Origin of the sequence: Pseudoalteromonas sp. T1lg122, assembly GCF_002964825.1 — a bacterium.
Lineage (GTDB): Bacteria > Pseudomonadota > Gammaproteobacteria > Enterobacterales > Alteromonadaceae > Pseudoalteromonas > Pseudoalteromonas gelatinilytica.
In genome coordinates, this window is the sequence record NZ_PQCG01000007.1 from 417,657 (window position 1) to 475,327 (window position 57,671).

Below are 57,671 nucleotides of genomic sequence, written 5' to 3' on the forward strand. Positions count from 1 at the left end.
CATATGACCAGGCTGATAGGGTTTTGCTGCGCAAACTCGATTGCAGATAAAGGATCGCTAAAACAAATAACATGGTTATTGGTACCTAACAGTCGTTTTAGCGATCGTAAAATAGCTTCATCATCATCTATGATTACGATGGTTTTTTTCATGAATGTACTCCAAATAAGTGCTTTAAATCATAGAGCATATGTTTAAAGTTTCGTTTATGAGGAAAGAGCCAAAATGCTTTGTTTGAATACATTAAGGCTTTTGAATAATGCCCAAGCTCACGATAAAACTCGCCATAGCATTCACTTAATCGCGCCTTAATTTTTTTAAGCTCATTGTTTGATACAACAGATTGGTTACGATTTATAATTTCGACCATCGCCGCTAAACGGTTCTCTCTGTTTGCTGTAATAGAATTGGCGCGCATTAAATAGTGCATTGCACACAGAGTTGAGTAGGCGACATCACCGCGTTTAGCTATTTTTAACCAGCAATCTAAATCGGTAGCGCTACTTAATTTATTGTCAAAACCACCCACACCAACAATGGCTGAACGTTTAACCATTACTGATGATGTACCAACAATATTGGTGGTGATCATTTGGCTGATTGGGTTTTCAAGTAATTGGAAATCTTTACTTTGTTTATTGCATTTAAACTCAGGCCAATAGTCGAAGCATCCAATTATGTCCTCATTCTGTTCATTAAAATGCATATAGTCTGTGAAGCTTAAAACACAATCTGGATGTTTAAGATGGAATGCAAGTTGGCTAGCGAGCTTATCTGCAGACCAATAATCATCGGCATCTAAAAAAGCAAGGTAGTCTGAGTTTGCTTGTGTAATTGCAAGGTTTCTTGCAGCAACAACACCTTTTCGTTGTTGACAAAAAATCCGTACTTCATTTTTTTCAGCGGCAAGTTGTTGTAGGTAGTCGATACTGCCATCAGTAGAGCCATCATCGACAATAATGATCTCGAACTGCACATTTTTTTGCTGATAAATGCTGTTAATACAAGTATCTAAATACTGTAAACAGTTGTAGTTTGGAATGATAATACTGACTTGGCTGTTCATAATATGCTCCAAAAGCATTTCTTCACGTAGTAAAGGATACGCAATTTAGACGCCAGCTTTAAATCTGTATTTTCTGTTAAATAACTCAGCCTTTTCTCTTTGTGCGTTGCATTTTGCAAATGCAACGCATGTTTTTATCTCATTTCGAGAATTTAGTGGCTTTTTTGTCGGGTATGGAACTTGCCATAGCTCTTATAACCGTTTTTATAGGAGCGTTTTTTATGAAACACATTGCTATATTAGTCCCAAGCTTTCCGATTGCATCAGAAACCTTTGTGGTAACAGAAATAAAAGCGCTGTTAAACGCAGGGCACAAGGTGACGGTTCTCACCTTCGAAAAAACCAGTGTGTTGATTAACTTAACCAGCGCTATTGAAGTGAAAAAAATCACTAAACCGGCGTTTAAATTAATACTGCCTTCAATGCTAAATATTTATAAGTTAGTAAAAGCAGCTCACACTGCAGCTCAATTTAAATCAATTTCAACCCAATCATTACTTGCGTACGGTTATCAAATTGCACGATATATAAAAGCGGCGAAGATTGATCATCTACATTGTCATTTTATGCATGGGCCACTTGCTTATGGCATAGTCGCTGCAAAGCTGGCTGATATAACTGTGTCGTCGATAGGTCATGGCCATGACGTTTATGTAAACAACGCCGATTTAAAACCAAAACTAGCGCTTTGCGATTTTTCGATTGCGGTATGTGAAGAAATGGCAATGCAATTTAAACGCTTCTCAAAGAGCAATGTTAAATTACTTCATTGTGGTATTGATACCAGCCAATTTAAATATGTGCCTTCATCACTCAATGAGTCAGTACGATTAATTTTTATAGGTCGTCTTGTTGAAAAGAAAGGGCTGCAATTTCTTTTACCCGCACTCAAACACATTCCTAAAGAGTTCGGTATTACGCTCGACATTGTGGGCGACGGCCCAATGCTCAACGATTTAATGTACATGGCAGAAGAACTGGGGATCCGCAAATCTATTCGATTTTTAGGCGAAAAACCCCATGATTGGGTTAGCTCAAACCTGATTTATTACTCAGCACTTATTGCCCCATTTTGTATTGCAGAAAATGGCGACCGTGATACGGGCCCGTTGGTCTTAAAAGAAGCCATGGCCTGTGGCCTGCCTGTATTAACAACTACTTTGATGGGGGCAAACGAAATTGTAACCCCAAACGTGGGTATGAAGTGTATGCCCGGCAGTATCTCTGGGCTAAGTAAAATGCTGTATAAATTCCATCAGCTTTCTCCCCATAAACGCTATTTACTTGGTCAAAATGCGAAGCAACACGTTAACGAGCATTACAACGCCGTTAAACAAGCAGAGCAACTTTCCAAATGGGTTGAATCTTTATAGGGAGGTTTTATGAGTAACTTAAAACAAATTGGCTATTTTGCTTTAGCTATCCTTGCAGTTAAAGGGTTCGGCTTTATTTTGTTACCCATAACCACGCGCTTTTTAGAAAAAAGTGAGTTTGGCGAACTTAATTTCTTAGTCACTATGTCGGCGTTATGTTCTCTGATTGTTTCACTTGGCTTGCCAGAGCTATTGCTCAAACAACAATACTCCTCTTTTCGTGAGAAAATGGCGTTATTTAGAGATTCGTTAGTATTAACAATCGGATTTAGTGCGGTATTTTTAATTGGGTGTTTTTTATTTGCCGAACAAATAATTTCTCTATTACCTGCGCAAATTAGTGTGCTTGATTTTAGGTTGCTCGCTGTTAATTTGTGTTTTGCATCAGTACTTTCGATCCCTTATACCTATTATCGTTTGTTTGGCTATGCGCAAAAATATTGTTTCTATAGTATTGCTCACGCAGTCATGCAAACCTGCTTAACTATCACTTTACTCGTTCTGGGCTTTAACGTGACAGGTGTGATGGCTTCAGGCGTTGCCTGTACGTGCATTATTATGTGTTTAACTCTGAATGATATGAGTTCGGCGCTAAAAGTTAGTTACTCACGCTTTAGCTGGCGAATCAAAAAATCGCAAACGATTTTTTTAACCTCTATCATCGCTTCAGGCCTTTTCGTTTATGCCGGAAATGGCGCAGAGAACTGGTTTATTGTTGCCCAGTTTAATGAAAGTGTCTTGGCAAGCTATTACGTTGCTGCGCAATTTGCCATTATTACATCCTTCACCTTTGAGCCAATTCGTCTTTGGTGGTTTGCAAAACGATTTAGTTTAATTAAAGAAGATAAAAGCCAATATCAACGTTATGCAATTACGTCTTTAAATGCCGGGTTAGCGATGTGTATTTTAATGAGCTTGCTTGCCCCAATCGCGTTTAATTCGGTTCTACCATCAGACTATCATGGAAAAGATAGTTGGCTGATTTTATTAATCATTGTTGTCGCTATTCGCCATCACAGCGATATTGTTAATATTGGCTGCTACATGCACAAAAACGGTGTGTTTGTATCAATAATAAACTTTTTAACAGCACTTCTTGGGCTGAGCTTATTGTATTATTTAGTCCCAAACCAAGGTGTAGAAGGGGCAATCCTCGCACTAATCATAATGCAAAGCTTCAAATTGGTTTGTTTATATTCAGTTAGTCAGTACTTCGAACCTCTACAGTTAAATTTTGCGGCATTAATTCCGAGCTGGTTAGCACTGGGGTCTATGGTTCTTATCACACTAGAGTTTAACGAACTCATTTTTGCTAAATGGGTTGTTTGCTTTTGCTATTTTGTCGGCCTTTCATTTCAATATAAAACCTTGCTTGTGCAGGTTATGAAAAGTCTAGTTAAGGGGCATCAATATGCTCAATTACTATAAACAAAATCAACTATTCATTAATGGCATTTTGGTCACTTTACTTGTCGTTGCGACTTACGCATTGCTAGGTCCCATTGCCGTATTTGCCTTATTATTATTACCTTTTGCGGCTTTTACGGCAGTGAAGGTAAGCGTTGCGTTTATCATTTTGTTTATATTGTTTAGCTACTTTAGATTGCACGAAGCATTTCCGTTTTTGATGCCGTTCAAAATTCCAAAGTTACTCGCGTTGGCCTCTTTATTAGGGATTGTTTGGCATTTATTTATCTCTCAAAAATTAAAACCGCATTGGCATACAAATCATCTAATCTTTTTCATTTGGTTTGTTTGGCTCACTGTTTGTGTTTTTAGTGCCTCAAATCGTGGCTTAGCGATGGAATATTGGTCTGGTGTACTCACAAAAGTACTGATTATGGTGTTTGCAATATCCTGGTGGATGACCACGTTAAAGCATTTTAATGTGGTACGAATTGGCATCATGATCTCAGGAGCCGCTATTGCCTTGGTTGCCCTGAGTAACAAAATGAATGGTATTGGTCTAGTTGAAGGAACCCGCGTCACAATTTCTCGTGAGCTGCGTTCACAGCTAGGTGACCCAAACGATTTATCGCTGGTAATGATGTTCCCTGTGTCTTTTTTAGCAGCCGAAGTGTTTGATTCAAATGCGCATAAACTAAGACGTATCATCGCCTTTATCTGTTTGATCACGGCAATTAGTGGCGTAGTTGCGACGCAAAGTCGAGGTGGTTTACTCGGCATTGCTGCTGTTCTTAGTTTTTTCATTTATCAAAGAGTTAAAAACCCAATTGTTGTTGGCTGTATTGGTGCGGTAGGCATGTTAGCCATGGTTGCATTTGCGGGTATCGCAGACAGGCAAAGTGGTGGCTCACACGAAGGGGGAGTAGATGAATCAGCCATGGGCCGTATTTATGCGTGGCAAGCTGCCATCAATATGGCGATATACAATCCATTGACCGGTGTCGGGGTTAATAATTTTGTTGTTAATTACTATTTTTATAGCCCGCATTGGGATGGCAAGAATCATGCAGTACACAGTACATGGTTTCAAGTATTAGGTGAAACTGGTCTTGTTGGCATATGTATTTTTGTCTTAGTGATTGCCTGTATTTACCGTAGCTTAAACCGTGTGTTTTTAATGAATAAGCAAATTAAAGACGAACAAATTGATGTAAATGCTAAAGCGCTAAAAGGCGGTTTAATTGGCTTTATGGTATCAGGAACCTTTTTAACTCAAGCATTTACATGGCCTATTTATATCATTCTTGCTTTAACCATTGCGTTAGAAAAGCTTGTAATTGATAAACAAAGGGAGACCTCACATGAGTGAACAAATTAAACACTGGCTTAAATCAAGCGACAGTGCAATTGCAAAATCGCTTTTTCAAATTGCCAAATCGATTCGCAATCCGCAAATGTGGGTGATCCCAGGCCTTCATTCACTGTTATATAAATTACATTTAGTGATAAAAACATTGCTGAGTGAAGTTGGACGAATTTTTTACTATACGCCCTTGTTCAAAAGCCAAATTAGCGGTTCAAAAGCTAATTTATACCTGTATTCAGGAATGCCTCAAATTTTAGGAAAACTTGAGATAAGTTGTAATGACAATACCCGAATTAGCGGTATCAGCACATTTTGTGGGCGTAGTCATGGCCATTACACACCTAAACTGATAATTGGCAGTAATGTGGATATAGGTTGGCAAAATGCCTTTTCAGTTGGCCGTAAAATTGTACTTGAAGATGATGTGCGTTTAGCGGGCAGGGTGTTTTTAGCAGGGTTTCCAGGGCATCCATTAAACTCTGCAAGACGAGCAATAGGTGAGCCTGATGACGAGTCACAAATAGGCGATATCATCATTAAACAGGGCGCCTGGATTGGTACAGGTGCGACTGTACTTGCCGGTGTCACAATTGGTGAAGGGGCAATCGTTGCTGCAAGTGCGGTCGTAACCAAAGATGTACCAGCAAATACCATCGTGGCCGGTAATCCAGCAAAAGTAGTTAAACAGCTGGAGGACTGATTATGAAATTCATTGTTTTTGGTGAAGATTGGCAAAGCCACCCAAGCAGTACTCAGCATTTGTTCAAACAACTGGCACAACAGCACTCCGTTATTTGGATTAACTCGATAGGTATGCGTAAACCAACATTGCGTTTAGTTGATGTAAAGCGGGTCTTCAATAAATTAAAAAGCCTTTTATTATCAACAAAGAAAACGGCAAACAATCGAACAGTAAACAAAATAAACGATGACAATTTCACTGCACACACATTAGCGGTTTTACCTTGGCACGATAACGTTTTAGTAAGGTTATTTAATAAATGGGTTTTTCAACGAAAAAACTTTATAAACGATGAGCCAATTGTTTATTGGCTAAGTGTGCCAACAGCAATCAGTTTAATTGCACCGCGTGAGCAGGATAAAGTGGTGTATTATTGTGGCGATGATTTCGCAGCTCTTGCAGGCGTTGATCATAAAATGGTTGCGCCGTTTGAACATGAGCTTATTGAAAAAGCAGACACTATATATGTTGTCAGTGAGCGTCTTGCCAACAAAATGCCAAAGCACAAAGTAAAAATGCTCTCACATGGCGTTGATTTAGCGCTTTTTACTACGCAAACCGCGAAAGCCTCTGAACTTGAGCATATAAGTGAACCTATCATTGGCTTTTATGGTTCTCTCAATGCCTGGTTAGATAAAGCCTTATTGTTAAAACTCGCTAAAGAGAGGCCAGACTATCAATTAGTGCTAATTGGCCATCTAGTAGAGGATTTCCAAGAGCTTCTAAAACTTCAGAATGTAACGCACATAGAGGCTGTTGATCATCAGCGTCTAGCCTCATTTTCGCAGCATTGGCAGGTATCCATCTTACCGTTTGTTGATAACGATCAGATCAGAGCATGTGATCCTCTTAAATTAAAAGAATACATAGCGACGGGCACACCCATCGTAACCACACGTTTTGCTGCGGTTGACCCATACCAAGAAACGATCTTAATCGCTGACAACCATCAGGGCTTTATTGAGCGCGTTGATTATGCTGTGAGCTTAAGTAAATCTGATTTCTTAAATTGGCGCGCAAACCAGTCATTGCTTGCACATAACCATAGTTGGCAAGCAAAAGCCTCATTAGTCTGCAAGCAACTTAGATTTTGCTGATTAAACTATTAAACCCAAAAGCTGCATCTTGTATCGCTTCATCATGCAGCTTTTTTCATTTTGGCTCACTAACTGCAATTTACTAATTAGCTAAGAAAATCTCGGTCAATTTTTATCAATTTGCGAATTAACACAGAGTAATTTCGCAAAATGCAAAGCAAAAGGTCAAACATGTTAGTAAAAGAGCAGATCAAACGGTTAATTTATTTAGGGCTTTATGCGCTATACACGCGTATTAAACTCTTTATCATTCCGTTTTGCATTATTCCAATTGTCGTTATCGCACTTGGATTATCAGCTCAAAAGCAATATACCAATCACGCAACGATTTTGATTGAAGAGTCAGCGTTACTGAATCCTTATTTAGATGATCTTTCTTTCTCGTTTCAGCTTTCTGATCGTATGGCTGCACTGCGTACCTTAGTTATTAGTCGCAAAGTACTTATCGCGGTTGCTAAAGAAACTCAATTAATCGCAGAAGATGCGCCACCCAAACAAGTAGAAGAAATTCATCAACAACTCTCAAAAGCCTTATCGCTTTCTTTAATTGGCGATGAGCTGGTACGGATTAACTTTATTTGGCATGACCAAACGCAAATGAAGCCTGTGCTAGAAAAGGTGGTCGAAAAATTTATCGAACGCTTACTTGCCCCAACGAAGGCATCACTGGATACCTCTGAGCAGTTTTTCTTTAAACAACTTGATAGCTTGCGAGAAGAACTTGAGCTTTCAGAAGAAGCATTAGCTGTCTTTAAAACACAAAATAGCAATACCTTACCTGATGTATTACACAGTAATCGTCAAACCTTTGATAATTTATTAAGCGAGAAACAACAAAAGCTGATTGCTCTTTCAGGTGCCAAAGCAAAGCTAAATGCACTGGTGAGCAAGGTTGGTCAAGCAAACCCAATTTTAGGCAATTTAGAAGAAAAAATAGTCCGTACTGAATCTGAGTTAAGTCTTTTACGCACACGCTACACCGAAAAACACAGCAAAATCATAGAGAAGAAGCGCACTCTCGCAAATTTAAAAAACCGTCAACAAGCGTTATTAGAATCAAGCGAAAAGCTCGATACCACAAACCTCGATCAGTTATGGCAAATGGTAAACACCTTACCATCTGGTGATGGCAAAGAGAGTAGTGTTTTGGTCTCTCAATTCTTGCCCTAGAAGAAGCTCGCAATAATTTACTTCAGCAAGAGCAAGAGTTTGCGATGTTAGAAGAGCAGGTAAAACTTGTAAGTGAACGTTTGTTAGTAACCAGCGATGTTGAAAAACAATTACGCAAATTAGAGCGCGATTACGAAGTTAAGCAATCGCTCTATAAAGACATGCTTAGCCGTTATGAAATGGCAAAAGTAACAGGCAAGTTAGTTAAATACGAAGGCCCAGATAAAGTAAAAACCATAGAACGAGCTTACAGCCCAACTCAACCTATCAATACCTCTATGGTAATGACTGTCATTGTGGGTCTAATTCTTGGCATTTTCACAGGTGGTGCAAGTGTATTTGTAGCAGCGCTTTGTGATAGCCACCTCAAAGATATTAAAACCATTGAAAAACTTACCAGCGCCCAAGTGGTAACAGTACTTCCTATCGTCAATGCCGAGACTAACTTCGGTAACATTGAAGGAGATAAATCATGAATGTCATGCACTTAGTTCAACACCTTCAAGTAGGTGGCCTTGAAAAAATGGCAATTACACTTCTCAAAAATAGTCAATTTAGCCGCTCTAGCATCATTGTTTCGCTCGAAGGAGACAGACAGTCTGCTTTTGAACAGTGGCCCGAATTAGAAGAATTTAGCCATCGTGTTATTTGCTTAAATAAAAAGCCCGGTATCAGCCTTTCTGTTATCGCAAAGATTAAGTCTTTAGTTAAAGAGCACGATATCGATATCATCCATAGCCATCATGTTGGCCCAGTTATTTATGCGGGCTTAGCGTGCGCATTGTCGGGTGATTCAGTTCGCCACATATCAACCATTCATGACGCTTGGTATTTGAACAATGTTAAGCAATGTACATTTACAAAGTTACTTGATTCGTTGACGAACATTTATTGGGTCGCAGATGCGCGAATAGTTGCCGATGAATTTAGAGCAAAAACAGCCATTATCCCAGAACGAACCATTTTAAATGGCATTGATTGCGATAGCTTTATAGCAATCTCGCAAGACACGGCAAGAGATCAGCTTAACTTACCAAAAAAGATAAAACTGGTTGGCTGTGCAGCACGCTTAATAGATGGCAAAGGGCACAAAGATCTTATTCACGCTTTGCATTACTTACCTCAAGACTATCATATGGTATTTGCAGGAGATGGCGACCAGAAAGTGGGGTTAATGAATTTAGTGCGTAATTTAGGGCTAAACGAACGTGTTCATTTTCTTGGTAATGTTCACGATATGCGCGCATTTTATTCAAGTATCGATGTTATGTGTTTGTACTCACAACGTGAAGGCTTACCACTGTCAATTATTGAAGCCATGGCCTGTGGCATCCCTGTGGTTGCATCCGATGTTGGCGGAATTCATGAAGTGCTCACTGCTAACGAAGGAGAGCTTGTCTCTCCTAAAGAATTTAGCCAGCTTGCCCCAGCAATTTTAAGAGCAAGCAAACTACCGCATGGTTTATGTATTCGTCATCACGCTATTGCTGTTGCTGATGCAAGAACCATGAGCAGTAAATACGATAGTTTATATTCTGCTTTAGCAGTGTAGGAGCCAATCATGACTATTTTAACGACCTTATTTGTCATTTTACTGTGTGTTGCGCTGTATCATCACATTGGTTATCCGTTATTACTTAAGTGCGTTAGCACAAAAAAAGTAAAACCGGTTAAACCTGCACAATACGATGAAAATACACTCCCTAACATTGCTATCTTGATGTGCGCTTATAATGAACAAGCCCACATAGCAGAAAAGCTACATAACTTAGCGTCACTGGTTTATGACACGAACCATTACACTATTCATGTATATTTTGATGGCTGCACCGATAAAAGTTATCAACAAGCCCTTAAAGCTCAACAGGTTTTACATAAACAAGGTGTAAAGTGTTTCTTTCATTTTCGTGATGAAAACCAAGGCAAAGTTCAAGGATTAAACACCTTAATGGGCGTAGCCAAATACCATAACGACATTTTGCTTTTCACCGATGTCAGTGCATTACTCAGCATAGATGCATTAGACAAAGTAGCCCAGCAGTTTAGTGATCCTAAGGTCGCTATTTCGACCGGTGTTTACACCTTAGATGAAAATGCCCCTGATGCGCAAAAAGCTTATTGGCAGTATCAGAATAAGGTTAAAAAATCAGAGTCAAACCTTGGTGCCGTGATTGGCGTACCCGGAGCGATGTTCGCCATGCGCGCTGAATACGCGTGTGAATTAGAGAAAAACACCATCAACGACGACTTCGTGTTATCAATGAAAGCGTTAAGCAAAGGGGGTAAAGCCATTGTTGATGAAGAGGTGGTCATTTACGAATGTGAATGCGACGAACAAAGCGAAGATTATAAACGCAGAGTACGTGTTGGCGCTGGTAACTGGCAGCAGATTAAAGCACTGCTTTTATTACTTAATCCACGCTTAGGCTGGACGTGTCTAAATTTCTTTTCGCATAAAGTCCTACGTGGAGTGATGCCAGTTATTTTAGCGGGTATTTATGTCTGTGTCTTTTTAGAAGCCCTCGTGTCGCAGTCGTTGTGGTCTGAACTTATCGCAGCAGCAATTTTATCACTTCATACCGTGCAAGCGATTAAAACGCTATTCGAGATTAAAAAACGTATTCCTATCGTCGATAAAGTGAATTACATCTTAAATAGCTACTTTTTAGCACTTTGGGGGATCATCCGTTACGAGCAAGGTTATTTTAATAACCCATGGCAACGGGTGAAAACGGCAAGTAAAAAACCAACAAAATCGGTTATTAAAATCATTAAGCGAAGCTTAGATATTACAGGTGCCTTATTTGCGCTAAGTCTTGTTTGGCCTGTGTGTTTAATCGCCGCATTGGCAATAAAGCTAACCTCAAAAGGGCCAATCATCTTTAAGCAACTTAGGGTAGGTGAAAGCTCTGATGATTTTGTTGAGCTATTTTATGTTTATAAGTTTCGCTCTATGGTGGTTGATGCGGAGTCACGTTCAGGCGCTGTGTGGGCCAGTAAAGATGACCCAAGAATAACAGCGGTCGGGCGTTTCATGCGTAAAACCCGGATTGATGAGCTCCCACAGTTAATTAACGTACTTAAAGGTGAGATGTCATTAATTGGGCCACGCCCTGAGCGCCCCGTATTCTACGGTAAACTAGAAAAAGATATCCCTTACTTTTGCCAGCGTACTTATGGCGTTAAACCGGGTATCTCTGGCCTTGCTCAGGTGATGAATGGTTATGACGAAACCATTGATGATGCACGCAGTAAAATTGGCTGGGATTACGCTTATTCACTCAGTATGTCGTCACCACGCGCTTGGGCAAAACTAGAGTTTTCAATTGTGCTTAAAACATTACAGGTCGTTTTTACCGGAAAAGGCCAATAACTAACTAGCTTTTTGCAATATCAATTAAGCAAATCACGTTGCATAATGCAAATTAACAGTAAAAAGTTAATTGCATTATGCATCGCCTCGATATTTAACCATTAAATATCAACATCTTATAAACTGGCATTCTAGTTGTACTAGTTACTATGACTAACCCATTATACAAAGGTGCAGATCATGGCTAACAACACTACATTCTCAAACGAAACCAAACTAATTTCACTACCAACTGATTTCTCTGGTCTTGCCGTTGATGGCTTTAAAGACCAGTTTGAAGAAGTTGCACACGGCAAACAACAAAGTGTGGTTCTTGATTTTACCTCGACGAAGTTCATTGATTCATCTGGTATCGGTGCCATGGTGTTTTTATATAAACGTATCGAGAAAAAAGGGCAAAAACTATCACTGCTTAATGTTTCAGGGCAACCGCATAAGTTAATGAGCCTATTAAGGGTTGATAAAACGATTCCATTTATCGAACAAGCTGATATCGCGTGAGGTGATTTATGAAGCACATACTATTTACAGTCATTTTGCTCACGCTTGGTGGATGTGCTTCTTGGCCTGATGAAGGGCAAGGAGGCTGGGCTGAAAAATATCAAAATTACCCGCTAACTGATGAGCAACACGAGATGATTTACGACACGCAAGAAACGGTCGTATTGAGTGAATTTCAACATCATGTTTTAAAGTTAGATCTATTAAAAGCACAAGGTATTAAGCAGTGTATGCCTGCCCAATTACTTAAAGCGCAAATTTACGAAAACCGTATTAGACGCCTTATAGCTGCGCAAATGTGGTCTGATGCTGAGCATGACTTATTGATTCATTATCATGGCTTAAATCAGCTTGCTAAGCACTTTGAGACCGTCAACGCAATGAGCCAATGTGCAGGAGGAACACGATCTGAGGCTACCATGACGGCGTCGTTAAAAGATCAAATCAGCGAGCTTTTAAACAGTGATAATCAGTTTTCGCTAAACGATTTTCAGGTTACTCCGAAATACTTAACACGTTTAGCGCAAGCGGCTGACTTAATTAAGCAAGTTGATGAAGTGGACTTACTGCTTGTTGGTCATGCAGATATAAGTGGTCAGCAACAAAATAACTACGAGTTAGCACTTAAACGGGCAGAAACAGTGAAACACTGGCTTGGCATTTATGGGGTGAATCCAGCAACCATCACCACCTTAACGCAAGGTAGTTTAACGCCATACAGTGATGAACCTGACTCACGATCAAAACGCCATTCTGATAGACGTGTTGAAGCGATTATTATCGACATGAATGAAGAAAAAAGCACGAAACAAAGCCATGCATTATCCAGCTGGACCAAAATCCTAAATGGTCCTAAGGAGCAATAACATGAAACAGTTAATCTTACTTTGCTTACTGATTTTCGCCTTACCGACTTTCGCCGAAGAAATAGAAGTAGGTAATAAACTTTACTTATATTTACCAGGTGAAGCTGAATTTAGCGAACCGTTTGAAGTTGATAAAGAAGGCACAATTACATTACCTGAGCTAGGTCGTTTTAAAGTAGCAGGCTTACAGCTTGATGATGTGCAAAGCCAACTACGCACAGCATTAAGTGAAATGTATGTGGCGATGGATGACTTTTACGTTGAAATTCACTCTCGTGATATTTTCATTAATGTAATGGGCTATGTGAACGATCCATCGCAAGTGAGCATCCCTAAAGATGGCAATATTCAAATGGTAATTGCGCGAGCAGGTGGATTAAAACCAGGCGCTCAACTTGACCGTTTACAAATTCGCCGTGCCGGCGAGATGATTGAGTTTAACTATAAAGCCTACCTAGACTCAGGCAACATTGATTTGCTTCCTACACTTCAAAGTGCAGACACGGTATTTGTCCCTGTGTCGCCATTATTAGGAAACGTGCAAATCGACTTTGATGCACAAACGTTAAGTGCATCCGGTGACGCAAGTGATAACAGTGCTATCACATTGCTTGGCGAAGTACACAATCCGGGCAGCTTTTCATTTAAAGAAAACATGAGTGTACTTGATGCTCTGATGCGTGCCGAAGGGGTAACACGCTATGCCGATGTGACGAAAATTCGCGTTATTGTCGATAAGACACCGGTTGTATTTGATTTAAAAGCCTATTTAGATAAACCCAATAACGATACCATGCCACAGCTTAAAGCAGGCTCAACCATCTATGTGCCAATTATGGTTGATGATGTAAATACCACATCAAGAACTGTCTATATCATGGGTGAAGTACAAAAGCCTGGCGCTTATGAAGCAGCAGATAACACCAGCTTTTTAGACATACTTGCCAATGCAGGTGGGCCAACTCGCTTTGCCGAAACGCGTCAAATAAAAATCTTAACGCCAGCCGGCGAAAGCATCCTGTTTGACCTGCAAGGCTACAGTGAAGGGCTCATTGCTGTAAAAGTACCAAATCTAAACCCAGGCGATGTGATTTTTGTACCAGAAAAAACCGATCAAAATGAAAAAAGCTGGTTAAAAGTTCCTCCTAAGCGTGCCATTAAAATTATCGGCGCCATTTTATCGCCGGGTCGTTATGAGTGGAGCCCTGAAATGGACTTTACAGATTTACTGGCTCATGCTGGCGGTCCAACCAAAGGGGCAAACATCAATGACATTAAAATTGTTAGAAACGGCGAAATCACGAAACGTTTTGATTTAGAGCAATACACGATTAATGATTCAGGTAAATATGCTTTACCTAATTTATTGGCTGGCGACACCATTATTGTTGAAGAGTTACCGGTTGACCCTGCCGACAATAAATCACAATGGATCCGTCAAGAATCAAGTAAATCAATTTATATTATGGGGCAGGTGGGCTCACCAGGTCGCTATGCATTTAACACGAATATGCACTTTATCGACATTTTAGCCGCCGCTGATGGCCCTACAGATAACGCTGATTTACGTAATATTCGTATTACACATCGCAATGATAACACCGCAAGAGTTAGCAAGTTAAACCTTGCACTGTATTTTGAAACCGGTGATGAAACCTTATTCCCGCATGTGTTACCGGGCGATACCATCTACATTCCAGAAAAAGATAAAGACTGGCTACGTACACCGAAAGAGCAAGTAGTTCGTATTATGGGGGCGGTTGAAAAACCAGGTCGTTACAGCTTTGATGACACCATGACGGTACTTGATGTACTTGCAGAAGCGGGCGGTCCATCGAGCTCAGCACTTATCGACAAAATTGTGGTGGTCAATCACTCATGCTGTAAAGAGCAGTCTCGTGTGTTTGATTTAGAAGAGTTCGTAAAGAACCCTAACTCTGCGTATATCCCGGTGTTACGCGCTGGCGATACCCTTTATGTGCCAGATAAAGGCCAAGATTTAATGAGTCAGTTTAAATCAAACTTCTTAGATTTTATTACTGTCGTTGCTTTAGTGGTGGGCTTATGAAACTAATACCAGCGCAATACCAAGAACTTGAAGCCGTGTGTAACGAGATAGATAACACTAAAGCGCGTTGTATCTGCTTTATCTCGTTAACGGGGAATGAAGGCTCTACATCGCTATGTGCCAGTGTTGCAAAACGTTTAAGTTTGCAGGCGGCCAAAGTTTTAATCATCGATTTAAACCCGCTCAATCCGTTTAAATTTGAACAACCAGACACAGTTGAATCATGGTGCTTTAGTGATATCTCATGTCAGCTTAATATCATTAATACTGAGCAAGTTGATTTACTGACTATGCAACACTTAAGAGAGCTTGAATCAGTTAAAAGTAAAAATGTGCTGAATGACGCCATTGAACGGATAAAACAAGAGTACGACTATATTTTTTTAGATATGAGCCCGGCGTTAAAATGTAATCGCGGTAATGTGCCACTGCATGCTTTAAGCCTATGTACGGATCTCACATTTTTAACGGTATCGCTTGGCTATAACGATGAAGAAGCCTTGTGTCATGGAATGGCGAATTTAGAACATGCTGGTGTAACTAAGATAAAAATAGTTGTTGCCCAGCATCAATTTGCACCTTTAGGTAGCCGTATCGTCAGAACTCTTAAAGCATTTCAGCCAAAATGGCCTAAACTAACAGAGTATCTATTAAACAAAGTTATTAAACAGCGTTGGTTATTTTTACCCCACTGAGACTCTGAATGGACTGCTTATATCAAAAGACTTTTAATTTAGATTGGCCTACGGTCAGCGAAATTCGCCATATTTTAAAGCATGTTTTAACGGCGATCAGTGTTAAAAATCAAGATATTGATGCAGCAGGGTTAGTCGCTACCGAATACCTCACTAATCTGTTACGACATAGTGATGAAACGGCTAGGTTTGTGCAGTTTTCTATGCATAAACTTGCAGACCAACAACTATTAATTGAATTTAAAGACAGCATGTCAAGCTATGACTTATTTAATCAACAACCTAATCAGTGGCAAATAGACAGTGGCGAGTTAGTTGAAGGGGGCATGGGGGTGGCGCTTATAAAGCACTACTTTCCTAATGCCAGCTATAATACTGTCGATCAGCAAAACATATTTTCATTTTGTTTAACCAATATAGATAAACGACCCACACTCATCTACATTGACGATGATAAAGCCCAGCTTGCCTTGCTTAATGCCTATTTGTCTGAACATTTTCAGGTGATTTGCTGTGAAGACAGTGAGTCAGGCTGGCAAGAAATTCTTACCTCTGGCGCTACAATTTTGCTACTTGATCATAAACTCAAAAATGGTACCAGTGAGCCAATACTAAAAAAGCTAAATCAATCTAATCTTAAAACAAATTTATCTGTGGTGATGCTAACAGGTGATGACAGTGAAGAGCTAATAAAGCGCATAAACCTATTGGGGGTTGATGATTATTTAGTAAAACCAGTTAGCAAAACACGCTTACTGCAAAGCATTGAGCGCATTGTGCATCGTTTTTCAGCACTAAAGTATTTAATTAATGAAGAACGTATGCAAACCAAACAAAAAATAGGCGAGTTTAATGCGTATAATTTTGGCTCAATCATCAGTCAAAATGGCGGGGATTTTTGTATGTACCCCCACCAGCAGCAAACCCCCGTTATTATCGGCGATATGATGGGACACGGTATAACAGCCCTCAAAGAAAGTTTTGCTATAAAAGGATTTTTAAGTGGCTGTTTAGCGACACAAATTCCATTAACCGATGTTTTAAAGACACTGAATCTGGCACTTTATGAACAGCGGCTCTGTAAAAACAGCCTAGTAACATTATTAATTGGCTTTATCGAAAATAACACGCTTCATTGGTTTAACGCAGGTCACCCAGCCCCTTGCGTGATAACAACACAAGGCAAGCTGCTGCAACTTAGCGGAACAGATCCTTTGTTAGGTCTTTCTGACGACCATCAATACCAGCATTACCGCTATGACTTAAGTGATGTTGCGCAGGTTTTATTATTTACCGATGGCTGGCTTGATAATCAGAAGATGAGCGATGTTGACCAAATCATTGCTAAATTAACGCATGATAACTTACACAGTGAGGAGTTTGCCTATGCTCTTTGGCAAGCAAGCCAAGTAAAACTATCGGCTGAAATAGACGATGCCTCATTAATTGTGATCAATAAACACTAAAGTTTGAGTTTACAAACCCACTGAATACACACTAAGCTACTAGTAAGGATCTGTTAAATAATCACTTTATCTCAGCATAAAACGATAATAAAGGAAGTCAGTAATGCCACCTAAAATACTCATTGTTGAAGATACAGAATCGCTTGCGCTGATGTACCAATCATATTTGATCCCAACAGGGGTTGAAACTCGCATTGCCTACAATGGTGAGCAAGCTATGTGCGCACTAAACGAGTTTGAACCTGACTTAGTGATTTTAGATGTTATGCTGCCTGATATGAATGGGCTTGATATTTTATCGTCTTTAGACCCAGATACGGCACCACAAGTGATTGTTCTAACAGGGCATGCAACCAAAGAAATGGCCATTAAAGCGATTAAACTAGGTGCCAGTGACTTTTTAGAAAAACCGATCGAAGCAGATCGTTTTCGCATCACAGTAAACAACGCATTAAAGCTCAAAGATTTAAAACAAACAGTTAAAAGCTATCAAACAACCTACGAGAACGGTAAATATTACGACCTGATCGGCAGTTCATCCGAAATGCAATCGGTTTACCAAATCATAAAGTCAGCATCGGCGAGTAAAGCCACTGTGTTTATTACTGGTGAAAGTGGAACAGGTAAAGAACTGTGCGCCCGTGCGGTACATTTAGCGTCACCGCGCGCTAACAAACCGTTTGTAGCCCTTAACTGTGCAGCCATCCCAAAAGATTTAATCGAAAGTGAAATATTCGGCCACTTAAAAGGGGCGTTTACTGGTGCTATTGCTAATCGTGAAGGGGCTGCTGGCCAAGCTGATGGCGGGACTTTGTTTTTAGATGAACTATGTGAAATGGACATCAACTTACAAAGTAAGCTACTGCGCTTTATTCAAACTGGTTGTTACCAACAAGTGGGAAGCGAAAAAGAAGTCAAAGTAGATGTACGCTTTGTGTGTGCGACTAATCGAGACCCTTTACTTGAAGTGCAAGAAGGGCGTTTCCGTGAAGACTTGTATTACCGTTTACATGTTATTCCAATTGCTTTACCGCCATTAAAACAACGTGGTAAAGATGTTATTGAAATAGCGGACGCATTATTCAAAAAAATAAGTAAAGAAGAAGGACGTTCATATAAAGGCATGTCTGAAGGAGTAAGAAACTTATTTTTGAGTTATGGCTGGCCTGGTAATGTTCGCCAATTAGAAAACACGATTCGTAATATCCTTGTGTTACACGATGAAGCGTTTATTGAAGCAAATATGATCCCCGCATTGCCAAATGCACAAAGCCAAAGCCATGCGGCTACACCTGTTACTGCGTCTAATCAGTCAGAAGCTGTTACGCAAAGTGTCACATCTTCGACCAATGAACTCGCTACGAGTGTTAACAATACATCCTATGTGTCTTCACAAGTTGGTTTTTCTCAAGCAGACATAGAACCACTTTGGATAGTCGAAAAGCGCTACATCGAACAAGCAATTGACGCCTGTGATAACAATATACCTAAAGCAGCTGCTTTATTAGATGTGAGCCCTTCCACGATTTATCGTAAAATCAAAAGTTGGGAAGAGATGCAAGTAAGCTAGTGTTATAAACGCGATCTAGCTGTTTAAATTGTTGTTCACCTGAAAAGCGTTGCTGAATTAATTTTTGTGCATTGTTAAGCATGTATTGTTTTTGCTCAGTGCTCAGCATTTCAACGTTTTTAAGCTGTTTTTGGAGTGCCTGAGCCGAGCTTTCGCCCATCATTAATCCGTTAGATAAATGATTGATAATATGCGGCAATTGCCCAACCGCTGCAGCAATCACTAACACCCCATGCGACATTGCTTCTAATGCCACCATTGGAAGTCCTTCTGCGCGAGAGCAGATCACCAATACATCGAGTTGTTGCCATATTTGTTGTTGCTCACATTGACCATGATAATTGACCGCTGATAAATCCAGTTCATTCACCATTGGCCCATCGCCAAACATATGAAAATTCAAGTTTGTTGATGCAAAATGTTTAGCCGCTTCAATGAAAATATCAGGCCCTTTTTCATGAGATAAACGACCCACAAAGCCAATATTAATCTCCTGTTTGCTACGAAGTGTTCTTAGTTTTGTAGGTTTTTTCACTGCGATGAAGTTTTCAAGTAACTCCGCATTGTAAAGCTCTTTGGTCAACGAGTTCGATACGGCAAAGTTTAAAGAGAAGTAGCTCAGAAGCTTATCAAGCTTATTGTAAAAATACACTTTGCCGACACCTGCTTCACCTGCGTGATAGGTAGAAATACAAGGGCGGTTTTGCCAGCGACACACCAACTTCCCCATGATACTTGCCTTGTACCCATGGGTGTGTAGTAACGCTGAACGAGGAAACATTTTTAGTATTTCGTTCAAGCTTTTTAAATTTCCGCCAGCAAAACCGTAAGTGATATTCGCTTTTTCTAAGCGATGATAAAACTCACGATTATTATGATCTTGATAAAATAGTACCGAGCTCATAATATTATATCGTTCTAATAGCTTACTCATGGCAATCAAATGGCTTTCGATGCCACCAATTAAGCTTGAATCTACAAATAAAATAACACTATATTTCATATTCACTCCAAGGTGAGACCATGATAGATACAGCGACCTATGCTCAATTACAACAGGATGTTGGTGACGACCTAGCAAAACAGCTTTTACAGGTTTATATCACTGAGTCCCGCCAAATCGTTGCTGATCTTGCTGATGCAACGAAACAATCAGAAATCGAAATAAATGCCCATAGCCTAAAAAGCAGTAGTCGCAGCTACGGTGCATTAGCCGTAGGCGGCCTTGCTGAGCAAATCGAGCAAAAAGCGAAAACATCACAATACGATGATGAATTACAAAGCCTTATTGCATTACTGCAAGACCAATTTGCGCAAACCTTAACCCATGCGCAAAGCTTGATCGGAACTCACTAGTCGCTCAGTTTCTAAAATTAATGGCATTTTTAAAATTTCAGCAAACACATTACTTAATTGCTCAATGTCGTGCTGTTGATTGGGTGATTTAACAACATCATTAAAATGAGAGACAATTTCACTCAATGCATCCAGTGAAATACTTAAATCACAAAAGCTGTATCCGAGCATGCCTTCTAGCCAATCAACCGGTTTCATATCGAGCGATTTAATCACGCTGGCTTCTTTAGCAATATTTTCAATAAACACGCGACACGCCGATGTTTCTTGCACCGCTTTTGCAATGTCTTCAACTAACATGGCTGGCATCACACTGGTTATTAAGCTACCTGGACCAATTATCAGCATGTCTGCATTATGAATTGCTTGAACCACCCCAGGGGCCGCATTGACATCTTGCGAGAGGGTGACATAGTCAGGCAGTACATCTAGTGAATCAATTTCACATTCACCAAAAACTTTTACACCCGATGGCATTACCGCTAATAAATCAGCTGGTTCATCAGACATAGGGAGTATTGTTTCTGAGTTACCTAGCATGGCATTAAACCAAGCAACTGCTTGAGTTGCAGAGTTGGTTTGTTGGGTCAGACTTAATAAGGCAAGGTTGCCAAGGCTGTGGCCATCGAGCTCACCACCTTCAAAACGATGGTGAAATACTTGATGAACCAAAGAATCATCGTCGGCTAGTTGCAAACAACAACGCCTAATATCACCTAGTGCAACCACATCTTGGCTTTCGCGCAATTTACCCGTACTGCCCCCGTTGTCTGTCGTGGCTACAATCGCTGTTAATTCTGCGCAGTGAGGTCTGATTGCGCTTAACATATGGGATAAACCATGCCCGCCGCCTATGCATACTATTTTCATGACTGATACCTCATTGAACTCTATTACTGACTAAAAAGCATAGCGCGTACCAAGTCTTTGAATTTATATAACACAATGAAATTTAATAATTTAATTTCAAGAATTAATGGCTAAATTGAAATCTGTTTTCTATATTTGCATTATGCGATGCAATATTAATTAGGAATGGCAATGGCACAGTTCAACTTAGAACAATTACAACTTGAGCTAAGGCAGTTTCACGGCATCAATGATAGCCGGGCACTGAAAGCGCAACTTGAAAAAGTGCTGTTACCGTATTTTTCATTTAAAGAATTTTGTTTGATTAATATTGAAGAGTTAAAAATGACACTTGAGATGCGCACGCTTAAGTATCTTGAGTTTGACGAAGCGTTATTAAAAACCAAGTTACAGCAAGCATCTTCACCTTGGCTGTTTTCTGAAGATAACATGCTTTTTTGTAATAATACTGAACTGCATAATGCCTTGATTTTTAGAATTGAAATTTCTGATCACACAACCCAGTGCATGGTGTTTTTTGATATCACAGAGCAAGCGAAATTTAGTGATAAATCAGAAACAGGCATCATGATCTTGTTGCAACAAGTTGCTTTACAACTCTCAAATCAAACGCGGCTTAATCGCCAAAAGTTTCATTCTACCTCATTGTTAACCCGCCTTGGGGAGCTGTCTGAGTTGTTCCGAGATTTTGCCAGTGAATGGTTTTGGCGCACCAACAAAGAAGAGCAGTTTATTAATGTATTAACCACAGCCAGCCACAGTAATTTGTATAAACGCCATTTTTTACATAAAAACTTCGATGCTATCATCACTGAACAAGAGCAAAACCAATTAAAAAAGTGGTCTCACTTTAAACATTTACTTGCTGAGCAAGCTGAGTTTTTAGATTTCGAATTTGAAGTAAATTGTTCACCGCCTGCTTGGGTGTCGTTCAGTGGCAAGCCACAATTTGATGCAAGTGGCAATTTTCGTGGCTATTTAGGTATCGCAAAAGATATCACCGTTAATAAAGACCGTGAGCAAGCACTGCAATTAGCCAAAGAAAAAGCTGAAGAAGCAAACCTTGCAAAGTCACAGTTTTTAACGGTGATGTCTCATGAAATTAGAACGCCGATGAATGCGATAGTCGGCATGCTCGAACTATTAGCAGACTCGGAACTTAACGATAAACAAACGCGCTGGCTAGATTATGCAAACTCCAGCTCTGACTTATTACTGGATTTGATCAGTGATGTGTTGGATTTTTCGAAAATTGAAAGTGGCTCGATGGAGCTTGATGTTAAAGCAACAGATATAAATGCGCTCGTTAAAAACATCACCGCTCAATTTCAAGAAACAACACAGGGCTCTAAAGTGATGTTTTCAACTGAAATAAAAGATGGACTACCAAATAAAATAAACATTGATGGCGTTCGGGTTGGGCAAATCCTATTTAATATTTTAGATAACGCCTTTAAATTTACCAAAGTAGGCACGGTCAATTTCAGAGCTGATTTTAATGATACCCATTTATTATTTGAAGTCGCTGATACTGGGCAGGGGATTTCACAATCGCAAATAGAGACCATTTATGATGCTTTTAAACAGCATGATTATGGTGTTAATCGACAAGTAGAGGGAATTGGGCTTGGACTTAGCATTACCAAAAGTCTAGTCGATTTAATGAAAGGCGAAATAAGAGTGGCAAGTGCTATCAATATTGGCACTAAATTTACCATTTATATTCCATATTCTGTTGTTGCCGATGATCAGCAAGCCATTGAGCATGAGCAAACACTTGAACCCATGTCTATTCTTGTCACCGAAGATAACAAAACTAACCAAGTATTAATTAAAGCATTTTTAGAAAAGCTCAATCACCATGTCACCCTTGCAGATAATGGCCAACAAGCCATTGATAAAGTGCAACAACAAAACTTTGATTTAGTTCTGATGGATATGATGATGCCGGTGATGGACGGCATCACCGCAACCAAATACATTCGCAATGAGTTGCAAATGAGTCTGCCAATTGTGGCCTTAACAGCGAATGCTTCACATCAAGATAAAGCGACTTGCCTCGACGCAGGTATGAACAAAGTACTGACAAAACCCATTCGCTTTCATGATTTAAATCGTGCATTACGTATTTTGTTTAGCCAATAAAAAAGCCCCAAATGGGGCTTTTAAATAAGTAACTCTGCTTTACAACACCATTGCTGCAATCCAGCCTGCAATAAGTAGCGGAACATTAAAATGGATGAATGTAGGTACCACAGAATCCCAAATATGGTCGTGTTGACCATCAGCATTTAGACCAGATGTTGGGCCAAGTGTTGAGTCAGAGGCAGGGGAGCCTGCATCACCTAACGCACCCGCAGTGCCAACCAGTGCAGCTGTAGCCATTACCGAAAAGTTAAGCTCCATACAAAGTGGTACAAACAAGGTGGCTATAATTGGCACTGTCGAAAACGAGCTACCAATGCCCATGGTGATCAATAGCCCAACGAGTAAAATTAACGCAGCGGCGAGGGGCTTGTTTCCTTCAATCAACCCTGCGGCAGAGCTAACTAATGAAGCGACATCTCCCGTTGCTTTCATCACTGAAGCAAAGCCTTGCGCCGAAATCATAATAAAGCCAATCATCGCCATCATAGCGATGCCTTTACTAAATACATCGCCATTTTGCTCAAGTTTTACAACACCAAATAAAGTAAATATAGCCACCCCAACAAGACCACCAAGGATCATAGAGCCACTAATATTTTGTGCGACTAAAGAGCAAAGCACAGCAGTAATTCCCACTGCGAGTACTTTCTTTGGTTGCTCAATGACAACGTCTTGTTGCTGCTCTGTCAGGCTATGCGGCTCGTAACTACGGCGTTTTCTGTAACTGATAAAAACAGCAACCAATAGACCAAACACCATGCCTAAAGCAGGAATGATCATCGCCATTGGTACCTGCGTATTTACAATCTCTAAACCATTTTCAGTGAGGTTTTTATGTAAGATTGAGTACAAGTAAATGCCACCAAAACCATAAGGCAGCACCATATATGAGGTGGCTAAGCCAAAAGTTAAGATACACGCAATGGCACGTCTATCGAGACGTAACTTATTAAACACCACAAGAAGGGGCGGAATAAGAATAGGGATAAACGCAATATGTACGGGTATCAAATTTTGTGACGAAATCGCACACAGTAAAATGATACTTAATATGAAATAACTTAAGGTTGTTTCGCCTTGGTGGCTGTTGTCGTTAACCTGTTTAAGCAATTTAGAGGCTAATATACGCGTTAAGCCCGACTTAGAAATAGCCACCGCAAACGCACCTAACATCGCATAGCTCAGTGCTATTTCTGCACCGCCCGATAAGCCATCATTAAATGCATTAACGGTTTGTGATAAACCAAGGCCTGCGGTTAAACCCGCAACAATCGCGCTCACGGTCATCGCCACAATGACATTAATACGACAAAGTGTCAGGATCAGCATCAACATAACGCCGACAATTACTGCATTCATATTGTTCTCTATTTGGCTGTTTTGAGAGAGTTTAACAGAACTCGCACCTGGTTTTTGCGATTTTGAGTATATGATTGCTGTTGATAACGTACTTCGATGATTATTTGCTCAAATTCACTTAAATAAACTGCCGCCGTAGGCTTTTTCTGTTTGATAAGTGCAATATTTTGCAGTGGTGTGTTGGTTTCAAGAGGCTCAATACCTTGTTTTTTAGCCCACTGATAGAGCTTAGTGATGTCATCTACCAGTGGCTCTCTACTTCGAACTGGGCGTTTGTTATAAAAGAAATAGCCAGTAAAGCTTAGTAATAACGTACCTAACACTATTAATGGCGTTAGCCATGCCGATCTATTACCAAACAGTGAATCAAATAAACTTTGCTGAGATGCTTGGTCAAACGTAAGCACCCAGTTAGTCCATTTATAATCGAGCTCTTCAAGGTGAATTCGAAGCCAGTTTATTGCTTTAAAATGACTCCAACGTTTTAAACCAAAGTTAAGATTGTCGTTAAAGCTTTCATTTAAATCACCCAGTTGAGATAACGAACCATTTAAACGCTCAGGGGCAACTACAGCGGTAGCATCAAATATGTGCCACTTTTCATCGAAGAACACTTCAACCCATGCATGGGCATCGTATTGATAGATATTGAGCGTAGCGGCTTTAGTTTGTTCACCGCCTAAATAACCCGACACAACACGGGCAGGGTAACCAGCAACACGAAACATAAACGCAGCGGTGCTGGCATAGTGGCCGCAAAAGCCACGTTTGGTATCAAATACAAACTGGTCTAGCGTATTATCACCATACATTGGCGTAGGTGTTAATGTGTAAGCAAACTGCTGCTGATTAAAGTAATCAAGTAGTGCGTTAAAATAACCTTGCGCATTTTCATACTCAGCAGCCAGCTGGTTTGCCAGTGCCATTGTTTGTGGATTGGTAGTTTTCGGCAAGCGGGTGTAAATGCGTTTTTCAAAGTCAGTAAGGCTCAGAGTAGCCTCACTACTGGTTACCGCGTATTTAATGTTCTTGTTTAAATTGCCTTTACGTTTTAACAAACCATTGTAGGTATTAAACACATCTGAATTAGCACTTTGTGCAAAGCCAAGCCCAAACAACCAGTTTGACGATGAAGGCTCTGCAATAACCTGATAATCAATACGATTATTATGAGTCATAGAGCGGCGGACGGGATTAAATTGTTGCGACTTCAAAATGTCCGATATTAGCCATTCACTACCATTAAACTCATCATGAATAAGGCTGCGCCAGTAATAGGGGGGTTGTAGGGCTTGCCCTGGCTGTTGTTCTACCCGAAAAACCAAGTCATCAGACTCAGCTAATTTCGCAATAGAAAAGGGGTTAACTTGCTCTGATAAACCGGTTTTAGCAAGCTTTGGCCCCGGTAGCTGCCAAAATGCGGGGAGCTTGGGTAAAAATAAAATCAAAAAAGCGGCAATGGGTAAGGCCAATAATATGGTTTTAAAACTTTGTTTGTTAGCGGCCTTAAAGCTTTGCGGGCTAGTTAAGTAGCCAAGTACTGCAAAGTTAACAATATAAAGTACACTCACAACCAAGGTTTCGAACAACCCTTGATGGAACAAATACACCGTTGAAAGGTTAAAAAATACCAGTAAACACACAGTTTGATACTGTTTAACGGTTTTCGCTTGTAGCAATTTAAAGCTGCTAGCAAGTAGCATCATCGAGACAAATAACTTGACCGTATCGCTTACACCAACCAAAACAAATAAGGCAACTAAGCAAACTGCTGCTAAAATATTCGCAATCAGTCCATTTAGTTTTTTATAAAACTTACCTAAAAACAGATTTAAAAAACTCAGGCCTGCCAATATGGCTAAGAATGGGGTCGCTACTTCAGTAAACAAAAATCCACTAATAACAATAAACAGCAGTGATAAAACGCTATTTATAAGCGGCGTATTCATACTTAAAACTCCGCTAATGCCTGCAAGCAGGCTTTTTGGTGGTTGATCCCTTGGCCTTTTGCAATATGTTTATTGGGTAAGGTTAACGAAAACGCCATGTGTTGGTCGGTTAATTGGTTCACCAAAAAACATAACTGGCTTAATCGGTGCTCATTATTGCCACTCAACATATTGAAATTAAGCGCTAATTCCTGTGATGCATCACTGGTAAATTCTTTCGTTAATAGTTGCTGAGTTTTAGCGTAGTGTTTCCACGATACTTTATTAAGCGCTGTACCTTGCACAAAAGGGGTAAGTTGATGAAAGTCATCATTACCCGCTTTAACTTGTGCGTTAACGCCGTCGTGTTCGTCATTGTCATGGAGCTGAGTATCAAACTTTTCTGAGGCGATAGGCTGTGGGTAAACATACACCGTTTCGGTTGGTTCTATATAACTCCATACAGACACCAAACCAAACGGAAAGTGACTAATAATTTTAACTCTATCAAAGCCATAAACACCACGTTCACTGCATTTAAGTGCAATTTCAACGGTCTTTTTCTCTTTGCTTTGCAGTGACACAGTTTCAGATTCAAGGTTAAGATTAACCAGTTTTATAAGTTCACAGTGTGATTGTGCGTGAATTTGAAAACGCGCAATGGGGGCATTGGGCGCATAACTTTCATTTACTGATAGGTATTTAACCGACAAACCTCGCATATTTTTATAGCCAGTGAGTATCGCAAATACCAAAACGACCACCATTAAATACGCCATCGCTAAAATCAGGTTGTTTTGATAGTTAATCCCCATCACAAAGTTAAGCAAGGCAATTAGTAAAAACTGCCCACCGAGTTTTGAAGGTAATACATAAATGGTTTTATGTTTGAGTTCAATTTCGTTAGTTTTATGCTTGTTTTTTAATAACTTATTAAAAACGGATTGACGAAATTGATTAACAAAAGCAGGGCGCTTGTACATGTTTTACAAGCTTACAGGCACATGTTTAAGTGCATAGCCACTGTCACCAGCGTTTAAGCCAAGTCTGTGATCAGTCACACTAGGAAAAACCGCTTGTACATCTTCAGGCATTACAAAATCACGGCCTTCAATATACGCCCATGACTTTGCAGCGCGGGCAAGCGCAATACTGGCTCTTGGGGATAATGGGTTTACAAAATGGTTATCTTGGCGAGTAAACGCAACGAGCTCAAGGATATAATCAACCACCGCATTACTTATCGTTACAGTGTTAATTTCTTTTTGAATTACAGCAAGTTGCTCAGGATTAATGCGAACAGGTAAGTCGTCATAATTTCGGTTGTTTAAGCCTAAAATGAGGTTTTTCTCAGCGTGTTTATCAGGAAAACCTAAACTAATACGCATAAAAAAGCGGTCTAATTGCGACTCAGGTAACGGATAAGTACCAGATTGATGCACAGGATTTTGCGTAGCAATTACAAAAAATGGTGATGGTAGGGCGTGTTTAACCGAATCGACCGTCACTTGTTTTTCTTCCATTGCTTCTAACAGTGCACTTTGTGTTTTCGGGCCTGCACGGTTAATTTCATCACCTAAAACAACTTGGCTGAATACAGGACCTTGATGAAATGAAAAACTATGTTCTTTAGCATCAAAGATATTAGTACCAAGAATGTCAGAAGGTAATAAATCGCTAGTGAATTGAATACGTTGATACGACAACCCAAGAACTGCGGCAAGTGCATGAGATAAAGTGGTTTTTCCCATGCCTGGTAAATCTTCAATTAACAGGTGACCTTCGCTAAATAAGCACGCTAAGGCAAGTTTGATTTGTTGCTGCTTACCAAAAATAACCGTGGATAGGTCATCGATAATGAGTTGGATTGTCGAATTCATAAACTACTTAATTTGTTATGGTTTCCATCAATTCTAGACGTTTCATAACTGAGTCGACTTTTTTTGCGTTGAATGGTTTAGCGATAAAACCTTTAGCACCTAATTCCCAGGTGTTTTGCACATTCTCAAGACTATTATGGCCAGAGCACATAACAACGTGCGTATGAGGATGGTGGTCATTTAAGTATTCAAGAATTTCCGTACCGTCAGTGTTAGGTAGTTCAATATCAAGAAAGATTACATTAGGTGACTTTTCTTCAATAACCGTTTTAGCTGATTCAAAATCTCGACTTTCTAAAATATCGTCAAAACCAAGACCAGTTAAAATTTGATTTAGATAGTCGCGGATATCTTGCATATCATCGATTATCAAAATAGGTTCTAACGGCTTCACAAATTCCATATCGTTTACATCTTATCGTTACATCTCAAGTTGATAGTTTTAATATAAGTCATGAGATAACTAAGCTCAAGAAACATACACTAATAAAATGAATAATATGATAAAACACCACCTTAATGTCCGATACCGTCTAGTATTGGACTTAACATGCACAGAGAATAGGTATAGCTATATAGATACATTACTTCCTATAATTTATATTATGTTAAATAGCTTATTTATCTTTATAAGCAGGTTCATTAGCCGTTAGATTTTAAGGTTTTTTAACCCCTTTTTGCTTAATTTGGGTTTTCACGAATTTATAGCTTTCTATGCAGTTCTCATTTTTACTTTGTAAATTTTCAACAAAACTTACTTCATTCCAATAAGCCCACAACGGTGACTTTTTACAAACCTAGATTTTAAATGCCTTTCTTGTACGGCTTCACAAAAATATAAAAGCAATTTTGTTTTCATTGCCTGTAACCGTTATGGCTTTGAGTTCATTAACTATGACTTGTTCTACAACAAACTGTTCGTTATAACGAAAGCCACGTAGATGCCCTACAAACTCAAATTGGATAACGGTACGATTTGGTTTAAGTAAGCTAGACGCTGAATATCATTGGTAATGACTTAATCAAAATGAGTGTTCAACTGCTCTGTAAGAAATTACTATTTCTGAATGTAAAAATGATTTATTAATTTTAGACTTTCATGAATTGCCTGTTACTTTAATACGTAGCCAACTACGTACCAGCCAATTGGCCAAAACGCCAACAAACTATATGTGATTAGGTTTGCATTCCTAACTTTTATCTTAATGTTATTTTTACTAAGCCCTGTATCTGCAAGTATTTTCTTTGAAACTAAAAATTCAGACCACCATGATACAAAATAAAAAGGAATAAGTAGGAATAACCCAGCAAATAAAATCATCCAATGTAAGTCAGATTCATAAGGGATTAACCAAGGTGCTTGCCACGTTACTGCTAACATTTTGCCGACAAATGTATCTATGCCATACGCTGCGCCACCACCCGTCAGCACTTGTATTAAAACAAGAATAACCCAAGTTAAAGGAACCCCAACAATTGTAGATACTAAGTTTGAAACAAATGCCGTTTTTACCGATAGTACTTTGGTTAAATCTAGGCTCTTTCGAAGATATATTGCTTCAATAGCAATTATTGGTAACAAAGAGATCGAATACACAGGCACTGCAAGCATAATCATAGGTAGTCCTGCGTTTGCTGAAGCACCAATTGAGATAAAAGCGAGTGGCAATAAAAATAGATAAATTATGAATTTATTCAAAACTATCCTTAGTGTTCTGTTCTTCCTTATAGTTAACTGTCAATTTAACTTAATGTAATTTCCAAATCAAAGTCTACTCAAACTATCTGTTTATTTGCTTAATTTTAGCTAGGTATTTAGTTTGCATCGACTGCCATACCCTCCCCCTTATCTGCTTTGTTATGGTTTATTACTTTAATTATGATGTTTGGTTAAATTGAGATTTTTAACTTAACAGGCATGCTAACGAGTATTTTGCGTAGTGCTGGCAAATCTTTTAACGGGCATCGGCGTGATATAGCAATCTGCTCGTTTTTAGACTTGGCCGACACAATAAGCTGAGCTAATAACTCAATAAATGGCGCATGCACTGTTTTTGTCATGCGTTAAGTAAATCAATTTAGAGGGGGGCATTCCGCTGTAAAGTAGTTTTCAGCGTTGTGTTTTGCGGGTGTGTTATTAGGTTAAAATGAAAAGGCTTGAAAATGCAAGCCTAGTTGTTTAGGACATCTTGTGAATGCTCTAAAGCTTTATTTAGATAATGAAGTAAACCTTTCTTTAAGCCTGTAGGTTCAGTTTCTAATAACTCATCTATTAAGTTTTTCAAAAACCTGATTGTACCTTTTTCTTTCTCAAATCTTTTTTTAGACTCATTTATTTCATACCTCGTAAATAAGTAATAACCGAAGCAACCAATGTCTTCAGAGGTCCAATTATTAAAGAGTGTTCTCCAGTCTTTTTCTGAAAACTCGTTCAATATAGGCCTTAACTTGTAAGAGTTTCCAACGTATAACTCACAATTTGCAAATGAATTTTCCATTGAACTAAATAGCTTATCCAGTTCATCTTGATTTGTTATATACCTAAACTTACCAATATAAGCTTCGCAAAGGTTTTTATAACGTTCATCGCTTAAAGTTAAGTTATGGAACTTAGGAGAATTATGAAACTTTTTTTGGTCCGCTATTTTTGATATCTGGTTATATTCGATGTCTTTATCCTGTTCAATGTAACCGTTTGATACTAGGTATTCATGATAATAGCAACATTCAAAAAATTTCTTAAGATGGACTTCTTTCTCATTCAAAATATATGTCTTAAGTTCGCGAATACCTTCACTAAAATCGGTTTCACTGAGCCTATAAGGCTCCTGATAGAGCAACTTATCTAATGGTTTTCCTTTTAGTGGTAAGTTTTCATGATCCAATATATTTTTAGTGTCTACATAAGAACCAGTAAAATAATTAATAAAGTCTTCATTAAGTAAAAACGAATGCCTAACCTTTAGCTGGATAGATTCGTGCTTGTTTGCTGGTTGAGATATTTCAGTAGTTGTTTTGTTGTCAATATAGAAAAGTTTAGCAACTTTAAAACTATCTTCTATTATGTTGTTTTTTATAACGTCTAAATCTAATTCATAATCTGAACTAAATTCGGAGAACAATGCTTCTGAACGTTTAAACAGTCGACTTAATACTCTTAAATTTGTTAAATTCTTGGAATCAATTTGATGAATGATTTCAGCTCGTTTATCTTTTAAATGGTACAAGCTTTCTTGCAATATTTCGAAAAGATCTTCTGGTGTCGGATTAAAAGAAATCACTTCCGAAAAGATTTTTTCTGTATATGTTTGTTCGATTTTCAAGGTGTCTAAATCAGTTACAAACAAAAACTTATTTTTCTTATCTTCACTTTTCTCTGAAAGATTTAAGCATTCACCCAAGATTGCTTTTTTTAGGCTCTTATCTTCAAGGCGCTCAATGTCATCAATTATAAAAATTTCATCATCAATGTTTTTCAACATGTAGTGTTTTACTGCACCAGTTGAACCTTTTATAACACTGCTAATAGTGTTATTACCTCCTATGTGTTTTTCAACAGAGCTAAATAGATCAAATAGTTTTGTTGTTGCAGTATTATCATGTTTTTCTTCTAGATAAACTTTGGATACTAAAAGATCTTTAAAATCTTCTATCGATGTAATCCCCATTAATGATAAGTAGTGTACTTTCTTGTCGTGTTTTGTAACTAATTCTGTTGTAAGGTGATTTTGAACATAAAACGTTTTACCAATTCCCCATTTTCCAGAGAAAGCAACAATTGGAGGAAAAGAGTCATCTTCAAAAAGATCATGGATTTGAGTGGCATAGTCTTGCATTGTAACTTCCTTATTTTTCTACAAGCTAATTCATAGCTATTAGTTTTTCAACCTTTTATACGCCCCTATACTCTTCCATTAAACCCGTTTCATCAAAACCCAACACCTTACGTTGGTTGATGTATCAGTTTGATAACTTTCATCAAAACTCAGAGTAAGTTAACAAAACTAGTAAATATCTTTCTAATTAGTTGAATTCACTTCCCCCAATTAAACGCCTTAGAAACCCCCAGCGCTATTTCATGCAATACCACAAAACCCGCTCCATATAGGGTAGCCCAAACTGGGATGATGATAAAATCGAGTGTTGAGGTGGATGATGAAACGGCGACTTCTTGGTAATTTGTAAGCCAAGGGTAAAAGCCAAAGCAGTAAAAAATAATGATTGGAGCTGAAAAAAGTATTAAACGCAGTTTTCGCTGTTTAAAAAATGGGATAAATGAGCTACCTAGCATTAGTAATAACGGCACGAACACGTAGATCACCGAGGTAAAATCATTGAGCGTCATGCTTAAACCTATGGTTACTATCAGCATGAATAAAGCAGTAAAAATGCGGTAAGCGGCTGTAAAATTCATTGTCATTCCTTGTAATGTACCTACAACCACCCTAGCACGCTTAATTATAAATGGCTATTTTATAATACAATTTGCCTATTACAGCCGACACTTTCTACAAAGTATTTATCATGGCTTACGAGTATAAACCCGCTTTTAAAACCCTGTAATGAATGAGCCAAGAGCTGTTTTGATTCAAGGTCGAGATGGTTATCGGGCTCATCGAGTAACAAAAATGCGGTGCTTTCAATATTACTGACGATACACATGGCGAGCTTCATTTTCTCGCCACCACTCAAAAGTGCGGCATATTTAAAAACAGCGTCTTTTCTAAAGCCAATACTGGCAAGTAGAGTACGTACGGTGCTTTCATCTAGGTTTTTACAGTAAGTCATCACGTTTTCAAGCAGAGTTAGCTCGTTGTGTATTAATGTAAAATGTTGGTCTAAATAATAGAGTGCTTGATTGCAATGTAACTGCCCTGCTATTACTGGTATGTCGTATGTCAGAGTTTTAAGTAAGGTTGATTTACCAGTACCATTTGCGCCCGCTAAATGAATTTTATCATCACTGAATACCTGAAAATTAAACGGCTTTTGTGTTCCGTGTGCTAATACCACATCCTCCAGACTGAGTACCTTTTGATGCTTAGCATCATCTGACTGCGCTAAATAAAATTGCTGCGCTTTAACATGTTCAAGCTGGCTAGAAAGCTCTTGTTTATTACGAGTGAGCATACCCTCTCGCTTAGCGGCGTTTTTACTTTGTGATGATAAATTAGCGCTGGCTTTATCTTTTTTAGCATCCATAAGCACTTTGGGCTGGCTGCCTGATTTTCTGAGGGCTGCGCCCTGGCCTGCTCGTTTTTCTACTTTTTGCTTTTGTAGTTGCTCTGCTGCCTTGAGCTTACTTCGCTGTTTAACAACGTGGTTTAATTTATTTTCAAGGGCAGCAACTTGCTGCTGCTTTTGAGTCTGGTACTCAGAAAAACACGTACCATATTGTGTTAAACCCAGGGTTGTTAGCTCCCAAACTTCATGGGCATGTTCTAATAATTCTTGGTCGTGACTTATAAGTAATAATTGGCCTTTAAAGTTGTGTATTTGCTTTATAAGCCAGCTTTTACCTTTTGCATCTAGATGGTTTGATGGCTCATCCAGTATTAAAATATCGGGCTTTATGCAGGTAAATAGTGCCCAAAGCTTTAATAGGCAGAGCTGGCCGACACTTAAATGTTTACTTAATGAGTTTTGGGTTTTATTCTTAATCCCAAGCCTTAAAAGTTCTGCGTTAAAGCGCTCTGCTAAGTCCCAATTACCCTCAACCGACATTAAGTTTTGTTCTGTAACTTGCCCTAGGTTTATTGCATCAAGGGCTTTAAACACTGGCTCTAGCCCTATAGTCTCTGCAATTGTTTGGTTATCAGCCTGATTTACATCGTTCATTTGCCTGTAAAAACCGAGGGTTGAATGACAAACAACCGTACCAGAGCTAGGCTCTTTTTGCTTAGCAAGTATTGACGCTAATATTGATTTACCGCAGCCGTTCCTGCCGACTAACGCGGTGACTTTAGCTGTGAGTGAAAATGAAAGGTCGTTAAATACAACATCGCCATTGCCATGTTGATAACATAAATTAAAAGCTTGAAGTTGTGGCATAGTGCCTCCTGTAATACAGGGGCATAAGCGTGTGATCACACGAGATGTAACATAAAAAAGTGATAGTGAGCAACGCCTACTAACCCTGTTGGTCCAAAAAGATAAATATGAAATTGGATAACAGGTTTAGTTGTTCATGTTGGCGGTAACTCCTAAAAAGTGAGGCTAGATAATAACCACCCAGTGCTCAAATAGCAAAGAGTTATGTTAGTCTTAAATTATTAGCTGCTTAAAGGAATGTATTTTGAATTTAGTTAAAAGCCCACTTGCCTCACAAAACCCAATTCAAGTTAAGATGCAACTTGAACAAAGCAAACGTGTTTTTGTTATTGGCGATTTAGATGCAGATTTAACTAAATTTGAACAAGCGCTCTGCTCTGTTAATTTCAACCCCAGCGAAGATATCTTGTTTTCATTGGGTGATGTGATTGATCGGGGTGAGCACAGCATTGCGTTACTAACACGTTTTAAAGAGCTGGGTGTACATATGTGCCTTGGTAACCACGAGCATATGTTGCTTGAGTCATTACTTGCAAATGATAAAGGTTACTACCGTTTATGGGTTGAGAATGGCGGTCGCTGGCATCTAGAAGCAACCGATGAAGAGCTCGCCTTTGCCTGTAAGCAACTACTTAACTGCCCGCTTTCTTACTATGTTGAATACGGCAGATTAAAAATTGGTTTATCGCATACCACCCGTGCTGATTGGGATTGGCAAAACCCACCACAAGAAATACAACAAGCGACTGGCGCTTTACTTTGGGACAGAAGCTTAACCAAAGCGAAAAAGCCTTTAATAAACCCAAGTATCGATTTCTCGGTGCATGGCCATAACACAACCAATCAGCCCTATTGGCTAGGCAATACTTATCATCTAGATACCAATTATCTCAGCGGTAAGCCCACCATTGTTGAGCTTAACACGCTGATCATGCAGTTTTTATCAATGTAAACTTGCCAGTCGTTCGACTGTTTGCTCTTCAAGATACTTTTTGTAGGTAAGCCTTGCATGCCACAATTGCTCATCAGTCTCTTGAATATAGATAATTGGGCCAGCAATTTTACTCGCTAAACTTGTTAGTTTACTGTACTCACGGGTATCAATTTTGCCATCGCTAAAGTAGCTTTGTGCGGTATTTAAAAACTGATCATCTTTATAAATATCACTATGCCAAATAAGCGAGCGATACATACTGGCGGTTATTTCGGTAGGTTTATCGTTGGAGCGGAAAAGTTTCACTTCGGTGTAAATTGAATTACCGGTAATTACAATCCCTATTAACGACAACGTCGTGAGAGTCATCATCCATTTCATGCTCTATTCCTCACAGTTAGGTACTAAATTAACTATAGGAGAGAAAGATGAATGTATGCTGTTTATTTAATCAATTAGGATTGTCGAAACTATTCTCAAGATACTTAATTATTGTTTTTAGTCCCTAATTTACTGCTTTAGAGCGGAACCTTTAATTTGTGTATTAAGCCAAAAGGCCTAATACACAAGCACTACAGCTAGTGAAGCGCTGCTGTAAACGGAATATTTTTACAAATTTCGGCTTCTGCGATAAGGATTTCTTCGAGGCGTGCATCAACCTCTTGCTTATCAAAATACTCGTAGGCAAGTTCAACGAATAAGTTTTTATGTTTTTCTTCTGATTTTGCAATCGCTACATAAAACTCTTTTTCTTTACCCGCTGGTAAGGCTTCTGCGACAAGCGAGAAACGCTCGTGTCCGCGTGCTTCAATAACGCCTGCCACTAATAAGCGGTCCATTAAAAATTCATCACGGCCATTTCTAAATACCGCACGAATTTGTTTGATGTAAGGATCTTTTTGGTCATTACCAAGTGATACATCACGTTCCATTAATAGCTTTAAAACTTGCTTAAAGTGGATCATTTCTTCCAGTGCTAGGTCTGTCATGGCTCTAACAAGCTTACGACGGTCTGGGTAATGAGAAAGCATAGACATAGCCATACCAGAGGCTTTTTTCTCTGCTGCAGCATGATCTTGTAAAAAGGTATCGAAGTCAGCTAAGACACCTTCTGTCCATTCAAATGGTGTGTGGTATTTCAATTCAAACATGATAAGGAACAACTTAACTTATAATGGCGGCGATTTTACCGTATTTTACGTGTGATTATAACCAAGAGATTTATCAATTTTACCACTTCGCGTCGATGACACTTTATCTGGATGCTTTATATCATTCCACGCTGTGACCTTACCTCCCATATTGAGCTGTTTAAAGTTAATTGGCTGATGAGTGTTTAAAAACTGTTGAAGTAATTGCGGGCTGTTTGGGTCGGCTACATCCAGTGTTAATAACTGCTGTACACGGCCTTTAAAATAATCTTTCACTTGCTGTTGGTGACGGTTATAACACGCAGTTAGATATTCATCAGATTCTATCTCTTCCAAGCTATACTGGCCAAACACATCTAGATAACAGCGCTTTAAATGGCTATTAAAGCCACCATCTGGACGCATTAAATTAGTATGCATTCGTACTAATAATTGCCTAATCGATGGTAGCCACTTAGGTAAATCGCGCTCAAGGTTGATAAAGCGGCTATTTGCAAAGTGCTTATCAAGTAAGGCGTATTCACTAAATACCGGGGTATCGGCAATAACATCCGCAGTTGTAATTGCTTGTTGGGTATAGGCTGTATGGGCGGTTTTATATCCGAGTTGTAAAAAGCTGTTACAGATACTGGTTGTGCCGGTTCGTGGTAAACCGATTATAAAAATTTTAGAGCTCATGGCACCTTATCAAATGATAACCACAGCGATTTGTCGTTGACTGGGGTTAACCTTGGTAAATCATAATTGCGCAATTCTATAACAATTTTGTCGTGTAGGTGGGCGTTTTTAATTATTTCGCCATTGTACTGATAAAAAAGCTCATCAAACTCCCCCGTCTCACGCATGATTTTTAAGCCCTTATTTACTGCTTTTGCTATTTCTGGGTTGTTCTTATTAAAGAAAAAATAGATTGGGCTTTTATACTTAAGCATTAGCTGAGGCAGTACCGCCAGCGGCATTTGGTTTTTGAATACTGCATATTCGTCTTTGATTTCGAGTATAGAACGAGGAAATAAATCGCCACGTCCTCTTTCAAGCATCACAAACAAAAACTCTAAGTCTAACGAGGTAGACACAACTAAGCCGTTATCACGCAATATTTTGGTATCTGGCCAATCCTGACCTTGTAAAAAGTAAATGTGTTTTAAATCGCCTAAGGTTTTAAGTTGACTCAAATGCGCTAGATTTTGCTCATTGATAAACATCATACGCCAACCAAACAAGCCTTTGAAAAGCGGCACGCGTATTGGTAATAAACGCTCTTCTCGTTCTTTATCTGTCATGGTCCAGGTAACATCAATGGTGCCTTTTTCAATTTCTTTTAAAACACGATTTTGCCCTAACACTTCTGCTGCCGGTGTAAGTGTGTATTTGTAACCACTTCTTTTTAATGCCGTTTTAAGTACGAGCAATGGGTAATAGTTTTCCTCGATGAGGCTTGGCATGGTTTTAGGATAAATAATATTGAGTGTAGATGGTGGGATAGCGGCTTCTTTTTTGCCATTGATTGTTTTTACTTCAGCAACGCCTGAAACCGAAAATACCAAAAGTAGTAAAGTAAAAACAATCTTCTGCATATTAGAATACCTGTGTAACTAATAACATCACTGCACTGATTAAAATTGTTAAGAAAGTTAGCATCATCCCTAATACACGTAATTTCATCAGATTATCAGCGAGTGCATAACTATGACAAAAACGGCCAGCAACCAGCATTGCCCCTAAAATATAGCAAAAATGGCTTGGAAGACCTTGGTACTCTAATAAAAATAGCAGAATCAGCGAAAATGGCACATATTCAATAAAATTTGCATGGGTTCGAATAGCCGCTTGTAGGATAGCATCACCACCATCGCCAAGTGAGATACGCTTTGCTTTACGCAGTTTAATGACACGAAAGCTAAGTTGAATGTATAAAATCGCCAAAATGGCAGCAAACGTTGAAACAATCACAGTTTTTCCAATTTTTATTTAAAGTTAGACGCTTAGCACTGTTTATTGCTAGGCTATTAAGTAAGTAGTTAGGTTAGCTCAGTATGATATTTAATGTCTAACAGTTCTTAAGGAAGTGCATGTTTACGCCAAGAAAAATTGCCGATAACTACCGCGAAATGATCAGCAGTATCGGATTTTACCCATCAATGCTCTCTGTGGTGTTTTTAGTATTTGGATTAATTACCACAGCGGTCGAGTATTCATCATTATCAATGGAATTTAAAAAGCTAATTGGTGTGTTATTGGTCGATAGCGAAGAGAATGCCAGAACCATTCTCAGCACCCTTGCAGGTAGTATTATCTCATTAACCGTTTTTAGTTTTTCTATGGTTATGGTGGTGCTTAATAGCGCCAGTGCCAGCCTATCACCACGTGTATTACCAGGGCTTATTACCCGTAAGTCGCACCAATTAGTACTGGGCTTTTATCTTGGCAGTATTATCTACACCATATTAATGCTGATAAACATTCGCACCATTGGTGATGGCGACATGGGTATCCCATCGCTCGGGATCTTCTTTTCATTGGTGTTTGGGTTAATTTCGCTGGGCTTTTTTGTGTATTTTATTCACTCAATTTCAAAAGCAATTCAGGTCGATAATGTACTCAATGACTTGTTTAAAAATACCAAAGGCGAGCTTAAATGCATAATTGAAATGCAACATGAAAACCCTGTCGAGAATTTTCCTGAGTTTGATGATTGGCATAGTATTAAAAGTAAAACCGAAGGCTACTTTAAGGGAACTCACACCGATAAATTGTGCGCGTTATGTCAAGAGCATGGCATAAAGATTTATATTTCGGTTAAACAAGGCTTCTTTACGGTTAAAGGTTACCCGTTTTTAAAGTGTGATACTGATTTAACGGATAAACCAGAGCTTGTAGAGCAACTACTTGGCTGCTTTATCTTTTATATTGAAGAATACATCAGAGATCATTATCGCTACGGTATGACGCAAATTTCAGAAATCGCAGTTAAAGCCATGAGCCCGGGTATTAACGATCCTGGTACTGCGGTAAAAGCCATTGATATGTTGAGTATCTTGCTGATCTTGCGATTAGATATTTACGATGTGAACTACTCGCTTAAACGATGCGAAAACAATCAACCGCACTTGTTTATACACGAAACATCATTCGATGAGCTGCTGCACGATAACTTCACGCCAATTCGTAACTATGCGAAAAATGACGCCTATGTAATGGTGAATGTGTTAGAGGCCTTTAAAAACATCTTGTTTAGAGCATCTGATAACGAAAAAGCGACAAACAGTTTGTTTGTTTACTTAGGGGCGATTATTGAAGATATAGATACGCATATTAGTAATGAGTACGACCGTGAGCAAATTACTAATATGCTAAAAGCGATTGCTCGTATTTCAGAGCAACAAGGTGAAAAATTGCTGGCAAAGTTTACCAGCAATCAATAATTTAACTTAGTTTTCGATTAGATATACCGCATAGCTGCTTGCGGTAATAGTAAGCTCACCACCGTTGTATGCATCAGGTACATAATTATCTGGTGCAGCTTCGGCCATAACCATTTTGCTGGCACGCATATAAGGTTGACTACCTGTATCGAGTGGGCTGCTTGACGCTGTATAAAGGCCTTTAAGTTCAACCCCATAATCATTAGCAAACTCTTTAGCAGCAGCACGCGCATCTTTAATAGCTAGCTTTTGCGCTTGCTTTTGTAGCTCTTCATAGCGGCTTGATACAAATTGCGTTTGGTTAATTTCATTGATACCCGAATTCACTAGTTGCTGAAGCATAATCGGGTACTTTTTAATATCCGTTAAAGTAACCGACAGACTACGTGTTACTCTATAACCTACAAAGTCCTGCTTACCTGTTTCACGGTTGTATTCTGTTTGGCGATGAATTGAGATATTAGAGGCATAAATGCCTTTTTCTTCTACGCCTTGGCTTTTTGCAAGCTTAATTGCTTTCGCCATGGTTGCATCCGCTTTGTTTTTCGCGGCAATTAAATCTTTATCTACTTCAACAATACCTACCGTCAGTTTGACGTTATCAGGAATTGCTTTAACAGTTGCGTTACCTTGAATATAAATATGCGGCGCATCTGGTGTTGCTTCTGCTAACACATTAAAACTTAGCGCGGCGGCCATAGCGGTAAAAACTAACTTACGCATAATACTGTTCCTTAATTAAAAACTCCGTTCATTATCACCTTAAAGGGTTAATTGAATCTGAACAAGACTCTATTATCCAGATATAAAAAAACAGGCATTAAAAGCCTGTTTTTTCAATTACTCAAACGTTATAGCTTAGATGCTACGACGCTTGTAGTTACGGTATTCTGGAAGCCAGTAGTTTTTCTCAATTGCTGCCCATAACGCTTCATCGCTCAGCTCAAGTGCCACACCTTCTTCCATCGCTTTTTTCGCTACTGCAAATGCAATACGTTTACTTAGCGCTTGGATTTCAGTCAGCGCTGGTAATAAGCTGCCCTTACCTGTGTTAGCTCTAGGTGAAGACTCAGCCAGCGTTTCACTTGATACAATCAGCATTGCATCATGATGCGTGTTGCTTTAGCAGCGATAACACCTAAACCAATACCCGGGAAAATGTAGCTGTTGTTACATTGTGGGATTGGGAAAGTTTGGCCGTTATACTCAACCGGATCAAATGGGCTACCAGAGGCAACAATCGCTTGACCGTCTGTCCATTCGATAACATCTGAAGGAAGTGCTTCAACTTGCTTAGACGGATTACTTAGCGGGAAGATAATCGGTTGTGGGCAAGATGCATGCATTGCACGAATAACTTGTTCAGTGAATAAACCAGGTTGACCAGATACACCAATTAAGATGTCTGGTTGAGCACAATGCATAACATCTAATAGTGATGCGTACTCACCGCTGTATGTCCATTCAGCAAGATTGTCTTTAGATTGGCAAAGCGCTTGTTGGAAATCACGTAAGCCTTCCATACCATCAGTAAGTAGACCAAAGCGGTCAACCATAAAGATTTGAGAACGCGCTTGCTCATCGCTAATGCCTTCAGCAACCATGGTACTGATAATTTGCTCAGCAATACCACAACCCGCAGAGCCTGCACCAACAAACACCACTTTTTGCTCAGAAAGCTTAGCACCTTTAACGCGACATGCAGCCAATAATGAACCTACAGTAACCGCAGCAGTACCTTGAATGTCATCGTTAAAACTACAGATTTCATCGCGGTAGCGTTTAAGTAATGGCATAGCATTTGGTTGTGCAAAGTCTTCGAACTGAAGTAACACACTTGGCCAACGACGTTTCACCGCTTTAATGAATAGATCTAAGAATTCGTCGTACTCTTCTTGTGAAATACGCTTATGACGCGCACCCATGTACATAGGGTCGTTAAGTAGTTTTTCGTTGTTAGTACCAACATCTATCATCACTGGTAATGTATAAGCCGGGCTAATACCACCACATGCTGTGTAAAGTGATAATTTACCGATTGGAATACCCATACCACCAATACCTTGGTCACCTAAACCAAGAATACGCTCACCGTCTGTTACAACGATAACTTTTACTTTGCCTTTAGTCGCGTTACGTAAAATATCATCAATTTGGAAACGATCTTCGTATGAAATAAATAGACCACGGGCACTGCGGTAAATGTCTGAGAATTTTTCACAGGCATCACCTACTGTCGGTGTATAGATAATTGGCATCATTTCTTCAAGATGATCACGCACTAAACGGTAGTAAAGTGTTTCGTTGTTATCTTGAATTGCACGAAGGTAAATGTGCTTGTTTAAATTATCATTAAAGCTTGAATACTGTTGGTAACAACGCTCAACTTGCTCTTCAATCGTTTCATAACGCGGTGGCAGTAAACCGGCTAAGTTGAAACTTTCCCTTTCTTTTTGTGAAAATGCACTGCCTTTATTTAATAGTGGCGTTTCGATCAGACCTGGGCCTGAGTAAGGAATATAAAGATAATTCGGATCGGTATTTGTAGTCATATTTCCAAGCTTTGATGCGTCATAATTATGACCTGACATTATTACTCTTGAAGGTGAAATTGCAATGACAATTCACCTTGTCAGACCATTGAAGAAAATGAATTTTATGCTCTAAATAGCATAGCAGGTAGTATACATGAAAACTCAGCAGCTTTAAGGCTGCTGAGCTTGTTTTTAGTGGCTTTTATCACTTAAAGCGATGCCTTCGCGGCGCGGATCGGCAGCACCGTAGAGTTTACCGTCTTTAACTTCAACAGCATGTAAACCAGAGTTTAAATCTAGGATACGAACTGTGTGTCCGCGGTTAACAAAATCAGCTTCTGCCTCAGCAAGTTCAGTGCCCTTTTCAAGGCTTGTATAATTATTACGATTAGTAATACGTGGCAAGTTAATAGCTGTTTGTGCATCAAGATTCCAATCAAGTACACCTACAACCACTTGAGCAACGTAATCAATAATACGGCTACCACCCGGTGAACCAACCACTAAGCGTAAGCTGCCATCTTTGTTAAACACCATAACTGGCGACATTGAACTACGCGGGCGTTTACCTGCTTCAACACGATTAGCCAATGGCTTACCATCTTTGGTTGGCGATAAAGCAAAGTCTGTTAGTTGATTGTTCAAAATATACCCGTTCACCATTACGGTTGAGCCAAACGCCATTTCGATAGAGCTTGTCATAGACACCGCATTACCTTGACTATCAACAATCGATACATGGGTCGTTGAAGGTAGCTCGTAAGCATCATCTTGTGCGTACGCAAGTGAGTTTGGTGGTGTGCCAGCTTCTGCGTGAGCATCTTTTTCAGAAATAAGCTTTGCACGACCTGCAAGGTAGTTTTTATCTAATAAACCTTGGGTTGGGATTGGCATAAAGTCAGGGTCGCCCATATACACGTTACGATCAGCAAATGCTAAACGCGATGCTTGTGTAAAGTAATGCAGCGCCTGTACTGAGTTTGGTTTAAGTTTAGCCATGTCTTTGTGTTCAAGTAAGGCTAAAATCTGTAACACAGCTACACCACCACTACTTGGTGGTGCCATTGAGCACACTTCGTATTGGCGATAATCAACGCACACAGGTGCTCGCTCTTTGCTTTTATAATTAGCTAAGTCGTCAACCGTTAAAGTACCCGGTGCAACTGCTGAGTTTTGCACTGCATGCACAAGCTCTTTAGCGTTATCACCTTTATAGAAAGCATCAATGCCTTGTTTCGCAATATCTTTATAAAGCGCGGCAAGTTCTGGGTTCTTTTTCACCGTGCCAACAGCAAGTGCTTTGCCATCTGGGAAGAAGTAATCACGAATAACAGGCAGCTTAGTAACCCCAGGGTTTAATTCTTTAACCAGTAATTGATGTAAACGCGGCGATACAACAAAGCCTTGCTCAGCTAATTCAATAGCAGGGCCAAACAAAGTTTGCCACTCTAACTTACCGTAACGCTTATGGGCAGTGGCAAAGGCATCTAAAATACCCGGTACACCAACAGAGCGACCACCTACTACAGCTTCAATCCATTTCACTGCTTTACCATGTTTATCTAAAAACAATGTTTCGTCAGCATGGCTTGGTGCAGTTTCGCGGCCATCAAAGCTGGTTAGGCTTTTTGTTTTGTTGTCGAAGTACATCATAAATGTACCCCCACCGATCCCCGACGATTGTGGCTCTACCAGTGTCAGTACTAATTGGGTTGCAATGGCAGCGTCAACCGCTGAGCCACCTAATTCAAGCATTTTTTGACCCGCTTTTACTGCATAAGGGTTTGCTGCAGCGACCATGTATTTATCGCCTTCAACAACCTGTTTATGAGCAAAGCCCGTTGCGGCTTCAGGTTCGCGGGTTTCAACTTTTGCAGGAGTCGCGAAAATAGCGGTTGAATAAATTAATGAGGTGGATAGAGCTAATAGCGCTTTGGTTTTGAATAACATAAATAAACTTAATCCCGTAGTGTATTTGGCATCTTAAAATTAAACGTGCACAATAGGCGACAATCTCAGATACAACAAAAATAACATGATAAACCTGCCCCTGAAACTAGAATATATTCTGCCTCCTTTGTGTTTAGTACTACTTAGTTCCTTGTTTGCACTATTCAACTTAAATGAATATCTTGAATTTAACCGTGAGTTAGTTGCAAATGGTGAGTTTTGGCGTATTTTCACCAGTCAATTCGTACACGCTAATTGGCCTCATTTAGGCTTAAATTGTGCCGGAATTTTATTAATTTGGGCTCTGCACGCTGAGCATACAAGCCCGCCTCGTTATGCGTTTAATATTGCCATTCTTGCATTATGGTGTGGATTAGGTGTGTGGCTATTTTGCCCAGATATCCATATTTACACCGGATTAAGTGCCCTACTGCATGGTGTGATTATTTGGGGAGCAGTAAAAGATGTACAAGCAGGCATGTTTTCAGGCTGGTTATTGTTTGCTGGTACTTGGGCTAAAGTGATTTGGGAGCAAATTGCAGGCCCGAGTGAATCTGTGAGTCAGTTAATCGCCTCTAATGTTGCCATTGACGCCCACTTTATCGGTGCGATTGGTGGCACTCTACTCGCTTTGCCTGTCTTTATAAAAATAATAAAAAAGCGCGGGTAACTTTACTCGCTCTTTACAACTGCTCTTTGTTAACTTGAAAAATGAATTTTAAATGAAAGAAAATAAAGGCCGCCTTTATCTAGGCTTCATCCTACTTTGCCTTTACGGCCCATTGCTGCTTGGCATTTTAAGATCATGTATTAATTTAAATTTTGCTTCACCAAAGTATATGAGTGATGTTTCTCAGGTAACGAATGTAATTATACTTGGCTCATCTATTTTGGGCTTCACATTATTGCTAATGAAATACCAAGAAGTTAGATCGCTTTTTAAAAATAGAATAATTGCCAACACGCTAATTATTATTAGCTTTTTGTATGCTTGCTTAATGTTCCTTGCTGCGGGGTTAGTTGTTTTTTTGGATGCATCTTTCGGTTCAAATAAAGATTACATTTATCATGAGCAAACATTTAATGACCGTACTTTTTATGTTTATACAGCTGACCCAGGTGCTTTTGGAACTGCTCACCATTATGTGTATTTAAAGTGCCCTGCTTCTTTTAACCGCTATGAATTGGAGTTAATAGCCAATATATCATGGATGAGAGACTATAAAATGAGTTTAGAGGGTGATAATTTAATTTTTGAAAACGACTCAGAGGAAGGCAAGACAGTACTTGATGTGAGTGAATTTTACTGCAAATAACCCTATAGAGATAAATTCTATTACAAACAAAAACAGCCACTTTAAGTGGCTGTTTTTCATTTACGCTATTGATTAAAGCGTTTCTTTAAATAGCTTATGAATACGACGATATTCATCTAACCAGCTTGATGGTTGTACAAAACCATGTGGTTCAACTGGGAAGATAGCTGTTTCAAAGTTTTCTTTTTCAAGTTCAATTAAGCGCTGTACTAAGCGAACTGAATCTTGGAAGAATACATTGTCATCAACCATAGGCGCGTTAATTAATAAACGACTCTTAAGACCTTCAGCAAAGTAAATTGGTGAGCTCTTTTCATAGGCAATTGGATCAACATCTGGGTGATTTAAGATGTTCGACGTATAAGGGCCATTGTAGTGAGCCCAATCAGTTACCGGACGAAGTGCAGCACCTGCTTTGAATAAATCAGGTTGTGTGAATAGCGCCATAAACGTCATGAAACCACCGTAAGAGCCACCATAGGTGCCTACAGCTTGGGTATCAACGTTTGCGTTGTCTGCCATCCAGCTTACGCCGTCTGCTAAATCTTGGATTTCAGGTGTACCCATTTGACGATAAATGGCTGTACGCCAATCACGGCCGTAACCTTTTGATGCACGGTAGTCCATGTCCATTACTACGTAGCCTTCTGAAGCCAGTAGTGAGTGGAACATAAACTCGCGGAAGTAACCAGACCAACCCATGTGTGAGTTTTGTAGGTAACCAGCACCGTGGTTAAAGATAACCGCTTTACGGTTTTTACCTGTTTCGCCTTCTTTATAGTCAGCTGGGTAATATACTTTTGCATAAATTGGCTGATCAGTGTGGCTTGAAGGCACAGCAACAATCTTAGGTGCGATTAGCTTCTTCGCTAAGAACTCATCTGAAACCGTGTGCGTTAACTGCGTTGCTTTAGTATTTGCTTTTGCATCAGCAACATAAAGCTCAGGCGGCGACATAATTTTTGAGTGAGTTAGCAATAGTTTGCTTTCATCTGGGCTTAACTGATAATCAGTCATACCATCAAGGTTGGTTACTTGCTCAGATTCACCGTTTGCAGGGTTTACACGATAGATTTCGTAAAGACCTGGGTGCTCAACGTTCGCTTTGTAGTAAATCGCTGAGTTATCAGCTGTTAACGTTAAGTTAGAAACAACAAATTGGCCTTTAGTTAGCTGTGTTGCTTTACCATTAAGTGGCTTTTTATAAATGTGGCTGTAACCAGACTCTTCAGATAAGTAGTAAAGCGTGTCTGAGTTGTTCAACCAACCAAAATCGTTGTATGCATAGTTAACCCATGCATCGTCGTGTAAGCGGTGCTGCGAAACAAGTTTGTTGTTTTGTGTATCAACAGTGGCTAACCAACGGTCTTTGTTGTCCCATGCTTCAAGCATAAGTGCCACTTTTGAACCATCTGTGTTCCATTGGATTGCACTTTGGTCCCAACCCCAATCCATCATCAAATTGATGGCACGTGGTGCTTTTTCAGACTTGTAAGTTTTACCATCACGAGCGTAGTTTTCTTTCTTAACAGCTGCAAGAACGTCTTCATCAAAACCTGGTAAGGTATCGAATGCAAGGGTTGTTTGCTCGCCTGATTTAAGGTCAATGTAAACAACGTCTGAGCCGATTGGTTTTTCATCAGCAACACGACGGCGTACTTTTTCTGCTTTTACGCGCGCGTCATCAGCAATGTAATTAGGCATGATATCGCCTTCATCACGCCATGAACGGCTTTCTGTGGTAACTGCAACAAGTGCTTGGCCATTTGGTGAAAGCTGTACATCGGCTAAACGCTTACCTTTACCTAAATAAAACTGTGCATTAGCAATGCTGTCGTTTTGCTCGTTGATTTGTGCTTTACGCTCTTCACGATCTTTTTTGTTTTTGTGAGTCAGCGCAATGTAATCAATTAGTTTGTGCTGCTCTTTTGCGATGTAAGTGTCTGGCTCTTGTACACCTTTAGGTGCATCGTCTAGGTGTAAGTTAACTAATTCAACTTGACGACCCGTTGCTAAATCAACTTTATAAAATGCATTACCTTGGCGATATGCAAGGCTACCATCAGTTAAAAACTGTGGTTTTGATTGCTGTGCGCTGTCGTGAGTGATTTGTGTAATTTGACCAGTGCTTAAGTTTTTAACGAAGATATTACCTTCAAATGCATAAGCCTGTTGTTTTTTATCTGCTGAGTAAACGGCATTTTTAGCGCCTACAGTGTGTAATTTGTTTAACGCTAATTGTGATGCAGAATGGCTATTTACCGCTTGAACGTATAAATCGCGTAACTCATTGCCTTGTTGCTTTTGTGCATAAACGATGCTGTTAGAATCACCGTTCCAGAAAGCACGCTCAGGCTGACGGCCTAACCAATCAGGGTGAGCCATAGCTTGCTCTAACGTGATTTCAGCTGAACCTGTATCAGCAGGAGTAACAACAACTGGGGCTACATTAGTAACTTGTTCTTCAGAAGGCGTTGAGGCGGTTGATTGACAACCTGCTAGCATGAAGCTAGATGCGACTGCGAGAGCCACTAACGTTTTATTAGCAGTGGTTTTGAATTTCATAGTGCTTCTTACGGGTTATTATAATTCGCCCTATTTAAGCAGAAGCACTGATGAAATAGCAATTTTTATAGGATAAACAGCCAAAGTTTTCCGTTTAATAACAGCTTATTTTAAGCTGATATCAAGCCATACCATACGGTGATCAGACGATGCGTTACGATCTTTAATTAAACGGAACAGTTCAGAGTTTTTCTGTGGCCAAAAAACCCCACCATCGTTTATCTCAATACCATAATTTGATGGTAAAACGTAATCAGCACGAGCTTGCCAATAAGCGGTATAGTTTTTAGCGTAATCTTCTTTATACGATTCTTTTGCGCCTTTGCTTGTTGGCGTAAAAGAGGTATTCACTAATGGATTTTTTAAAATTTGGTCAGTGGTATTCGGGCGTGCTTTACCTCCTTCTGGCGCAGCGTTTAAGTCACCAACAATAACAAAACGGCTTTTCGCTTTTAAGCCACCTTTTTGACCTTTATCATCGTAAATGTAGTTAGCATTGTTGATGTAATCCGCAATTAAGCGTACTTCATCGTGGTTACGCTTACCGTTGCGGTCTTCGTCACCATCAAAAACTGGCGGCGTTGGGTGCGAAGCAAGCAAATGCACCGTTTTACCTTTTACATCAATTGGTAAATCCCAAAATGATTTAGAGCTTAGGTGAATTGCTTGCCATTCCTCAGCAGAATACCAATCTTTACCTGTTTTAGGGTCTGTAGGCATTTGTGCATTTGGCATATCTTTGTATTTGAATGTTTGTAATGTACGCGCTTTATTTAAATCGATTGGGTAGCGCGACAATACGGCCATCGCATAATGCCCCTCAAAGAAGCCAAAGCCGTGTGCGTCGCCTTTGTAATGCCCCTTTACACCATCGTTATCTAAGTCAAACTCGGTGGCTAAACCAGTGTTAACTGGTGCAATAAAGTAATAAGGGTAATCGATGGCAACCTGCTTATTTTGCGATACTTGCAGGTAGTTTTTACGAAATACGTTAATGCCTTTGTCGGCATCAATATAATCAAATTCATTTAGTAAAATAACATCTGGTCTTACGCGCTGAATAATTTCGGCAATGTTGCGAATTTGCTGGTGGTTGCTCGCTAATGCTTTGCTTAAAGCGTCTTTATCTATTGCTTCGCCTTTTTTAGCATAATTGGTTGCATCCATACTCACGTTAAAGGTCGCTACACGTAAATCAGCAGCCGATACATTGTTAGCAAAGAGGCCCATGGCCAGTGCTATTGAAGAAGTTAATAAAGCGTTTTTCATGAAATAAATCCGTCTACTATAAGTAGTAAAATAATACTGCTGACAATGATCCATAAGATCATCGCCATGATAAAAGGTTTAATGCCCGCTTGTTTTAAGACTGAAATAGATAAACCACTACCAATCAAAAATAAGGTCATTACTAACACTTGTTTAGCGCCAACATTGAGAGCATGCCAAAGTGTTTGATACTCAGGAAAGCTTGAATTAATCAGTGCTGCCGCTAAAAAACCAAATATAAACAATGGGATACTTGCTTTTTCGTCTGATTTCCAAAACACACCCGCGATGCTTGTATAAGGGATGATCCACATTGCTCTAGTTAGTTTAATGGTTGTGGCAATAGCAAGTGCTGATGCCCCATAAGCAGCGGAAGCCCCCACTACACTACTGGTATCATGAATCGCAAGTGCCGCCCAAACACCAAATTGCTGCTCAGTCAGACCAAAGTAATGGCCAATCATTGGGAATAACACTAAGCCAAGGGCGTTTAATAAAAACACCACAGCGAGTGATATGGCTACTTCGTGATCTTTGGCTTTTATAACCGGCGCCATTGCTGCAATGGCGCTACCACCACAAATGGCGGTACCAAATGAAATAAGTACACCGGTGTTTTTATTTAACTTAAATAACTGAGATAAAATTTCACCAAGGCCAATAATCGCGGTAATACTGACTATGGTAAGCACAATAGAGCTACGCCCTACTTCTATTACTTGATTAAAATCAACAGCAAAGCCTAAACCAATCACCGCCAACTTTAGCATCCATTTACTCATTTTTTGTGACTGCGCTGCAAATGGATTACCCAATATCATGGCAAATAAAGCACCGACCACAAGTGCCGTAGCAGAACCAACAAATGGCAAAGCAGATACTAAAAATAGCGCAATAAATAGAAACTGCTTTGGGCGTTCGGCAATCACAACGGTGCTCTGATAAGTTTATTGGTCAACTTATGCACCACAGGTGCAACAAAAATAACAGTAGGAAATGCCACACAAAACGCAAAAGCCCATGCTTTCAGCCAAATGGTTGCAATGTTATCGATTAAACCAACGTTAAAAATGCTGATCACTAAAGACATAAATCCAGACATAAACAGCGCCATAAAAAACGCAAATACGACTGTTCTAAATCGAGGATGTAACATAACGAACTAATATTAATATAAAAATATTAGTCTATAGCAAGATGACCCTGACGCAAGTGCTTTGAGACAAGAGGTACAAAATTAGCGAAGTTTGTGGGTAAAATACAGCGATTAAAAAGCCGAGATAAACTCGGCTTTTAATAATTTAAACTGATTAGTTTAAAATAAGTTGGGTGCTGGTATCAGCTACACCTGGGTAGTCTTGCTCTGGCAAGATTTCGGCCAGTGCCGCTAAACGTTCACCTAATTGATGAAGGTTATCAGCTGATACATTGATATGACCCATCTTACGACCTGGTTTAGCCGTTTTACCATACCAGTGACTTGTAACGTCTTGCGTTGCCAGTACTGAGTGTGGGATTGAAGGCTGACCTAGTACGTTGATCATAGCAGTAGGACGAAGTAATTCTGTACTACCTAATGGTAAACCTGCAACAGCGCGCATGTGGTTTTCGAACTGTGAGCAATGTGTACCCTGCTGTGTCCAGTGACCAGAATTATGAACGCGTGGCGCAATTTCGTTTACTAATAACGTACCTTGTACATCAAAAAACTCAATTGCTAGTACACCTACATAATCAAGTTCTTGCGCTAACTTGTTAAATGCAAGCTCTGCTTGTTCTTGAATTGCTGCTTTTTCTTTACCGGCAACTGAAAGCGTAAGCACACCATTGGTGTGTTGGTTTTCAGTCAATGGATAAATAACGGTGTTACCCGCTTTGTCGCGTGAACCAATGATAGATACTTCACGGTCAAATGGGATCATCTTTTCAGCGATAATAGAATGCGGCGCAGTTTCGGTACCTGATGCAATGAAATCTGCCATTTCTGACCAGATTTGGTCAATTTGATCATCAGACTTTAAGCGCCATTGCCCTTTACCATCGTAACCCGCTTGGCAAGTTTTGATCACAAGCGGCTTGCCTAAGCGCTCTACAGCAGCAATAAGGTGCGCTTTTTCTGTAATTAGCTGGTAAGGGGCACATTCAACATTTGTTTTATCAAGTAAAGCTTTTTCAAGTGCGCGGTCGCCACCTGTTTTAATTGCCGCTTTACCCGGATAAAACTTATTGCTTTGACAGCATAATGTAAGTACATCATCTGGAATGTGTTCAAACTCTGCTGTAATTGCGTCTGCGCTATCAATAGCTTGTTGTAATGTACTGTTATGAACTTCACCGGTTAATGGGTGAATGATTTTTTCACTACCCACATCGTAGGCAACAACATTTAAATCAAGCGGTGCACCCGCTAAGCTCATCATACGAGCTAACTGACCTGCACCTAAAATTAGAATATTCATATTACTCTGCAGGATTAGGGTTAGCTAAGATAGTGTCTGTTTGTTCTTTACGGAAAGCTTCAACTTTTGCGAAGATTTCAGGCTGTTGGCAACCTAAAATTTGTGCCGCTAAAAGGCCAGCATTTGCAGCACCCGCTTCACCGATAGCCAATGTACCTACCGCAACGCCTTTAGGCATTTGGCAAATAGATAATAATGAATCAACACCATTAAGTGTTTTAGATTTAACTGGTACGCCTAAAACTGGTAGTGATGTAAACGCTGCAGCCATACCTGGTAAGTGCGCAGCACCACCGGCACCGGCGATAATGATTTTAATGCCGCGATCTGCAGCTGAGCTTGCATAGTCAGCAAGTAATTGAGGGGTACGGTGAGCAGAAACAACTTTAGTTTCGTATTCAATGCCGAATTTTTCTAGCATTAACGCCGCATGTTCCATCGTTGGCCAGTCTGATTTGGAACCCATAATAATGCCAACAGTCATAAATACACCTCAGTTAAATTGTTTTCTAAAAAGCGGACTTTTGTCCTTATTTTGTGGCGGGTATTATATACCCAAACCACATCAAGATGCGAGTTTCAGTTGGAATTAAAAGCGATTTAGGCAAGGCATTGATTGCAAATAATAGTGGTTCTATTGTTAAAATCGATAACGCAGTATAAATCGCTTTTAAACCAACCCTTTGGGCGCTTCACAGGCACTCACTCTCATCGTTGTTACTTCTTAAAAGGGACTGCCATTTCTACAAAGTAACGCCTTGATATTAAGCACCTGTGAAACGCTGAATTCTGTATCTTGATGTGGCTTGGGTATATCCCCTAACTCACATCAAGATGCGACTCTAGAAGCACAAAAAAGCCATGACATGCATGGCTTTTAATCACTCATTAGCTAATTATGCTTCTCTACTTGCTAGGTACTCTGTGTATGTACCTTTAAAGTCAATAATTTTGCCGTCTTTGATTTCCCAAATACGGTTAGCAAGTGATGATACAAATTGTCTATCGTGAGATACGAACAACAAAGTACCTTCGTATGCTTCAAGTGCTAAGTTAAGCGCTTCGATAGATTCCATATCCATGTGGTTGGTTGGCTCATCCATTAATAAGATGTTTGGTTTATGCATCATAATTTTGCCAAACAACATACGGCCTTGCTCACCACCTGAAATCACTTTAACTGACTTTTTAATGTCGTTTTGTGAAAACAGCATTCGACCTAAGAAACTACGAACAACTTGCTCGTCATCACCTTCTTGTTGCCATTGTTCCATCCACTCAAATAAGTTCATATCTTTTTCGAACTCGTCAGCATGGTCTTGTGCGTAATAACCAATATTAGCGTTATCAGACCATTTAAATTCACCTTGTTTAGGTGCTAAGCGACCAGCTAGGGTATTTAATAATGTTGTTTTACCAACACCGTTCTCACCGATGATTGCAATGCGCTCGCCTACTTCGACTAGACCTTCAAGGCCGCTGAAAAGCATTTCGTCAAAACCTTGCGCTAAGTTTGTTAACTCTAAGGCATTACGGAATAACTGCTTTTCTTGTTCAAAGCGAATAAATGGGCTTTGACGCGAAGACGCTTTAACTTCTTCAAGCTGAATTTTATCGATTTGTTTAGCACGTGATGTTGCTTGTTTTGCTTTTGAAGCGTTTGCAGAGAAGCGCGATACGAACTGTTGAAGTTCTGCAATTTGGCTTTTCTTCTTCGCATTTTCGCTTAGTAGACGCTCACGAGCTTGCGTTGCTGCAAACATGTACTCATCGTAATTACCAGGGTAAATACGAAGCTCTCCGTAATCGATATCAGCCATGTGTGTACATACTGAGTTTAAGAAGTGACGGTCGTGCGAAATGATGATCATGGTACAGTCGCGCTGATTTAACACGTCTTCTAACCATTTGATGGTGTAAATATCCAAGTTATTGGTAGGCTCATCCAGAAGCATGATATCTGGATCAGAGAACAGCACTTGTGCAAGTAACACTCGCAGTTTAAAACCCGGTGCTATTTCAGACATAGGGCCGTAGTGTTGCTCTGTGCCAATACCTACACCAATTAGTAACTCACCCGCTTTTGCTTCTGCTGAGTAACCATCCATTTCAGCAAACTCAGTTTCTAGGTCTGCTACACGCATACCATCTTCTTCGCTCATCTCAGGTAAGCTGTAAATACGATCACGCTCTTTTTTTACTTCCCACAGCTCTTTATGACCCATGATCACTGTGTCGATTACAGAAAACTCTTCGTATGCAAACTGGTCTTGATTTAGTTTTGCGATACGCTCGTTTGGATCTGTACTGACATTACCTGAAGATGGCTCTAGTTCACCACTTAGGATTTTCATGAAGGTTGATTTACCACAGCCATTCGCACCGATTAAACCGTAACGGTTACCATCGCCAAATTTTGCTGAGATATTTTCGAATAAAGGTTTAGCACCAAATTGCATGGTGATATTAGCTGTACTAATGATAGCGGTACCCTCCAGCGGGTAAAAAGTAAAAATGAAACTGTGTGCAATTTTAAACTAAAGCCGCTTGGCACGCCATGAAAGTTTAATTAAATACACAAGCTAATTTTACAAGAACAACACTTACGACTACCTTTAGTGAGCGCGCTCACTTAATTATATGAGCACGCTCACTTTTAAAATAACTAAATACAAACAGTAGGTTAAGAATGAGCAAACATGGAGACACTCACCGACGTATTTTAGATGCGGCTTGGCACCTTTTTACTGAGAAAGGATTTAACGATACTTCAACACGGCAAATTTCAGCAGCAAGCAACATAGCAGTGGGCACCTTGTTTAATCATTTTGCTGATAAAGTCGCTATTTTAGAAGCCTGCCTTGAAGCTAAATTTATTGATGTGTTGGAGCGCGCAAAAGAAACCGATATTCACCGCCCTGCTCGCTTAAAGATTAATCATTACGCGCAATATTTTTATCAGTTTTATTGTTTGCATCACCGCTTCTATAAAGTGCTTTTTAGTCAGCGGCTATTTTCGCAAACATTCCAACAACAACACATGGAACTAATTCAATCATTGGTTTTTGCTGACCAACCACAGTTTAATAAAGTGAAAGCTGCTATATTACTCGACTGCTATTTTATGACCTTGCTGTATGGCTTAGGCGCCGAAACCCCAAATACTAAACTCATGCTTAGAACGCTAAGCCAGAAGGTGTCTATTTTTTAGGCTCAGTAACTCATTGATAATTCAATATAGTGAACCTAAAGTGAATAATTTTTCCTCAAACTCGGTTTGTTGCATGATAATTTTTCACTTTTGACCCTATTTTAGCTTTGATAATCTCCGTTCCTTAACTAAATTATACCTATTAGGGACAATATTTAATCAAGGTACTTTATGAAAAGAACACACACTGCCTTATTTGTTGCAGGCATGCTTGCCATACCTACAGCCAATGCCATCGAGATCTATAACGATCAAACCAATAGTGTCACAGTTGGTGGTTTTATCGATGCTAGGGTGATTAATACGCAAGGCGAAACTGAGGTAGTAAACGGTGCATCACGCATTAATTTTGATTTTAAGCGCCAATTAAAAAACGGCTGGCAAGCGTTTGCTTTACTTGAATGGGGTGTAAACCCTGTTGGTAGCAGCGATATCGTATACAGCAATCGCTTTGAATCAATTCAAGATGAGTTTTTATATAACCGCTTAGGCTATGTTGGCCTTAAGCATGACGATTACGGCCAAGTTACATTAGGTAAACAATGGGGTGCATGGTACGACGTTGTTTATAACACCAACTACAGCTTAGTGTGGGATGGTAATGCAGCAGGTGTTTATACCTACAATAAAGATGACGGAGCTGTAAATGGCACAGGCCGCGGCGATAAAGTACTGCAGTATCGTAATACCTGGGGTGATTTTCATTTAGCGATCCAAGCACAGCTAAAATCTGATGAATTTTACACCTGTGACATCGTTGATATTTCAAGAAGCTCTTGTGAAGTACTTTGGAACCAAGGAAACAATGCTGCGCAAAAAGTAGAATTTAATTCGACTTATGGCGCTGCACTCACCTACTCGGTTAGCCCTAATTTAAAAGTTACGGCCGGTGTTAACCGTGGCCAGTTTGATATTGTGTATGCCGGTGGCCGAAATCAATCAGTAAACGATTTAATTTATGGTATGGGCATTACCTATGGTGATTTTTATAAACCGGGTTGGTATGCATCAGCGAATATCAATAAAAACGAAAACCACGATACCGACAACTTAGGCCGCTTAATAAAAGATGCTGTTGGTTTAGAGTCTATTTTAAGCTATCGCTTTGATAATGACATACGTACTTTTGTTGCTTATAACGTTTTTGATGCAGGTAGTGACTATGTTATTCAGCCGAACTTTAATGCCGACCCTGAAGATGTGTTTAAACGCCAATTTGCAGTAATTGGTGCGCACTACTTTATGGCAGAAGACACCATTTTATATATCGAAGCCCGTAAAGATTTTAGCGACTTCTCGAGTAATGACGCTGAACAAGAAGCTCAGATGGCACAAACCGAAGATGACGGTATAGCTATCGGTTTTAATTATACTTTGTAATTACGATAAACACTTAGCCCACTATTGTGGGCTTTAAACTCGCAAAAAATCACTTTCGTACATTTTCTTTTTTGGTCGCAATATCAATCAACGTCTGCTATTACTTAACAATCATAAAACTAAAATACGTCAATATTTGAGGTTGTTGTGTCTAACAAGGTAAAGCTAATTCTACTTTCATCAATATCTAGCGTTTCGTTCATGCTCTTTCACTGGCTAACAAATGTCAGAGAATCGGATACGGTATTTGGTGTTAGTTCCGATTTATCGGGTGGTTTAGTAATGGGCTTTGCTATTGGTGTGATGCTGGTTACATTAAGCACACTTAAGTTAAACAAATATTGAGCGTTTTTTGGAAACAAATGTTTAAACTCTTTTGACTATTTGTTTCGAGATAAACAAAAAGTTGGCGACAAAGTCAGTAGCCAAATAATGTGATTTTTCTTATTATTTCATGAGCTCCTTATTGGATCTTACACACTTACCCTGCTTATTAAAAAGCTCAAATTCAAAGCCATGCTGAGATTAAAATAAAGCCCAACACAGTATGATGTGTTCTTTTAATTATTATCACAATGAATAATCACGCTCTACTTTAGCAATACGCGTTGTAAACGCACTGTACCATTTGTCTCTGCCGAGCTGTTGGGCATTTAAGTGCTCTACGTTTTGTTTCCAGGCTTTTATTGCATCTAAGTTTTGCCAATACGACACCGTAATACCCAAACCATCACGTACAGACTCCATACCTAAATACCCTGGTTGTTGCTCTGCAAGTTCTACCATTCTATTAGCCACTTTTTCATAACCGGTGGTATCGTCAGATAAGGTATTCGTAAAAATTACGGCATAATAAGGGGGGTTTGGTGTATTCGCTATCATGACTGTTACTTGCCTCTGCTTGGTTCAAATCCATCATAGCATGGGATTTCTGTGTTAAAGGTATCCCAATTTGCTTTAGAGCTTACAAAGTTATGACTGATTGGGCGCTCGTTTATATCGCTATCTAGTAAACCTAAGCGAATACGTAAGCGGCTTGGATCGTCTTTATTCTCGCTATAAACCGGCGAGCCACAGTAGCTGCAAAAATAGCGAATTCTGCCGGGTTTAAATTCAAAGGCACTT

General features: G+C 39.6%; 51 protein-coding genes and 2 pseudogenes (2 of these 53 cut by a window edge). 23 read left to right on the forward strand and 30 right to left on the reverse strand.

Annotated features, from left to right (window positions below):
* On the reverse strand, positions 1-152 hold the beginning of the coding sequence (locus tag C2M33_RS07315) for a response regulator (protein WP_105174113.1). The gene continues 256 nt to the left of window position 1, outside the view; 152 of the gene's 408 nt are visible here — the first part of the coding sequence; the start codon lies at positions 150-152; the stop codon falls past the left edge of the window.
* Positions 149-1,066, reverse strand: coding sequence for a glycosyltransferase family 2 protein (locus tag C2M33_RS07320; RefSeq protein WP_105174114.1), 918 nt, complete (start codon positions 1,064-1,066; stop codon positions 149-151). Before C2M33_RS07320 ends, C2M33_RS07315 begins: the two co-directional genes overlap by 4 nt.
* A 221-nt stretch (positions 1,067-1,287) precedes the next feature.
* On the opposite strand from C2M33_RS07320, the gene C2M33_RS07325 reads away from it, so the two are divergent.
* The 14 genes and pseudogenes from C2M33_RS07325 to C2M33_RS07390 all read left to right on the forward strand — a co-directional run bounded on the left by C2M33_RS07325 (position 1,288) and on the right by C2M33_RS07390 (position 18,760).
* Positions 1,288-2,439 carry a glycosyltransferase gene (locus C2M33_RS07325; RefSeq protein ID WP_063705304.1) on the forward strand — a complete coding sequence of 384 codons (1,152 nt, stop codon included), beginning with the start codon at positions 1,288-1,290 and terminating at the stop codon, positions 2,437-2,439.
* A gap of 9 nt (positions 2,440-2,448) precedes the next feature.
* Entirely contained in the window at positions 2,449-3,867 is a 1,419-nt protein-coding gene (locus C2M33_RS07330) for a lipopolysaccharide biosynthesis protein (RefSeq protein ID WP_105174115.1), read from the forward strand.
* A complete protein-coding gene (locus C2M33_RS07335) occupies positions 3,851-5,215 on the forward strand; it encodes an O-antigen ligase family protein (RefSeq protein WP_105174116.1) in 1,365 nt (454 codons plus the stop codon). Before C2M33_RS07330 ends, C2M33_RS07335 begins: the two co-directional genes overlap by 17 nt.
* Positions 5,208-5,912 (forward strand): acyltransferase, encoded by a 705-nt coding sequence (locus C2M33_RS07340; RefSeq protein WP_105174117.1) that lies wholly within the window; start codon positions 5,208-5,210, stop codon positions 5,910-5,912. Before C2M33_RS07335 ends, C2M33_RS07340 begins: the two co-directional genes overlap by 8 nt.
* Before the next feature lie 2 nt (positions 5,913-5,914).
* Positions 5,915-7,051 carry a glycosyltransferase gene (locus C2M33_RS07345; RefSeq protein WP_105174118.1) on the forward strand — a complete coding sequence of 379 codons (1,137 nt, stop codon included), beginning with the start codon at positions 5,915-5,917 and terminating at the stop codon, positions 7,049-7,051.
* A gap of 171 nt (positions 7,052-7,222) precedes the next feature.
* Positions 7,223-8,697: pseudogene (locus C2M33_RS07350) on the forward strand (GumC family protein).
* Positions 8,694-9,773: a glycosyltransferase gene (locus tag C2M33_RS07355; RefSeq protein WP_105174119.1), complete on the forward strand. Its 1,080-nt coding sequence runs from the start codon at positions 8,694-8,696 to the stop codon at positions 9,771-9,773. Before C2M33_RS07350 ends, C2M33_RS07355 begins: the two are co-directional and overlap by 4 nt.
* A gap of 9 nt (positions 9,774-9,782) precedes the next feature.
* Complete coding sequence (locus C2M33_RS07360; protein WP_105174120.1) at positions 9,783-11,594, forward strand: sugar transferase; 1,812 nt, start codon at positions 9,783-9,785, stop codon at positions 11,592-11,594.
* Between the two features lie 180 nt (positions 11,595-11,774).
* Complete coding sequence (locus C2M33_RS07365; RefSeq protein WP_063705287.1) at positions 11,775-12,095, forward strand: STAS domain-containing protein; 321 nt, start codon at positions 11,775-11,777, stop codon at positions 12,093-12,095.
* 8 nt (positions 12,096-12,103) lie between these two features.
* Positions 12,104-12,961 carry an OmpA family protein gene (locus C2M33_RS07370; RefSeq protein WP_105174121.1) on the forward strand — a complete coding sequence of 286 codons (858 nt, stop codon included), beginning with the start codon at positions 12,104-12,106 and terminating at the stop codon, positions 12,959-12,961.
* 1 nt (position 12,962) lies between these two features.
* Positions 12,963-15,029, forward strand: coding sequence for an SLBB domain-containing protein (locus C2M33_RS07375; protein ID WP_063705283.1), 2,067 nt, complete (start codon positions 12,963-12,965; stop codon positions 15,027-15,029).
* Entirely contained in the window at positions 15,026-15,724 is a 699-nt protein-coding gene (locus C2M33_RS07380; protein ID WP_105174122.1) for an AAA family ATPase, read from the forward strand. Before C2M33_RS07375 ends, C2M33_RS07380 begins: the two co-directional genes overlap by 4 nt.
* An 8-nt stretch (positions 15,725-15,732) precedes the next feature.
* Entirely contained in the window at positions 15,733-17,190 is a 1,458-nt protein-coding gene (locus C2M33_RS07385) for a SpoIIE family protein phosphatase (RefSeq protein WP_105174123.1), read from the forward strand.
* Positions 17,191-17,293: 103 nt separating this feature from the next.
* Positions 17,294-18,760, forward strand: a complete 1,467-nt coding sequence (locus C2M33_RS07390; RefSeq protein WP_105174124.1) for a sigma-54-dependent transcriptional regulator — start codon at positions 17,294-17,296, stop codon at positions 18,758-18,760.
* Here C2M33_RS07390 and C2M33_RS07395 read toward each other — a convergent pair.
* Positions 18,729-19,763, reverse strand: coding sequence for a glycosyltransferase family 4 protein (locus C2M33_RS07395; protein ID WP_105174125.1), 1,035 nt, complete (start codon positions 19,761-19,763; stop codon positions 18,729-18,731). The two genes, C2M33_RS07390 and C2M33_RS07395, sit on opposite strands and share 32 nt — an antisense overlap.
* Positions 19,764-19,783: 20 nt before the next feature.
* On the opposite strand from C2M33_RS07395, the gene C2M33_RS07400 reads away from it, so the two are divergent.
* Entirely contained in the window at positions 19,784-20,116 is a 333-nt protein-coding gene (locus C2M33_RS07400; protein WP_063705273.1) for an Hpt domain-containing protein, read from the forward strand.
* Here the strand turns inward: C2M33_RS07400 and C2M33_RS07405 are convergent.
* Positions 20,081-20,986, reverse strand: a complete 906-nt coding sequence (locus C2M33_RS07405) for a gluconeogenesis factor YvcK family protein (protein WP_105174126.1) — start codon at positions 20,984-20,986, stop codon at positions 20,081-20,083. The genes C2M33_RS07400 and C2M33_RS07405 overlap by 36 nt on opposite strands.
* A 171-nt stretch (positions 20,987-21,157) precedes the next feature.
* Between C2M33_RS07405 and C2M33_RS07410 the strand changes: the two genes are divergently transcribed.
* Complete coding sequence (locus C2M33_RS07410) at positions 21,158-23,131, forward strand: response regulator (RefSeq protein WP_158685572.1); 1,974 nt, start codon at positions 21,158-21,160, stop codon at positions 23,129-23,131.
* A 39-nt stretch (positions 23,132-23,170) separates the two neighbouring features.
* Here the strand turns inward: C2M33_RS07410 and C2M33_RS07415 are convergent, their stop codons facing one another.
* From C2M33_RS07415 to C2M33_RS07455, 9 genes are all read right to left on the reverse strand, one after another.
* Positions 23,171-24,493 (reverse strand): Na+/H+ antiporter family protein, encoded by a 1,323-nt coding sequence (locus C2M33_RS07415; protein WP_105174128.1) that lies wholly within the window; start codon positions 24,491-24,493, stop codon positions 23,171-23,173.
* Positions 24,494-24,501: 8 nt separating this feature from the next.
* Positions 24,502-26,442: a transglutaminase family protein gene (locus tag C2M33_RS07420; protein ID WP_105174129.1), complete on the reverse strand. Its 1,941-nt coding sequence runs from the start codon at positions 26,440-26,442 to the stop codon at positions 24,502-24,504.
* A 2-nt stretch (positions 26,443-26,444) separates the two neighbouring features.
* Positions 26,445-27,404, reverse strand: a complete 960-nt coding sequence (locus C2M33_RS07425; protein WP_063705263.1) for a DUF58 domain-containing protein — start codon at positions 27,402-27,404, stop codon at positions 26,445-26,447.
* Between the two features lie 3 nt (positions 27,405-27,407).
* Positions 27,408-28,301 (reverse strand): AAA family ATPase, encoded by an 894-nt coding sequence (locus C2M33_RS07430; RefSeq protein ID WP_063705261.1) that lies wholly within the window; start codon positions 28,299-28,301, stop codon positions 27,408-27,410.
* A gap of 7 nt (positions 28,302-28,308) precedes the next feature.
* Complete coding sequence (locus tag C2M33_RS07435; protein ID WP_063705259.1) at positions 28,309-28,704, reverse strand: response regulator; 396 nt, start codon at positions 28,702-28,704, stop codon at positions 28,309-28,311.
* A gap of 708 nt (positions 28,705-29,412) precedes the next feature.
* A complete protein-coding gene (locus tag C2M33_RS07440; RefSeq protein WP_199776353.1) occupies positions 29,413-30,000 on the reverse strand; it encodes a hypothetical protein in 588 nt (195 codons plus the stop codon).
* A gap of 472 nt (positions 30,001-30,472) precedes the next feature.
* Complete coding sequence (locus tag C2M33_RS07445) at positions 30,473-32,137, reverse strand: hypothetical protein (protein ID WP_105174130.1); 1,665 nt, start codon at positions 32,135-32,137, stop codon at positions 30,473-30,475.
* 197 nt (positions 32,138-32,334) lie between these two features.
* Positions 32,335-32,715, reverse strand: coding sequence for a hypothetical protein (locus C2M33_RS07450; protein ID WP_105174131.1), 381 nt, complete (start codon positions 32,713-32,715; stop codon positions 32,335-32,337).
* Between the two features lie 59 nt (positions 32,716-32,774).
* Positions 32,775-34,352, reverse strand: a complete 1,578-nt coding sequence (locus C2M33_RS07455; RefSeq protein WP_105174132.1) for an ATP-binding cassette domain-containing protein — start codon at positions 34,350-34,352, stop codon at positions 32,775-32,777.
* Between the two features lie 244 nt (positions 34,353-34,596).
* On the opposite strand from C2M33_RS07455, the gene C2M33_RS07460 reads away from it, so the two are divergent.
* Positions 34,597-35,304, forward strand: a complete 708-nt coding sequence (locus tag C2M33_RS07460; protein WP_105174133.1) for a metallophosphoesterase — start codon at positions 34,597-34,599, stop codon at positions 35,302-35,304.
* Here the strand turns inward: C2M33_RS07460 and C2M33_RS07465 are convergent.
* The 5 genes from C2M33_RS07465 to C2M33_RS07485 form a co-directional block, all read right to left on the reverse strand.
* Complete coding sequence (locus C2M33_RS07465) at positions 35,296-35,667, reverse strand: hypothetical protein (protein ID WP_063705156.1); 372 nt, start codon at positions 35,665-35,667, stop codon at positions 35,296-35,298. The two genes, C2M33_RS07460 and C2M33_RS07465, sit on opposite strands and share 9 nt — an antisense overlap.
* 197 nt (positions 35,668-35,864) lie before the next feature.
* Positions 35,865-36,437 carry a tRNA-(ms[2]io[6]A)-hydroxylase gene (locus C2M33_RS07470; RefSeq protein WP_063705153.1) on the reverse strand — a complete coding sequence of 191 codons (573 nt, stop codon included), beginning with the start codon at positions 36,435-36,437 and terminating at the stop codon, positions 35,865-35,867.
* Between the two features lie 45 nt (positions 36,438-36,482).
* A complete protein-coding gene (locus tag C2M33_RS07475) occupies positions 36,483-37,115 on the reverse strand; it encodes a sulfotransferase (RefSeq protein WP_105174134.1) in 633 nt (210 codons plus the stop codon).
* Positions 37,112-38,014: a substrate-binding periplasmic protein gene (locus C2M33_RS07480; protein ID WP_105174135.1), complete on the reverse strand. Its 903-nt coding sequence runs from the start codon at positions 38,012-38,014 to the stop codon at positions 37,112-37,114. The genes C2M33_RS07475 and C2M33_RS07480 overlap by 4 nt, the downstream gene beginning before the upstream one ends.
* Before the next feature lies 1 nt (position 38,015).
* A complete protein-coding gene (locus tag C2M33_RS07485) occupies positions 38,016-38,390 on the reverse strand; it encodes an MAPEG family protein (protein WP_105174136.1) in 375 nt (124 codons plus the stop codon).
* A 119-nt stretch (positions 38,391-38,509) separates the two neighbouring features.
* On the opposite strand from C2M33_RS07485, the gene C2M33_RS07490 reads away from it, so the two are divergent.
* Positions 38,510-39,862, forward strand: a complete 1,353-nt coding sequence (locus C2M33_RS07490) for a DUF2254 domain-containing protein (RefSeq protein ID WP_105174137.1) — start codon at positions 38,510-38,512, stop codon at positions 39,860-39,862.
* Positions 39,863-39,868: 6 nt separating this feature from the next.
* Here the strand turns inward: C2M33_RS07490 and C2M33_RS07495 are convergent, their stop codons facing one another.
* The 3 genes and pseudogenes from C2M33_RS07495 to ggt all read right to left on the reverse strand — a co-directional run bounded on the left by C2M33_RS07495 (position 39,869) and on the right by ggt (position 44,346).
* On the reverse strand, positions 39,869-40,585 hold the full coding sequence (locus tag C2M33_RS07495; RefSeq protein WP_063705144.1) for an SIMPL domain-containing protein: 717 nt from the start codon (positions 40,583-40,585) through the stop codon (positions 39,869-39,871).
* 135 nt (positions 40,586-40,720) lie between these two features.
* A pseudogene (locus tag C2M33_RS07500) lies at positions 40,721-42,414 on the reverse strand (NAD-dependent malic enzyme).
* 174 nt (positions 42,415-42,588) lie between these two features.
* Positions 42,589-44,346, reverse strand: coding sequence for a gamma-glutamyltransferase (gene ggt, locus C2M33_RS07505; RefSeq protein ID WP_105174138.1), 1,758 nt, complete (start codon positions 44,344-44,346; stop codon positions 42,589-42,591).
* A gap of 85 nt (positions 44,347-44,431) precedes the next feature.
* Here ggt and rrtA point away from each other — a divergent pair, with 85 nt between their 5' ends.
* Together rrtA and C2M33_RS07515 are read left to right on the forward strand one after the other, a co-directional pair.
* Positions 44,432-45,016 (forward strand): rhombosortase, encoded by a 585-nt coding sequence (gene rrtA, locus C2M33_RS07510; RefSeq protein ID WP_105174139.1) that lies wholly within the window; start codon positions 44,432-44,434, stop codon positions 45,014-45,016.
* Positions 45,017-45,068: 52 nt separating this feature from the next.
* Positions 45,069-45,662, forward strand: a complete 594-nt coding sequence (locus C2M33_RS07515; protein WP_105174140.1) for a hypothetical protein — start codon at positions 45,069-45,071, stop codon at positions 45,660-45,662.
* 72 nt (positions 45,663-45,734) lie between these two features.
* Here the strand turns inward: C2M33_RS07515 and C2M33_RS07520 are convergent, their stop codons facing one another.
* The 7 genes from C2M33_RS07520 to C2M33_RS07550 form a co-directional block, all read right to left on the reverse strand.
* Positions 45,735-48,227 (reverse strand): prolyl oligopeptidase family serine peptidase, encoded by a 2,493-nt coding sequence (locus tag C2M33_RS07520; protein ID WP_105174141.1) that lies wholly within the window; start codon positions 48,225-48,227, stop codon positions 45,735-45,737.
* A gap of 105 nt (positions 48,228-48,332) precedes the next feature.
* Entirely contained in the window at positions 48,333-49,457 is a 1,125-nt protein-coding gene (locus tag C2M33_RS07525; protein WP_442793147.1) for an endonuclease/exonuclease/phosphatase family protein, read from the reverse strand.
* Positions 49,458-49,492: 35 nt separating this feature from the next.
* On the reverse strand, positions 49,493-50,425 hold the full coding sequence (locus C2M33_RS07530) for a YeiH family protein (RefSeq protein ID WP_105174143.1): 933 nt from the start codon (positions 50,423-50,425) through the stop codon (positions 49,493-49,495).
* A complete protein-coding gene (locus C2M33_RS07535; RefSeq protein ID WP_054561456.1) occupies positions 50,422-50,652 on the reverse strand; it encodes a DUF2798 domain-containing protein in 231 nt (76 codons plus the stop codon). Before C2M33_RS07535 ends, C2M33_RS07530 begins: the two co-directional genes overlap by 4 nt.
* 154 nt (positions 50,653-50,806) lie before the next feature.
* Positions 50,807-51,955, reverse strand: coding sequence for a 5-(carboxyamino)imidazole ribonucleotide synthase (locus C2M33_RS07540; protein ID WP_105174144.1), 1,149 nt, complete (start codon positions 51,953-51,955; stop codon positions 50,807-50,809).
* 1 nt (position 51,956) lies between these two features.
* A complete protein-coding gene (gene purE / locus C2M33_RS07545; protein WP_054553887.1) occupies positions 51,957-52,439 on the reverse strand; it encodes a 5-(carboxyamino)imidazole ribonucleotide mutase in 483 nt (160 codons plus the stop codon).
* A 412-nt stretch (positions 52,440-52,851) separates the two neighbouring features.
* On the reverse strand, positions 52,852-54,438 hold the full coding sequence (locus C2M33_RS07550) for an ABC-F family ATPase (protein ID WP_105174145.1): 1,587 nt from the start codon (positions 54,436-54,438) through the stop codon (positions 52,852-52,854).
* Positions 54,439-54,644: 206 nt separating this feature from the next.
* On the opposite strand from C2M33_RS07550, the gene C2M33_RS07555 reads away from it, so the two are divergent.
* The 3 genes from C2M33_RS07555 to C2M33_RS21105 all read left to right on the forward strand — a co-directional run bounded on the left by C2M33_RS07555 (position 54,645) and on the right by C2M33_RS21105 (position 56,891).
* Positions 54,645-55,166, forward strand: coding sequence for a TetR/AcrR family transcriptional regulator (locus C2M33_RS07555; RefSeq protein ID WP_105174146.1), 522 nt, complete (start codon positions 54,645-54,647; stop codon positions 55,164-55,166).
* 171 nt (positions 55,167-55,337) lie between these two features.
* Positions 55,338-56,546, forward strand: a complete 1,209-nt coding sequence (locus C2M33_RS07560; protein ID WP_105174147.1) for a porin — start codon at positions 55,338-55,340, stop codon at positions 56,544-56,546.
* A 201-nt stretch (positions 56,547-56,747) separates the two neighbouring features.
* Complete coding sequence (locus C2M33_RS21105; protein ID WP_158685574.1) at positions 56,748-56,891, forward strand: hypothetical protein; 144 nt, start codon at positions 56,748-56,750, stop codon at positions 56,889-56,891.
* Between the two features lie 225 nt (positions 56,892-57,116).
* Here the strand turns inward: C2M33_RS21105 and C2M33_RS07565 are convergent, their stop codons facing one another.
* Both C2M33_RS07565 and C2M33_RS07570 read right to left on the reverse strand, forming a co-directional pair.
* Positions 57,117-57,428 carry an antibiotic biosynthesis monooxygenase family protein gene (locus C2M33_RS07565; RefSeq protein WP_105174148.1) on the reverse strand — a complete coding sequence of 104 codons (312 nt, stop codon included), beginning with the start codon at positions 57,426-57,428 and terminating at the stop codon, positions 57,117-57,119.
* A 5-nt stretch (positions 57,429-57,433) separates the two neighbouring features.
* Positions 57,434-57,671 carry the 3' portion of a GFA family protein gene (locus tag C2M33_RS07570; RefSeq protein ID WP_105174149.1) on the reverse strand. 173 nt of this gene lie beyond the right edge of the window, so 238 of the gene's 411 nt are visible here — the last part of the coding sequence; its start codon lies beyond the right edge, outside the window; its stop codon occupies positions 57,434-57,436.

What these genes read in the sequence shown, in the direction of transcription:
- C2M33_RS07320 (WP_105174114.1), bottom strand. Translation starts at nt 1,066, where the DNA reads ATGAACAGCCAAGTCAGTATTATCATTCCAAACTACAACTGTTTACAG.
- C2M33_RS07325 (WP_063705304.1), top strand. Translation starts at nt 1,288, where the DNA reads ATGAAACACATTGCTATATTAGTCCCAAGCTTTCCGATTGCATCAGAA.
- C2M33_RS07330 (WP_105174115.1), top strand. Translation starts at nt 2,449, where the DNA reads ATGAGTAACTTAAAACAAATTGGCTATTTTGCTTTAGCTATCCTTGCA.
- C2M33_RS07335 (WP_105174116.1), top strand. Translation starts at nt 3,851, where the DNA reads ATGCTCAATTACTATAAACAAAATCAACTATTCATTAATGGCATTTTG.
- C2M33_RS07340 (WP_105174117.1), top strand. Translation starts at nt 5,208, where the DNA reads ATGAGTGAACAAATTAAACACTGGCTTAAATCAAGCGACAGTGCAATT.
- C2M33_RS07345 (WP_105174118.1), top strand. Translation starts at nt 5,915, where the DNA reads ATGAAATTCATTGTTTTTGGTGAAGATTGGCAAAGCCACCCAAGCAGT.
- C2M33_RS07355 (WP_105174119.1), top strand. Translation starts at nt 8,694, where the DNA reads ATGAATGTCATGCACTTAGTTCAACACCTTCAAGTAGGTGGCCTTGAA.
- C2M33_RS07360 (WP_105174120.1), top strand. Translation starts at nt 9,783, where the DNA reads ATGACTATTTTAACGACCTTATTTGTCATTTTACTGTGTGTTGCGCTG.
- C2M33_RS07365 (WP_063705287.1), top strand. Translation starts at nt 11,775, where the DNA reads ATGGCTAACAACACTACATTCTCAAACGAAACCAAACTAATTTCACTA.
- C2M33_RS07370 (WP_105174121.1), top strand. Translation starts at nt 12,104, where the DNA reads ATGAAGCACATACTATTTACAGTCATTTTGCTCACGCTTGGTGGATGT.
- C2M33_RS07375 (WP_063705283.1), top strand. Translation starts at nt 12,963, where the DNA reads ATGAAACAGTTAATCTTACTTTGCTTACTGATTTTCGCCTTACCGACT.
- C2M33_RS07380 (WP_105174122.1), top strand. Translation starts at nt 15,026, where the DNA reads ATGAAACTAATACCAGCGCAATACCAAGAACTTGAAGCCGTGTGTAAC.
- C2M33_RS07385 (WP_105174123.1), top strand. Translation starts at nt 15,733, where the DNA reads ATGGACTGCTTATATCAAAAGACTTTTAATTTAGATTGGCCTACGGTC.
- C2M33_RS07390 (WP_105174124.1), top strand. Translation starts at nt 17,294, where the DNA reads ATGCCACCTAAAATACTCATTGTTGAAGATACAGAATCGCTTGCGCTG.
- C2M33_RS07395 (WP_105174125.1), bottom strand. Translation starts at nt 19,763, where the DNA reads ATGAAATATAGTGTTATTTTATTTGTAGATTCAAGCTTAATTGGTGGC.
- C2M33_RS07400 (WP_063705273.1), top strand. Translation starts at nt 19,784, where the DNA reads ATGATAGATACAGCGACCTATGCTCAATTACAACAGGATGTTGGTGAC.
- C2M33_RS07405 (WP_105174126.1), bottom strand. Translation starts at nt 20,986, where the DNA reads ATGAAAATAGTATGCATAGGCGGCGGGCATGGTTTATCCCATATGTTA.
- C2M33_RS07410 (WP_158685572.1), top strand. Translation starts at nt 21,158, where the DNA reads ATGGCACAGTTCAACTTAGAACAATTACAACTTGAGCTAAGGCAGTTT.
- C2M33_RS07415 (WP_105174128.1), bottom strand. Translation starts at nt 24,493, where the DNA reads ATGAATGCAGTAATTGTCGGCGTTATGTTGATGCTGATCCTGACACTT.
- C2M33_RS07420 (WP_105174129.1), bottom strand. Translation starts at nt 26,442, where the DNA reads ATGAATACGCCGCTTATAAATAGCGTTTTATCACTGCTGTTTATTGTT.
- C2M33_RS07425 (WP_063705263.1), bottom strand. Translation starts at nt 27,404, where the DNA reads ATGTACAAGCGCCCTGCTTTTGTTAATCAATTTCGTCAATCCGTTTTT.
- C2M33_RS07430 (WP_063705261.1), bottom strand. Translation starts at nt 28,301, where the DNA reads ATGAATTCGACAATCCAACTCATTATCGATGACCTATCCACGGTTATT.
- C2M33_RS07435 (WP_063705259.1), bottom strand. Translation starts at nt 28,704, where the DNA reads ATGGAATTTGTGAAGCCGTTAGAACCTATTTTGATAATCGATGATATG.
- C2M33_RS07445 (WP_105174130.1), bottom strand. Translation starts at nt 32,137, where the DNA reads ATGCAAGACTATGCCACTCAAATCCATGATCTTTTTGAAGATGACTCT.
- C2M33_RS07450 (WP_105174131.1), bottom strand. Translation starts at nt 32,715, where the DNA reads ATGAATTTTACAGCCGCTTACCGCATTTTTACTGCTTTATTCATGCTG.
- C2M33_RS07455 (WP_105174132.1), bottom strand. Translation starts at nt 34,352, where the DNA reads ATGCCACAACTTCAAGCTTTTAATTTATGTTATCAACATGGCAATGGC.
- C2M33_RS07465 (WP_063705156.1), bottom strand. Translation starts at nt 35,667, where the DNA reads ATGAAATGGATGATGACTCTCACGACGTTGTCGTTAATAGGGATTGTA.
- C2M33_RS07470 (WP_063705153.1), bottom strand. Translation starts at nt 36,437, where the DNA reads ATGTTTGAATTGAAATACCACACACCATTTGAATGGACAGAAGGTGTC.
- C2M33_RS07475 (WP_105174134.1), bottom strand. Translation starts at nt 37,115, where the DNA reads ATGAGCTCTAAAATTTTTATAATCGGTTTACCACGAACCGGCACAACC.
- C2M33_RS07480 (WP_105174135.1), bottom strand. Translation starts at nt 38,014, where the DNA reads ATGCAGAAGATTGTTTTTACTTTACTACTTTTGGTATTTTCGGTTTCA.
- C2M33_RS07490 (WP_105174137.1), top strand. Translation starts at nt 38,510, where the DNA reads ATGTTTACGCCAAGAAAAATTGCCGATAACTACCGCGAAATGATCAGC.
- C2M33_RS07495 (WP_063705144.1), bottom strand. Translation starts at nt 40,585, where the DNA reads ATGCGTAAGTTAGTTTTTACCGCTATGGCCGCCGCGCTAAGTTTTAAT.
- ggt (WP_105174138.1), bottom strand. Translation starts at nt 44,346, where the DNA reads ATGTTATTCAAAACCAAAGCGCTATTAGCTCTATCCACCTCATTAATT.
- rrtA (WP_105174139.1), top strand. Translation starts at nt 44,432, where the DNA reads ATGATAAACCTGCCCCTGAAACTAGAATATATTCTGCCTCCTTTGTGT.
- C2M33_RS07515 (WP_105174140.1), top strand. Translation starts at nt 45,069, where the DNA reads ATGAAAGAAAATAAAGGCCGCCTTTATCTAGGCTTCATCCTACTTTGC.
- C2M33_RS07520 (WP_105174141.1), bottom strand. Translation starts at nt 48,227, where the DNA reads ATGAAATTCAAAACCACTGCTAATAAAACGTTAGTGGCTCTCGCAGTC.
- C2M33_RS07525 (WP_442793147.1), bottom strand. Translation starts at nt 49,457, where the DNA reads ATGGGCCTCTTTGCTAACAATGTATCGGCTGCTGATTTACGTGTAGCG.
- C2M33_RS07535 (WP_054561456.1), bottom strand. Translation starts at nt 50,652, where the DNA reads ATGTTACATCCTCGATTTAGAACAGTCGTATTTGCGTTTTTTATGGCG.
- C2M33_RS07540 (WP_105174144.1), bottom strand. Translation starts at nt 51,955, where the DNA reads ATGAATATTCTAATTTTAGGTGCAGGTCAGTTAGCTCGTATGATGAGC.
- purE (WP_054553887.1), bottom strand. Translation starts at nt 52,439, where the DNA reads ATGACTGTTGGCATTATTATGGGTTCCAAATCAGACTGGCCAACGATG.
- C2M33_RS07555 (WP_105174146.1), top strand. Translation starts at nt 54,645, where the DNA reads ATGAGCAAACATGGAGACACTCACCGACGTATTTTAGATGCGGCTTGG.
- C2M33_RS07560 (WP_105174147.1), top strand. Translation starts at nt 55,338, where the DNA reads ATGAAAAGAACACACACTGCCTTATTTGTTGCAGGCATGCTTGCCATA.
- C2M33_RS21105 (WP_158685574.1), top strand. Translation starts at nt 56,748, where the DNA reads ATGCTCTTTCACTGGCTAACAAATGTCAGAGAATCGGATACGGTATTT.
- C2M33_RS07565 (WP_105174148.1), bottom strand. Translation starts at nt 57,428, where the DNA reads ATGATAGCGAATACACCAAACCCCCCTTATTATGCCGTAATTTTTACG.